At 65.8% G+C, this 56,049-nt stretch carries 51 protein-coding genes and 2 pseudogenes (2 of these 53 running past the window's edge); 25 read left to right on the forward strand and 28 right to left on the reverse strand.

Annotated features, from left to right (window positions below; genetic code table 11):
- The 5 genes in view from ACQY39_RS21305 to ACQY39_RS21325 are tightly spaced (at most 40 nt apart) and all read left to right on the forward strand, a layout consistent with a single transcriptional unit that may run on beyond the window.
- A protein-coding gene (locus ACQY39_RS21305) for a phage tail protein (RefSeq protein WP_428509652.1) crosses the window boundary here: on the forward strand, positions 1-108 show its final stretch. 2,391 nt of this gene lie to the left of the window's left edge; only the last 108 of its 2,499 coding nucleotides appear in the window; its start codon lies beyond the left edge, outside the window; the stop codon is at positions 106-108.
- Between the two features lie 18 nt (positions 109-126).
- On the forward strand, positions 127-3,918 hold the full coding sequence (locus ACQY39_RS21310) for a DUF6519 domain-containing protein (protein WP_428509654.1): 3,792 nt from the start codon (positions 127-129) through the stop codon (positions 3,916-3,918).
- Between the two features lie 4 nt (positions 3,919-3,922).
- Positions 3,923-4,645 carry a carboxypeptidase-like regulatory domain-containing protein gene (locus tag ACQY39_RS21315; RefSeq protein ID WP_428509656.1) on the forward strand — a complete coding sequence of 241 codons (723 nt, stop codon included), beginning with the start codon at positions 3,923-3,925 and terminating at the stop codon, positions 4,643-4,645.
- Positions 4,646-4,685: 40 nt separating this feature from the next.
- Positions 4,686-5,006, forward strand: coding sequence for a hypothetical protein (locus tag ACQY39_RS21320; RefSeq protein ID WP_428509658.1), 321 nt, complete (start codon positions 4,686-4,688; stop codon positions 5,004-5,006).
- A gap of 30 nt (positions 5,007-5,036) precedes the next feature.
- Complete coding sequence (locus ACQY39_RS21325; protein WP_428509659.1) at positions 5,037-6,467, forward strand: eCIS core domain-containing protein; 1,431 nt, start codon at positions 5,037-5,039, stop codon at positions 6,465-6,467.
- Positions 6,468-6,790: 323 nt separating this feature from the next.
- Here ACQY39_RS21325 and ACQY39_RS21330 read toward each other — a convergent pair whose 3' ends face one another.
- From ACQY39_RS21330 to ACQY39_RS21340, 3 genes and pseudogenes are all read right to left on the reverse strand, one after another.
- Positions 6,791-6,907 (reverse strand): PEP-CTERM sorting domain-containing protein, encoded by a 117-nt coding sequence (locus ACQY39_RS21330; RefSeq protein WP_428510897.1) that lies wholly within the window; start codon positions 6,905-6,907, stop codon positions 6,791-6,793.
- 84 nt (positions 6,908-6,991) lie between these two features.
- A pseudogene (locus ACQY39_RS21335) lies at positions 6,992-7,983 on the reverse strand (esterase-like activity of phytase family protein); the annotation flags it as partial.
- Positions 7,984-8,494: 511 nt separating this feature from the next.
- Positions 8,495-9,532 carry a sigma-54 interaction domain-containing protein gene (locus tag ACQY39_RS21340; protein WP_428509660.1) on the reverse strand — a complete coding sequence of 346 codons (1,038 nt, stop codon included), beginning with the start codon at positions 9,530-9,532 and terminating at the stop codon, positions 8,495-8,497.
- 468 nt (positions 9,533-10,000) lie between these two features.
- Here ACQY39_RS21340 and ACQY39_RS21345 point away from each other — a divergent pair, with 468 nt between their 5' ends.
- Positions 10,001-10,402 (forward strand): hypothetical protein, encoded by a 402-nt coding sequence (locus tag ACQY39_RS21345; protein ID WP_428509662.1) that lies wholly within the window; start codon positions 10,001-10,003, stop codon positions 10,400-10,402.
- Positions 10,403-10,427: 25 nt separating this feature from the next.
- Here the strand turns inward: ACQY39_RS21345 and ACQY39_RS21350 are convergent, their stop codons facing one another.
- The 4 genes from ACQY39_RS21350 to phnF form a co-directional block, all read right to left on the reverse strand.
- Positions 10,428-11,123 carry a hypothetical protein gene (locus tag ACQY39_RS21350; RefSeq protein ID WP_428509664.1) on the reverse strand — a complete coding sequence of 232 codons (696 nt, stop codon included), beginning with the start codon at positions 11,121-11,123 and terminating at the stop codon, positions 10,428-10,430.
- A 165-nt stretch (positions 11,124-11,288) separates the two neighbouring features.
- Positions 11,289-12,050, reverse strand: coding sequence for a DUF1045 domain-containing protein (locus ACQY39_RS21355; RefSeq protein ID WP_428509666.1), 762 nt, complete (start codon positions 12,048-12,050; stop codon positions 11,289-11,291).
- Positions 12,047-13,213, reverse strand: a complete 1,167-nt coding sequence (locus ACQY39_RS21360) for an alpha-D-ribose 1-methylphosphonate 5-triphosphate diphosphatase (RefSeq protein ID WP_428509668.1) — start codon at positions 13,211-13,213, stop codon at positions 12,047-12,049. The genes ACQY39_RS21355 and ACQY39_RS21360 overlap by 4 nt, the downstream gene beginning before the upstream one ends.
- Positions 13,214-13,314: 101 nt before the next feature.
- Entirely contained in the window at positions 13,315-14,088 is a 774-nt protein-coding gene (gene phnF, locus ACQY39_RS21365) for a phosphonate metabolism transcriptional regulator PhnF (RefSeq protein WP_428509670.1), read from the reverse strand.
- A gap of 159 nt (positions 14,089-14,247) precedes the next feature.
- Between phnF and phnG the strand changes: the two genes are divergently transcribed.
- The 12 genes from phnG to ACQY39_RS21425 all read left to right on the forward strand — a co-directional run bounded on the left by phnG (position 14,248) and on the right by ACQY39_RS21425 (position 24,226).
- Positions 14,248-14,727, forward strand: coding sequence for a phosphonate C-P lyase system protein PhnG (phnG, locus tag ACQY39_RS21370; RefSeq protein WP_428509672.1), 480 nt, complete (start codon positions 14,248-14,250; stop codon positions 14,725-14,727).
- Positions 14,728-14,730: 3 nt separating this feature from the next.
- The gene (phnH, locus tag ACQY39_RS21375) at positions 14,731-15,375 is read left to right on the forward strand and encodes a phosphonate C-P lyase system protein PhnH (RefSeq protein ID WP_428509674.1); all 645 of its coding nucleotides are present in this window, start codon (positions 14,731-14,733) and stop codon (positions 15,373-15,375) included.
- 1 nt (position 15,376) lies between these two features.
- The gene (locus ACQY39_RS21380; protein WP_428509676.1) at positions 15,377-16,474 is read left to right on the forward strand and encodes a carbon-phosphorus lyase complex subunit PhnI; all 1,098 of its coding nucleotides are present in this window, start codon (positions 15,377-15,379) and stop codon (positions 16,472-16,474) included.
- A gap of 106 nt (positions 16,475-16,580) precedes the next feature.
- Positions 16,581-17,471: an alpha-D-ribose 1-methylphosphonate 5-phosphate C-P-lyase PhnJ gene (locus tag ACQY39_RS21385; protein WP_428509677.1), complete on the forward strand. Its 891-nt coding sequence runs from the start codon at positions 16,581-16,583 to the stop codon at positions 17,469-17,471.
- Positions 17,468-18,241: a phosphonate C-P lyase system protein PhnK gene (gene phnK, locus ACQY39_RS21390; RefSeq protein ID WP_428509679.1), complete on the forward strand. Its 774-nt coding sequence runs from the start codon at positions 17,468-17,470 to the stop codon at positions 18,239-18,241. Before ACQY39_RS21385 ends, phnK begins: the two co-directional genes overlap by 4 nt.
- A gap of 22 nt (positions 18,242-18,263) precedes the next feature.
- A complete protein-coding gene (gene phnL, locus ACQY39_RS21395) occupies positions 18,264-19,004 on the forward strand; it encodes a phosphonate C-P lyase system protein PhnL (RefSeq protein ID WP_428510899.1) in 741 nt (246 codons plus the stop codon).
- A 31-nt stretch (positions 19,005-19,035) separates the two neighbouring features.
- Positions 19,036-20,199: an alpha-D-ribose 1-methylphosphonate 5-triphosphate diphosphatase gene (locus tag ACQY39_RS21400; protein WP_428509681.1), complete on the forward strand. Its 1,164-nt coding sequence runs from the start codon at positions 19,036-19,038 to the stop codon at positions 20,197-20,199.
- A gap of 87 nt (positions 20,200-20,286) precedes the next feature.
- Positions 20,287-20,787, forward strand: a complete 501-nt coding sequence (locus tag ACQY39_RS21405) for a hypothetical protein (protein WP_428509683.1) — start codon at positions 20,287-20,289, stop codon at positions 20,785-20,787.
- Entirely contained in the window at positions 20,784-21,524 is a 741-nt protein-coding gene (locus ACQY39_RS21410; protein ID WP_428509685.1) for a phytanoyl-CoA dioxygenase family protein, read from the forward strand. Before ACQY39_RS21405 ends, ACQY39_RS21410 begins: the two co-directional genes overlap by 4 nt.
- Complete coding sequence (locus ACQY39_RS21415; RefSeq protein ID WP_428509687.1) at positions 21,521-22,735, forward strand: M48 family metalloprotease; 1,215 nt, start codon at positions 21,521-21,523, stop codon at positions 22,733-22,735. The genes ACQY39_RS21410 and ACQY39_RS21415 overlap by 4 nt, the downstream gene beginning before the upstream one ends.
- Positions 22,728-23,678 carry an alpha/beta hydrolase gene (locus ACQY39_RS21420; protein ID WP_428509689.1) on the forward strand — a complete coding sequence of 317 codons (951 nt, stop codon included), beginning with the start codon at positions 22,728-22,730 and terminating at the stop codon, positions 23,676-23,678. Before ACQY39_RS21415 ends, ACQY39_RS21420 begins: the two co-directional genes overlap by 8 nt.
- Positions 23,675-24,226: an N-acetyltransferase family protein gene (locus tag ACQY39_RS21425; RefSeq protein WP_428509691.1), complete on the forward strand. Its 552-nt coding sequence runs from the start codon at positions 23,675-23,677 to the stop codon at positions 24,224-24,226. The genes ACQY39_RS21420 and ACQY39_RS21425 overlap by 4 nt, the downstream gene beginning before the upstream one ends.
- 157 nt (positions 24,227-24,383) lie before the next feature.
- Here the strand turns inward: ACQY39_RS21425 and phbB are convergent, their stop codons facing one another.
- The 3 genes from phbB to phaC form a co-directional block, all read right to left on the reverse strand.
- Complete coding sequence (gene phbB / locus ACQY39_RS21430; protein ID WP_428509693.1) at positions 24,384-25,121, reverse strand: acetoacetyl-CoA reductase; 738 nt, start codon at positions 25,119-25,121, stop codon at positions 24,384-24,386.
- A gap of 159 nt (positions 25,122-25,280) precedes the next feature.
- On the reverse strand, positions 25,281-26,459 hold the full coding sequence (locus tag ACQY39_RS21435) for an acetyl-CoA C-acetyltransferase (protein ID WP_428509695.1): 1,179 nt from the start codon (positions 26,457-26,459) through the stop codon (positions 25,281-25,283).
- A gap of 184 nt (positions 26,460-26,643) precedes the next feature.
- Positions 26,644-28,344 carry a class I poly(R)-hydroxyalkanoic acid synthase gene (phaC, locus tag ACQY39_RS21440; protein ID WP_428510901.1) on the reverse strand — a complete coding sequence of 567 codons (1,701 nt, stop codon included), beginning with the start codon at positions 28,342-28,344 and terminating at the stop codon, positions 26,644-26,646.
- Positions 28,345-28,704: 360 nt separating this feature from the next.
- Here phaC and ACQY39_RS21445 point away from each other — a divergent pair, with 360 nt between their 5' ends.
- The gene (locus ACQY39_RS21445; protein WP_428509697.1) at positions 28,705-29,037 is read left to right on the forward strand and encodes a hypothetical protein; all 333 of its coding nucleotides are present in this window, start codon (positions 28,705-28,707) and stop codon (positions 29,035-29,037) included.
- Here ACQY39_RS21445 and pgeF read toward each other — a convergent pair.
- Together pgeF and maiA are read right to left on the reverse strand one after the other, a co-directional pair.
- The gene (gene pgeF / locus ACQY39_RS21450; RefSeq protein WP_428509700.1) at positions 28,969-29,751 is read right to left on the reverse strand and encodes a peptidoglycan editing factor PgeF; all 783 of its coding nucleotides are present in this window, start codon (positions 29,749-29,751) and stop codon (positions 28,969-28,971) included. The genes ACQY39_RS21445 and pgeF overlap by 69 nt on opposite strands.
- Position 29,752: 1 nt before the next feature.
- Complete coding sequence (gene maiA, locus ACQY39_RS21455) at positions 29,753-30,385, reverse strand: maleylacetoacetate isomerase (protein WP_428509702.1); 633 nt, start codon at positions 30,383-30,385, stop codon at positions 29,753-29,755.
- 41 nt (positions 30,386-30,426) lie between these two features.
- Here maiA and ACQY39_RS21460 point away from each other — a divergent pair, with 41 nt between their 5' ends.
- The gene (locus ACQY39_RS21460; protein ID WP_428509704.1) at positions 30,427-30,990 is read left to right on the forward strand and encodes an NUDIX hydrolase; all 564 of its coding nucleotides are present in this window, start codon (positions 30,427-30,429) and stop codon (positions 30,988-30,990) included.
- Between the two features lie 3 nt (positions 30,991-30,993).
- Here ACQY39_RS21460 and ACQY39_RS21465 read toward each other — a convergent pair whose 3' ends face one another.
- On the reverse strand, positions 30,994-32,946 hold the full coding sequence (locus ACQY39_RS21465) for a bifunctional diguanylate cyclase/phosphodiesterase (protein ID WP_428509706.1): 1,953 nt from the start codon (positions 32,944-32,946) through the stop codon (positions 30,994-30,996).
- Between the two features lie 53 nt (positions 32,947-32,999).
- Positions 33,000-33,749, reverse strand: a complete 750-nt coding sequence (locus ACQY39_RS21470) for a transglutaminase-like cysteine peptidase (protein ID WP_428509708.1) — start codon at positions 33,747-33,749, stop codon at positions 33,000-33,002.
- Positions 33,750-33,876: 127 nt separating this feature from the next.
- Here ACQY39_RS21470 and ACQY39_RS21475 point away from each other — a divergent pair, with 127 nt between their 5' ends.
- On the forward strand, positions 33,877-34,740 hold the full coding sequence (locus ACQY39_RS21475; RefSeq protein ID WP_428509710.1) for an HDOD domain-containing protein: 864 nt from the start codon (positions 33,877-33,879) through the stop codon (positions 34,738-34,740).
- An 834-nt stretch (positions 34,741-35,574) separates the two neighbouring features.
- On the opposite strand, the pseudogene ACQY39_RS21480 reads toward ACQY39_RS21475, so the two are convergent.
- Positions 35,575-36,555 (reverse strand): annotated as a pseudogene (locus ACQY39_RS21480) (IS481 family transposase).
- A gap of 134 nt (positions 36,556-36,689) precedes the next feature.
- On the reverse strand, positions 36,690-37,580 hold the full coding sequence (locus ACQY39_RS21485; RefSeq protein ID WP_133699759.1) for a LysR family transcriptional regulator: 891 nt from the start codon (positions 37,578-37,580) through the stop codon (positions 36,690-36,692).
- Positions 37,581-37,672: 92 nt separating this feature from the next.
- Here ACQY39_RS21485 and ACQY39_RS21490 point away from each other — a divergent pair, with 92 nt between their 5' ends.
- Positions 37,673-38,281, forward strand: a complete 609-nt coding sequence (locus ACQY39_RS21490) for a short chain dehydrogenase (RefSeq protein WP_428509712.1) — start codon at positions 37,673-37,675, stop codon at positions 38,279-38,281.
- A 54-nt stretch (positions 38,282-38,335) separates the two neighbouring features.
- Here the strand turns inward: ACQY39_RS21490 and ACQY39_RS21495 are convergent, their stop codons facing one another.
- Positions 38,336-39,229: a PhzF family phenazine biosynthesis protein gene (locus ACQY39_RS21495; RefSeq protein ID WP_428509714.1), complete on the reverse strand. Its 894-nt coding sequence runs from the start codon at positions 39,227-39,229 to the stop codon at positions 38,336-38,338.
- Between the two features lie 219 nt (positions 39,230-39,448).
- Between ACQY39_RS21495 and ACQY39_RS21500 the strand changes: the two genes are divergently transcribed.
- Positions 39,449-40,609 (forward strand): IS30 family transposase, encoded by a 1,161-nt coding sequence (locus tag ACQY39_RS21500; RefSeq protein WP_428506326.1) that lies wholly within the window; start codon positions 39,449-39,451, stop codon positions 40,607-40,609.
- 142 nt (positions 40,610-40,751) lie between these two features.
- On the opposite strand, the gene ACQY39_RS21505 is transcribed toward ACQY39_RS21500, so the two are convergent.
- The 9 genes from ACQY39_RS21505 to ACQY39_RS21545 all read right to left on the reverse strand — a co-directional run bounded on the left by ACQY39_RS21505 (position 40,752) and on the right by ACQY39_RS21545 (position 52,344).
- Positions 40,752-41,375 (reverse strand): tyrosine-type recombinase/integrase, encoded by a 624-nt coding sequence (locus ACQY39_RS21505; protein WP_428509718.1) that lies wholly within the window; start codon positions 41,373-41,375, stop codon positions 40,752-40,754.
- Between the two features lie 190 nt (positions 41,376-41,565).
- Positions 41,566-43,080 (reverse strand): MFS transporter, encoded by a 1,515-nt coding sequence (locus ACQY39_RS21510; protein ID WP_428509720.1) that lies wholly within the window; start codon positions 43,078-43,080, stop codon positions 41,566-41,568.
- Positions 43,081-43,152: 72 nt separating this feature from the next.
- Entirely contained in the window at positions 43,153-45,345 is a 2,193-nt protein-coding gene (locus ACQY39_RS21515) for a GH92 family glycosyl hydrolase (RefSeq protein ID WP_428509722.1), read from the reverse strand.
- Between the two features lie 14 nt (positions 45,346-45,359).
- Complete coding sequence (locus tag ACQY39_RS21520; protein ID WP_428509724.1) at positions 45,360-46,277, reverse strand: alpha/beta hydrolase; 918 nt, start codon at positions 46,275-46,277, stop codon at positions 45,360-45,362.
- Positions 46,274-47,059: a hypothetical protein gene (locus ACQY39_RS21525; RefSeq protein WP_428509726.1), complete on the reverse strand. Its 786-nt coding sequence runs from the start codon at positions 47,057-47,059 to the stop codon at positions 46,274-46,276. Before ACQY39_RS21525 ends, ACQY39_RS21520 begins: the two co-directional genes overlap by 4 nt.
- Before the next feature lie 160 nt (positions 47,060-47,219).
- Positions 47,220-49,085 (reverse strand): glycoside hydrolase family 13 protein, encoded by a 1,866-nt coding sequence (locus tag ACQY39_RS21530; RefSeq protein WP_428509728.1) that lies wholly within the window; start codon positions 49,083-49,085, stop codon positions 47,220-47,222.
- Positions 49,082-49,900, reverse strand: coding sequence for a phytanoyl-CoA dioxygenase family protein (locus ACQY39_RS21535; protein WP_428509730.1), 819 nt, complete (start codon positions 49,898-49,900; stop codon positions 49,082-49,084). Before ACQY39_RS21535 ends, ACQY39_RS21530 begins: the two co-directional genes overlap by 4 nt.
- Positions 49,901-49,903: 3 nt before the next feature.
- Positions 49,904-50,773 carry a phytanoyl-CoA dioxygenase family protein gene (locus ACQY39_RS21540; protein WP_428509732.1) on the reverse strand — a complete coding sequence of 290 codons (870 nt, stop codon included), beginning with the start codon at positions 50,771-50,773 and terminating at the stop codon, positions 49,904-49,906.
- The gene (locus tag ACQY39_RS21545) at positions 50,734-52,344 is read right to left on the reverse strand and encodes an alpha-amylase family glycosyl hydrolase (RefSeq protein WP_428509734.1); all 1,611 of its coding nucleotides are present in this window, start codon (positions 52,342-52,344) and stop codon (positions 50,734-50,736) included. The genes ACQY39_RS21540 and ACQY39_RS21545 overlap by 40 nt, the downstream gene beginning before the upstream one ends.
- Before the next feature lie 115 nt (positions 52,345-52,459).
- On the opposite strand from ACQY39_RS21545, the gene ACQY39_RS21550 reads away from it, so the two are divergent.
- A complete protein-coding gene (locus ACQY39_RS21550; RefSeq protein WP_428509736.1) occupies positions 52,460-53,359 on the forward strand; it encodes an AraC family transcriptional regulator in 900 nt (299 codons plus the stop codon).
- 603 nt (positions 53,360-53,962) lie between these two features.
- On the opposite strand, the gene ACQY39_RS21555 is transcribed toward ACQY39_RS21550, so the two are convergent.
- A complete protein-coding gene (locus ACQY39_RS21555) occupies positions 53,963-54,334 on the reverse strand; it encodes a nuclear transport factor 2 family protein (RefSeq protein WP_428509738.1) in 372 nt (123 codons plus the stop codon).
- Between the two features lie 151 nt (positions 54,335-54,485).
- On the opposite strand from ACQY39_RS21555, the gene ACQY39_RS21560 reads away from it, so the two are divergent.
- On the forward strand, positions 54,486-54,971 hold the full coding sequence (locus ACQY39_RS21560; RefSeq protein ID WP_428509740.1) for a YciI family protein: 486 nt from the start codon (positions 54,486-54,488) through the stop codon (positions 54,969-54,971).
- 16 nt (positions 54,972-54,987) lie between these two features.
- On the opposite strand, the gene ACQY39_RS21565 is transcribed toward ACQY39_RS21560, so the two are convergent.
- On the reverse strand, positions 54,988-56,049 hold the 3' portion of the coding sequence (locus tag ACQY39_RS21565; RefSeq protein ID WP_428509742.1) for a prolyl oligopeptidase family serine peptidase. 984 nt of this gene lie beyond the right edge of the window; the window shows 1,062 of its 2,046 coding nt (coding positions 985-2,046); the start codon falls outside the window, past its right edge; it ends in the stop codon at positions 54,988-54,990.

Consider the following 56,049-nt stretch of genomic DNA (forward strand, 5'->3'; position numbering starts at 1 on the left):
GGGGCTTTCGGCTTTCTGGCCAACAGCCACCGCTGGAAGAACGCCAGCATCCGGCTGCGCGAATTCATGCCGGTGGGCGTGCGCGCCCTGCTGGTCCCGGTCAGCTGAGCGATCCAAGGAGTGATCATGAAGGGCGACTTTTCTTTTATCGGCTTCGACCCCGCGAGCGGCTACAGCGGCGTCCTGCATCAGCAGGGCCGCGTGCTGCTGGACCGCGACTGGAACGACGCCCAGGCCATCGCCGCCCATTTGCGCGCCCAGGCCGCCGGCGACAGCTTTGGCTGGGGCCTGCTGGCCGTGCCGGCCAGCGCCGCTGCGGCCTGGCAGGTGCTAGAGGCACGCAGCAGTGCCGCCGGCATCCAGCTGCGCCTGGCCGCCGGCCATGCCTGGGCCTCGGGCCTCTTGGTGACCCTGGCCAAGGACAGCAAGTTCGAAGCCAGCTATCTGGGCCCGCCGCTGACGGCTGCCGTCAGCGCCGCCAGCATTGGCGCCGGGGTGCGCGATGCGGTGGTGCTGGAGGTCTTCGAGGACACGGTCAATGGCTGGCAGGATGCCGCAAACCTGATCGAGCCGGCCCTGGGCGGGCCCGACACCACCGAGCGGGTGCGCGCCTTCACCCAACTGCGCCTGCTGCGCCTGGGGCCCAACGAAGACTGCGCGGCGGTGGCCGCCCTGGTCGACGACCCGGCCAAGCGCGGCAAGCTCAGCGTCACACCGGCGGCCGCCATCGTCATCAACGGCGACTGCCCGCTGGAGGCCGCCGGCGGCTACACCGGGCTGGAGCATTTCCTCTACCGCATCGAGATCGCCGAACCGGCCGGCGGCCAGGCGCGCTTCAAATGGTCGCAGTTCAACGGCGGCCTGGTCGGGCGCGGCAGCTTCACGGCCGGCGCCCTGCCCGGCAGCGGCCGGGTGGACATCACGGCCAACCAGGCGGCCATCCAGCTCAGCGGCAGCAGCAGCTTCTACCTGGAGGCCCTGGCCTACGACGCGGCATTGGGCCACTGGGCCCTGCGCTGCAGCGCCCAGGCCGCCCTGGGCAGCGACGGCGAGCTGACGCTGAGCCAGATCAGCGGCGCCTGGCCGGCCGGGCCCGGCGGCACCGCCTTTTTCCGCCTCTGGAACGGCATCGAGCCGATTGCGCCCTATGCCGGCGGCGCGCCGCTGCTGTTCCGCGAGGGCATCGAGCTGCACTTCGAGCCGCCGGCCGCCGACCTGTCCAACTACCGCCCGGGCGACTGGTGGAGCTTCCCGGTGCGCGCCAACGGCCTCAGCTTCGAGCCGCCGCACTGGCCGCTGGCGGCGCCGCCCTCGGGCCGGGTGATCCGGCGCGTGGCGCTGGCCGAGATCCACTGGCAGGCCGATCTGAGCGCCCGCTGGGAGCTGGGCCAGATCGAGGACTGCCGGAAGATCTTCCGGCCGCTGAGCCAGCAAAAGATCTGCTGCAGCTACATCGTCGGCGACGGCCTGAGCAGCTTTGGCGACTTCAACTCCATCGAGCTGGCCCTGCGCCACCTACCGGCCGAGGGCGGCGAGATCTGCCTGCTGCCGGGTCTGCATCACTGCAATGCTGTCATCCAGCAGCGGGTCAACGTCAGCATCCGTGGCTGCGGCGCGCGCACCCGGGTGCTGCCGCGCGAGGGGGCGCTGGACCAGCCCATCTTCAGCGTGATCGACTCCCGCCGGGTCGAGATCGAGCACATGGACCTGGTCACCTTGGGCGGCACGGCCTTCTGGATCGCCGGCAGCGAGCCAGGCTTGTGCGACGACATCCGCATCAGCGGCCACCGCATCCTGGCCTGCACCCATGCGCTGCGCGCCGTCAAGGCCAGCCATCTGAACATCGAGCACAACCACATCCGCATGTTCGACAAACCCGGCGGCCTGGCCGCCCTCGATGTGGCCGGCGACGATGTGCGCATCGAGCGCAACGACATCGGCCTGCTGCCGGCCGAGCTGACGCCGCCCGTAGACCGCGACAACCCGGACGATCCAGAGGACCCGATCAACCCGGTGGACCCCTGCGTGCGCCTGGTCGGCGTCTACAAGCGGCCGCGCGTCTTCATCGCCTATGTCAACAAGATCTGGCAGATCCAGCTGCCCCTGAGCCTGCTGCTGCAATTGCTGCGGCCCTACCGTGCGCAAGGTGGCATCGTGCTGCGCGCTGGCAGCGAACGGGTGCAAGTGCTGGACAACCAGCTGTGCGGCGGCGCAGGCAATGGCATCACGCTGGGCTCGCCGGCATCCCAGCCCACGGAGCCGCCGGGCGACCCGGCCCCCGCCCCCAGCTTCACCGTGCCGCGCGGGCGCGATGCGCGTGTGCAAGGCCGGGTGCTGGGCCCGGATGAGAAACCTCTGCCGGGCGTGCAGATCACCCTGCGCCGGCGCGAGGACGGCACCCAGCGCACCTTCACCTCGTCCAGCCCCGACGGTCTGTTCCAGGCCGGCCTCATTGAGGGCACCTACGAGATCAGCGAGGGCGCGGTCGACCTGGAGATCGACAAGGTCGACGTCCAGCCCGTGCAGGATGGCAATGTGCTGCTGGTGACGGTGCTGCTCAAGCGCAGCGTCACGCCGCCCCCGCCGGAGCTGGGCTTTCTCTACGACATCGCCATCGAGCGCAACCGCATCAGCGCCATGGGCTTGTGCGGCATCGGCGTGCCGCTGGCATCGCCAATCCCGGCGGGGGGCCTGCGCCGCCGCAGCTCCCTGGCGGCCGCACTGGCCCTGCTGGGCTCGCCGGTGATCGGCCTGGCCATCCGCGACAACCAGCTGCTGGGCAATTTGCGCAATCCCTTCGACTCGGCCTTGCGCGCGGCGGCGCAGCAGCGCGGTCTGGGTGGCATCTCGCTCGGCATGGTGGACGAGGGCGCGATCAGCGGCAACCGCATCGAGGGCCATGGCCGCAGCGGCATCGACCCGGTCTGCGGCATCTATGTGCAGTACGGCGAGACGCTGGATATCAGCCACAACACCATCGTCGACAACGGCGCCCTGCCGACCGAGGCGAACGCGCAGCTGCAGCCGGGCAAGCGCGGCGGCGTGCTGCTGCAGGCGGTGGCGAACTTCGGCCTGTTCGCCCTGCTGCGCCAGATCAAGCTGGCGCCGGCGCAGTCCGGCTCGCCGCGGCCCTCGGCCAGCGCCGCGCGCCTGCTGGCCAACCACATCGAGCAGCCGGTCGGTTGCGCCCTGGTAGTGCTGGCCCTGGGTCCGCTGATGGTCAATGACAATGTGCTCGCCAGCGAGCGCTCGGCCGGCGGCAAGCAGCTCGATGCCCTGGTCGGCACGGTGCTGCTGATCAATCTGGCCGGCGTGCAGCAGAGCGGCTTGTCGGTGCAGATGCAGGGCGCCCAGGCCGGCGCTGAAAACGCTGAAGGCGCGGAAGCCGATGGCGGCAACCAGCCCGCCGGCGCACTCAGCAGCCCACGCGTCGGCGCCCGCCTGCAGACGGTGCAGGCCAAGGCCCATCAGGCGCAGGCCGCCGCCCTGCTGCCGGGCGGCGCGACCCAGTTCAACTGCAACCAGGTGCGCGCCGGCGCCCTGCAGCAGGCGCCGCTGACCCAGCTGCTGCTGTCCTTCGACGACCTGGGCTTTGCCGACAACCAGGTCTACACCGACCAGACCGCACCGGTCTTCGCCAACACCTTGATCTGGGCGGCCAGCCTGCGCGCCACCGGCAACCGCCTGCGCGAGCGCGCGGCGGTGAGCAATCTCTCGCTGCTGACCATTTCCAGCCGCATGAACAACACCAGCTTCAACCAGGGTGACCACTGCATCGTCTCGCAGGACACCGACCCCAGCCCACCCCATACCGTGCAAAGCGGCAACCAGGTCTTGTTCCCGAGCGCCGTCTGCGCGCGCCTGAACATGATCACCGCGCTGCTGTTCAAGCCGGTCAACCACAGCATCAAGGCCTAGTCCCATGAACCAGCAAGCATTGGGCAAGAACACCGCCTTTCTGAGCGCCGCGCCGGCCACGGTGACGGTCTTGAACCGCGGCGACAAGAGCTTCAAGCAGGACCTGCAAGCCATCACCGAAGGCGTTCAGAGCGGCCGCAGCGAACAGCTGCTGCAAGCACGCGAGCTGCAGCTGGCCGCGCAGCTGCTGCTGTCGGCCGAAAGCCAGCGCCTGGCCCGGCGCGACCCCAAGGACCGGCGCGCCGCCGCCCTGCTGGCCGGCGCGCAGCAGGCCCTGGAGCGCGCCCGGGTGCTGGATGAAGAGGCTGAGCTGTCTCTGATTCGCGTGCCCTTGGTGCGCAAGACTGAGGCCTTGCTGCACGGCCGCATCAGCGATGAAACCGGCCGCCCCGTCGCCGGACTGCAAGTGAGCTTGCGCCTCGGCAAAGAGAGCCTGCCCGGCCTGGCGCCGGTGGAGAGCGATAGCGCCGGCTACTACGCCTTGCTACTCTCGGCCGAGCTGGCCGGTCGCCTCGACCCCAAGAGCGATCTGGGCCTGCGCCTGGCCCATGGCCAGCAGCAGCTGGAGCCCGCCATCGAGGCGCTGAGCCTGGGGCGTGGCGTGGTCCGGCAATGCGATCTGGTGCTGAAGGCCGATGAGTTGAAGCGTTTGGGGCTAGGGACGAATCTGGGAGCAGGACTGGATACGAAACCCAAGGGCCGGGGCAGCAAGCCCTCGGATTTGTGATGATGAAGGCCCCCAAGCCACCGGTCGTTCCGAGCTCACCATGAACTCCGATGCGCTCTTGCTGAAAGCCCTGGACCAGGCGCTGCGCGCCGGCGACGACGCCGACGCGGCCCTGGCCCGGGTTGGGCACCCGCCCTGGCTGGACAGCCGCCGACCCGAGCAAGCGCGCGCACTGGCCGGCGCCGACCTGACACCCGACCCCGAGGCGCCGGCCGACTGCACGCCGGTCCAGGGCGCCGCCGCGGTGCTGTACTGGGGCATGGCAGCGGGCTGCGCCAAGGCCGCGCCCATTGCCGGCCTGGTCTGGCCCACTGCGGGCGGGCCGGCGCGCTTGCTGCGCGCCCTGGTCCTGCCACCTTGAACCGAGCGGCCCAGCCGCAGGAGAAAACCCATGAGCCAGATGCAACAAACCCCGCGACAGAAAAGCAGCTCACGCCCAGCAGCCCAGCGCGCCGGGAGCGAGCGACGGCCACCTGCGCAAGAGGCGGCGCCGCTGGGCGGCGGAAAGTACAGCAACAAGGGCGCTTGCAGCTGCGGCGGCACTTGCCCGCGCTGCGCCGGCAAGCCGCAGGCCGCAGGCCAAGCCAAACCTGACACCGCCAGCGTCGCGCCCCTGCTGCGCAGCGCCGGCGAGCCGCTGGCACCAGCCCTGCGCGCACAGCTGGAGCCGCGTTTCGGAGCCGACTTCGGGGCCGTGCGCGTTCATCGCGGGGCCCAGGCCGAAGCCTCGGCGCGGGCGGTCCGGGCGCGCGCCTACACCGTGGGCCAGCACATCGTCTTCGGCGCCGGCGAGTTCGCGCCGCAAACCGCCGGCGGCCAACGCACCCTGGCTCACGAACTGACCCACACCCTGCAGCAGCGCCAGGCCAGCGCCGTGCAAGCGCTGAGCCTCGGGCCCAGCAACGACCACCACGAGCGCGAAGCCGAACAGATCGCCAGCGCCGTGCTGGCGCCCGCCCGCCCCGGCCAGACCCTGCCCCGGCCGCAGCCCACACCGCTTGCGGTGCAGCGGCTGCAGCGCCTGACCGATTCGGAGTTCGAGAGTTCGGCCGGTGTGGCCACCGGCATCAGTGACGGCAGCATGAGCACGGTGAACGGCGTGCACGGCAGCAGTGCCTCGGCCAACAACTGCTTCGGCGCCGAGGGCTGCGGCATTCACTTCGACTTTGCCAAGGCCTACAAAGGCACGTATCCCTACGCCGCCGCTGGCGGGCGGGTGGTGCGTGGCGTCTACGTCAAGATCTCGGCCAGGCCCGACAACGACTGCTGGGCCTGCAACACACTGGAGCTGGTGCAAACGCTGCGCAACACGACAGTGGCGGCCGATGGCAGCCTGAGCACCGCTGACCCGGGCACGGCGATACGCCGGCAGCGCTCGGGCTGGGGCGACAGCGCGGCACCCTCGCGCGGCTGGCGGGTCGACTCCCTGGAGTCGTCGACCAACCCCTTCTATTCGCAGCTCTGGGCCGGCCAGGCCGGCAATTCCCGCAGGCCAGCCCTGCTTTGGGATTCACCCGGCGACTGGGACAGCGCCCGCAGCGTGGGCAAAGATTTCCAGACCTGCCTGATCTGCGTCAACGGCAGCAGCCGCTATCCGCTGGGCTGTGTCAGCTGGGGCTACGCAATCGATGCGGCCGGCACTGTGCGCTTCACGCCCACACCCGCAGCCAGCTGTGGCGGCAGCACCCAGCTGCGCGACGCTGCCAGCCGCTGGGACGCCATCGAAGGCAACCAGGACGTCAACCTGGACAACAGCTCCCCGCCGCGCCCGGCTGGAGAGACCCCGCGTCCGCCAAGGCCGGGGGACAGCCGCGTGGCTTGACGAGCAAGGCGGGGATGGCGCGCTTTCACAAGAGAGCGATAGAGAGAGATAGAGAGAGCAAGGCCGGCAGCAGCCCACAGAGACGCAGCTGAGGCACAGAGGCTGGCGAGCCTCGGCCATGCGCAGCAGACCTGGCCAAAGGGAGTTTTGGATGGGTCAACCGTTCCAGGATCGTCGTAGTCCCCTTTCCTTCGTCGTGGCTGATACGGAGGAGGCCTCGGTGAGGAAGGGCGAGCCACAAGGGTTCAGCGTGGCGGCGGGCATTCAGCGCTGAAAAGAAAACAGGGTCAGGTCGCAAGACCTGACCCTGTGCCACTCAGCCCTCAGACCACGCGGCGACCGCGGCCTGGCACACGACGGCGAGCCGCCAAGCCGACCAAGCCGGCCAGCATCAGGGCCCAACTGTGGGGCTCGGGCACGGCGCTGACTTCAAAGGCCATGAACTGGGTGCTTTGGTTGGCGGCAAAGTTGTTGTCCACGGCCAGCACCAGGGTGCGGTTGCCGTTGGCCAGGGTCTTGCCCCAAGTGATGGCCTCGGTGTTGTCCAGGGTGACGCCCTGGTACTGAATCGCCATTTCCAGCAGCACTTCGCGGCTCATGGCGGTGACACCGCTGGCGCCATTCAAACTGGCGATGCCGCTCACATCGCTGGCGCCGGTGGTGTCGGTCAGCACCAGGCGGATGGTGTTGCCCACACCCGAGGCGAAGGCGCGTTCCACAGCCAGAAAGCGGGTGTCCGACAAGGCCAGCAATTCGGGCAGGCCGTTGTCCGGGCCGAAGGGTGCGCCCGGGGCGGCGTCCACGGGGATGGGTGGCAGTTGGTAGGCGTATTGCGCGCCGGACTGGCCGGTGAGCGGGTTCAGCGCGGTGACGCGCACGGTGCTGCCGTTGTGGATGGAAGTGATCCTGCCGTCTTGAATCAGAGCATCTTCGTTGGCCGTCCAAACCGTGCCATTCGGGCCACGGTGAGCGCCTCGAAAAGCTTGTTGTTGCGGCCACCGGTGGTCGCGTTGTCCACGTAATTGAACATGGCCGGCGTGTTGAACTCACGCACAAAGCTGCCGTCGGCCCTCATCTCACGGACAAAGGGCTGGAAGCGCAGCTTGGGGTCGGCGTTCCAGTTGCCTTCGCTGGACCAGTACAGATTGCCATTGGGCGCCACGCGGATGCTCTCGGGGTCTACCGTGCGGGCGTTGGACGGGAAGGCGCTGCCGTCGGGCCGCTTCATAGTGGTCTGGCTGTTGATGGTCACGGCCTTGAAGCCCTTGCCGTCATAGTCCAGGTTCAAGTTGTAAAAGCGCGGTGTGCCGCGCTCGCCACCACGGTCATCCGAAATGGCGTAGTAGCTGCCGTCGGCCGCGCGGTCCAGGCCCGAGATGCCACCGAACTCCACGCCCTGAAACATCGTGCCCGTGGGCACGGAGGTGCTGCCAATCAGGCGCAGTTGGAAGTCAGCCGCCTGGCTGCTAAACACGGTGAAAGCCAAGGCCAAGGGAAGGAGCGCACGGTACTTCATGAGGGGCTTTCCAGAAGGGTTTAGGAATGCCGATGAGCCTAGCGAGCGCCGGTGAAAGTATGGCGGCGTCCCATGAGTCGAACAGATCAAGGCGAGTCAAGGATCAGGTCTTGCAGTCAGACAAATTCGTTTGAGTCTCGTGCACGCGCACGGGCGGGGTTTTCAATCGATCGGCAAGACCTGACCCTCGGTGTCTTGGTTCGCCCCGCAGAGTGACGAGGCGAACTTCCGGCATCGCGCCCAAGATCAAATCCTGTACAGAAGCTCTGGGCAGCTTGCTGCCGCTGAAGACCCAAGACTGCCCGGCTCCATTGGGTGACGCCGGTCATTGAAGCCGGATTGCTACCGTGGCTGTCGCAGTAGCTTTTGCGCGGACCACGCAGCCCCTGCAGCTCAGCCCCCCGCCAAGCTCTTGGCCTGCCTTACGCGCCAGAGCCGTGGCTTTGTCGTCTCACACTTCGACTTCGACTTCGACTTCCTTGCTTGCTGACTTACTCGCAAACGCCCGCCCTCAGGCCTCCGAGCGGAAGCTGGCCGCCGCGATGCGGTGCTTGCGCATCAGCTCGAAGAAGGCGCGGCGGTTCTTGCCGGCCTGTTGGGCGGCGTGGGTGACGTTACCGGCGCAATGGGCCAGCAGTTGCTCGATGTAGCTGCGCTCAAAGCCGCGCACCACCCGGGCCTTGGCGGCGCGAAACGATTCACCGGCCGGGGATGCGGCCGGCGCGGCCACGCTGCCGGGCAGGTCGAAATCACTGTCCTGCAGCAGCGGCCCGCGGGCCAAGAGAACGGCGCGCTCGACCGCATGCTGCAGCTCGCGCACATTGCCGGCCCAGGGGTGGGCCAACAAGCGCTGCAGGGCCGCTGGCGCCAGGCCGGAGATGGCGCGGCCATGGCGCTGGTTGAAGCGGGCGATGAAATGCTCGGCCAGGGCGGCCACATCGTCCAGGCGCTCGCGCAGCGGCGGCAGCTCCAGCGTCAGCACATTGAGGCGAAACAGCAAGTCCTGGCGGAATTCGTTGCGCGCCACCAGCTGCGCCAGCGGCCGGCTGCTGGCCGCGATCACCCGCACATCGGCGCGCTGCAGCTGATTGGCGCCGACCGGCCGGTACTCGCGCTCCTGCAGAAAGCGCAAGAGCTTGACCTGGGCCGTCAGCGGCAGGCAGTCGATATCGTCCAGGAACAGGCTGCCGCCTTCGGCCTCGCGCACCAGGCCGTTGCGGTTGGCATGGGCGGTGGTGAAAGCGCCACGCACATGGCCAAACAGCTCGCTTTCGATCAACTCGCTATGCAAGGCACCGCAGTTGACCGCCACCCAGGGGCGTGCGGAGCGCTGCGACAGATAGTGCAGAGCCTGGGCAAAGACTTCCTTGCCGGTGCCGGTTTCACCGAGCAGCAGCACACCGGCATCGCAGGCGGCAAAGGTGGCCAGCCGGGCCACCTGGTTCAGGAACGCGGCATTGCTGCCGACGAAATGACGCAGACGGGCATCAATATTGGCCGCTTGCGTCGCGGGGTGCCCTCCCTCGGGCAGCTGTGGACTTGGGTTCATGGCACGCAATCAATGGCGGGTGTGCGCAGCACAACCCAAGAAGCGCAGCGTAGTGGCGCGGGCGGCACGAGCCCAATCCCTAGGTCAAGCGGCTAGCTCAGCGCGGCATCCCCAGCCCTGAGGATGTGGCCTGGCCGGCGGGCCTTGCACTTCAGCGGGGCCTGGAGCTAGGGAAGCTCTGCATAAATCGGGGCGAGACGATGTAGTTCGGATCGGGATGGGCTGCAAGGCGCAGTTTGAAGCCAATAGCCGTAGCTATTGGCGAGAAGTGCAAGGCCGCAGATCGCCCGAGGCCGCGCTAGCAGGGGCCGGGCTGATTTATGCAGAGCTTCCCTAGGGAAGCTCTCCGCTTGTCCTACAGCGCGATGGTCCGCGAGCGCACAGCCAGCAGGCGACGGCTGCCGTACAAGAGCACTTGAATCAGGCCAGGCCCGCCCGGGCCACTCAACCCAAACCAAGGACGGCACCATGCACACGACTGCAAACCCCAAGCACCCCCTGGCATCCACAAGCGCATCGCCAAGCCCCGAGACTGGGCCGACATTGGAGGGCACGCAGGACCCAGACCTGGTCGAACAAGCCCGCCCTGGCCACGGTGTGCCCTCGCAAGACCCCGACCCGGCCGCGCAAGAGCTGCTGTCGCCCGCTGCGGCCGAGCGTGAAGCGAACTCGGTGCTGACCGGCGGCGGCCTGGTCGGCGGTGCCGCCGTCGGCGTGATGGTGGGCGGCCCGGTGGGCGTGGTGCTGGGCGGTTCGGTTGGCGCGGTGGCCGGCGCCCTGGGAGGCGCCGCCGCCGGCAATTTGCTCGGTACGGCAGAAGACAAAGCCCGGCACAGTCCGCGGGCCGATAGCGACAAAGCTGGCGTCTAGAGCGTCAACCGATACAGCTCAGGACTCAGTTCGCGCCCTGCAGGCCACGAGCCCAGAGCGCAGCCGGCCCGGCAAACAGGCCGGCCTGCGACAAGGTCGCGCCGTCCTGGGCCAGGCGCACCCAGGCCAAGGTGTCGTGGTGGCTGCCCGGGATCAGGTCTTGCGCGCGCAAGGCGGCCAGCCAGTCGTAAAGCAAGCGGTATTGCCCGGAGTGGCGCATCTGCGTCCAGGCCAGGCCGACCAGATCGCCGTAGCCTTCCTCGCGCCGCGCCTCCATCATGGCGCCAAAGGCCTCGCGGTACTCGTCGCTCAGGCCGGAAGGCAGCTTGGGTACAAAGCCGGCCGGTACGCTGGCCCAGGCGCCGTCCAGGTAGCGGCGGCAATGGCCCAATTCATGGGCCACCATCAGTTCCACAGCGGCGTCGCGCAGCGGCGCGGGGATGCGGTCTAAGGTGGCCTGCGCTTCCGGGTTGCCGCGCATGGACAGCACCAGCTTGCAGCGCCCGGCCACAAAGGCCATGGCCAGCGGAGCCAGGCCAGCCGCGACTTGGGGCTGGACGATGATGTCCATGGGCAGGCCCTGGCCACGGGCGTAGGCGAGGACGGGCGCGGCGGACCGCAGCCATTGGTTTTCGGTCGCACTCAGGTCCGCAGCCAGGGCCGGCAAAGCCAGCGGCCCGGCCAACAGGGTCAAGGTCAAGCAGATGATCCAGCAGCGCATGGCAGGTCGCCTCCCTGCCCCGTCATCGGCCCGCGCGGGTCAGGCTTGAGCGGCGATGGCCACCGATTCAGCGATCGATGGGCTCGATCTCACACTTCAGCTGAATTCACGGCAGTCCGGCTAAGGTACGAGAGACCGGCAAGCTTCTGAGCACACGGCCTACCCTCAGGACCGCTCACCCGCCAGTGCGTAGCGCGCCACCCCGATCATGTCCGCACCAGGCTCGGTCTCCACAAACAGACTCAAGGCATCGATGTGCAGGGGCTGACCCTGCAAGGGCGCGCAGGCCTGCTGCAAGGCCGCTTCGACGGCGGCCAGCTGCTCGGCCGCGAGCGCATCGCTGAGGGTCAGGTGGAAGCGGAAAGCTTCCATCACAAAGGGATAGCCCCAGCGCTGCAACAAAGCCTCTTGCTCGCTGCTCAGGCCGGCACTGCGGCGGCGTTGGAGTTCGGCCACGCTGGGCGAGCGGCGGAAGGGGTCGAGCGATTGCACACAGTCGCTGGCCAAGGCCATCAGACGTTCGTCCAAACCGGCGCCGGCACTGGCAGCGGGCCGCCAGGCCAGGAAGTTGTGCAAGCGAGCCGCCTGCACCGGCAGCTCGAAAGGCGCGTGGCGGCCGGCCAGGGCATACAAGGCGGCATCGAGCTCCTCGAAGCTGCAGCCCTCGGCCATCTCAAACGGCGGCTTGAGCGTGGCGTGCAAGCCGTAACGCCGGGCACTGCGGCACAGGGCCGCACGCGTCTCGTCCCCCAGGCCGCCCAGCGTTTCAGGCGCCAGCAGGCGGCCGGGCTTCCAGGCGTCACGCCCCAGCCAACGGGCGCCGAGCTCGGCATGCGGGCTGCCGGCGGCTGGCGCGTAGTAGACGGCGTAACGGTGAATTTTGGCGGGGAGAAGCGCCGCAGGGGGTGAGGAAATCAGGGCATTCACAGCAGACGCTCACCTTCGGCCAGATAGACAATGCGGCCCGCACAAAGCGTGGCCACCAGGCGCGGCCGGCTCGGCTCCTGCGCATCCACCACCAGCACATCGGCGCGGCGGCCTTCGCTGAGCTGGCCGCGGTCCTGCAGGCCCAGGGCCTGGGCCGGGTTCGCTGACACCAAGTCCCAGGCGGCTGCGAAGGGCAAGACCCCATCGCGCGCCAGCTTGAAGGCCGCATGCAGGGGCGCCGGGTAGTAGTAGTCGGAGGCCAATATCTTGCACAGGCCGGCACCGGCCAGGTCGGCCGCGCGCGGGGCGCCGACATGGCTGCCGCCGCGCAGCACATTGGGCGCGCCACACACGACGGGCGAGCGCTCGGCGCTGGCCATGGCCGCCACCTCGGTGCTGAGCGGGAACTCGGAAATGGTGCACCCCAGAGCCTGGAAGCGCGCGCGTGTGGCGACACTGTCGTCGTCATGCGAGGCCATGGGGATGCCCAGGCGGCGGCACTCGGCCGCCAGGCGCTCGATCAGGGCCGGCACTTCGGCGCCGCGCGCGGCCGCCTGCTCCAGCAAGGCGATGAAGCCGGCGCCGTCGGTGCCGGCGCGGTCGGCATAGTCTTGCAGCTTCTTGTCCAGCTTCTTGCGCATCATGGGCAGATGCTCGTTGAAGGCCAGCAGGCCGATGCGGCCACTGCGCAGCCACGCCAGGGCTTGGTCTTCGCCCTCGACGTTGTGGCACTCGAAGCGCAGATGCAGGCGGTGGTCCACCAGCAGGCGGCCTTCCAGAGAATCGAGCGCGGCCAGCAGCTCGCGCGCCGTGTCGCCGCCGCGCAGGCCGCCCTCCCAGGAATAGGTCAGGCCATGCAAGGCGGTGGTGATGCCATTGCTGGCCAGCTGCCTGTCGGTCTCCAGCATGGCCAGGTCGAGCGGGAAATGCACGCCAGGGCGCGGCATGATCTGGCGCTCGAAGGCGTCGCCGTGGAAATCGACGATGCCGGGCAGCACCAGGCAGCCACTGGCATCGAGGGCCGGCCCGGGCAAGGCGCCATCGACCAAGCGACCATTCCGGATGCCCAGTACCAGCTCGTTCTCCTGCCATTGCTGGCCGGGGCGCAAGACCTGGCCCCCACGGATGGTGGACAAGGCGGCAACGCGTTGAGGGCTCAGCATGGCGGGTTCACTTCCTTCACATTGTCAGAACCGATTCACAGCGCCCAGCCTAGCGCCTGGCTTTGACAAGGGCATGACGCGAAGCCGCCAGCCCGCAACACTCAAGGCTCGAAGACCAGCTGCACCCAGTCACCGCTGAACTGCGCCAGGGTGTGCTGGAAGACGCGCCCCTGCTCGCTGCAGCGGTTGACCGAGTCGACCAAGAGCACCGGCCGCGAGCGCGGCTGGGCCAGCAAGCGCGCGGCCTCTGCATCGGGCAGGGCCGACATCACCCGGGTCTGGCCGCGGGTGTAGTCCTGCACGCCGAAATGCTGCAAGGCCTGGGTGATGGAGCCGCTCTCGCGCAGCAGCGCATCCAAGCCGGCAAAGCGCTTGGCCTCGAAGCTGTGGCGGGCCAGATTGATGGCGCGCGCGGCGACCGCATCCTGAATCCCGATACCTGCGCTGGCATGGCCCAAGGTCAACAGCTGTAACAGCGGCGTGCCGGGCGCCAGCTCCAGCGCCTGCGCCAGCTCCGGCGTGGCCGGCAGCTCGCTGGCGCGCAAGAGCTCGATATGGCCGCTGCGGCCCTGGCCGGACAGGTTCTGCGAAAAGCGGGTGCGCTTGCCCACGGTGTAGGCAATCGCATGCTCCTGCACAAACGTGCCACGGCCCTGCTCGACGCGGAGCAGACCTTCTCGCTCCAGCACACCGAGGGCGCGGCGCACCGTGTGGCGGTTGCAGCCAAAGCGCTCGGCCAACTCGGTCTCGTTCGGGATGCGCTCACCGGCGGCGTAATGCCGCTCACGGATGTCGCGCAGCAGCGCGGCCTCGATCTGGCGCCACACCGCCACGCCGGTGCCTCGTTCCACCACCTGGCCACGCTGCTCTTGCATGCTGAATCTCTATTCCCTGGATCACGGTTGCCAAACAGCTTAGAGACGATTCACGAAAGATTCATGTCGGCCCTGAAGAATGCGCCGCATCGCCAGGGCTTGCCGGCACATGGCCGCCGCAAGTCGTCTAGACGATTAGATGCTTTGACGGGATCCGACGTGTCATCACACATCCCTCTCGCGGCAGCGCAGGACGCACGCCGCCACGCCCTGGGCCTGCTGGCCCGCGCCCGGCCTCAGGATCTGGAGCAGCAGCTGGCCGAGCTGCAGCCCCTGCCCCACTTTGAATGGTTGCGCCGGCCCGAGACCGGCATGCTGATGCTGCGCGGCCGGCTCGGCGGCGGCGGCCAGGTCTTCAATCTGGGCGAGGCCACCGTCACCCGCTGCACCCTGCGCCTGCAAGCAGCGGGCCTGCCGGCCAGCGTCGGCGTGGGCACCGTGCGCGGCAGCGACCCGCGCCATGCCGAGCTGGTCGCCCTGGCCGATGCCTTGCTGCAAACGCCCGACTGGGCGCCCCAGCTGCAAACCCGGCTCTTGCGCCCCCTGGCCGAGGCCGAACAAGACCGCCACGCCCGCCGCGCCGCCGAAGTGGCACGCAGCAAGGTGGATTTCTACACCCTGGTGCGGGGCGAGGACTGAGCCATGAACATGAATGCGATGAACGCGAGCGCCCCCGCCGCCGGCCTGCACCTCGAGCAGCTGCTGCCCGGCTTTGCCGACCCGGTGCATGACGCGCAGCAGGCCTTCCGCTGCCTGCTGGACGCCATGTCCCGGCCCGGCAGCCTGCAAAAGCTACCTTTTGAATTGAGCGCACCCGCCGGCCTGCAGCCGGCCTTGACCGCCCTGCTGCTGGCCCTGGCCGACCGCGACACGCCGCTGTGGCTGCCGCTCGAGCTGCGCAGCGGCGCCGCGGGGGAGCACCTGCGCTTCCATGCCGGCTGCCCCCTGGTCGCGGAGATGGGCGAGGCTCAGTTCCTGATGCTGCACGGCCTGGAAGCGCTGCCGACGCTGGACGCACTGCGCCTCGGTGATGCCGCCTACCCCGACCGTTCGGCCACGCTCTTCATCGAAGTGCCAGCCTTGGCAACAGGAAACGGCCCACTGCGCCTGCGCGGCCCCGGCATCCAGGGCGAGACGCGCATCGAGGTGGCCGGCTGGTCCGCGACCAGCCAGGCTTTTGTGCAAGAAAACCGCCGGCGCTTTCCGCTCGGCGTGGATTTGGTGCTGTGCGCGGATCGCCAATTGCTGGCCCTGCCGCGCACCACCCTCATCGATTGGGAGCTCTGAGATGTACGTTGCCGTCAAAGGAGGCGAGCGCGCCATCGAGGCCTCGCGCGAGCTGCTGGCCCAGGCGCGCCGGGGCGACAGCGCCCAGCCCGAGCTCAGCATCGAGCAGATCAAGCAGCAGCTGCGCCTGGCCGTGGACCGCGTGATGTGCGAAGGCGCGCTCTACGACGAGGACCTGGCCGCCCTGGCCATCAAGCAGGCGCGTGGCGACTTGATCGAAGCGATCTTTCTGCTGCGCGCCTACCGCACCACCCTGCCGCGCCTGAGCGACAGCGAACCTCTGGACACCGGCCGCATGCGCCTGGAGCGCCGCATCTCCTCGGCCTTCAAGGACCTGCCCGGCGGCCAGCTGTTGGGCCCGAGCTTCGACTACACCCAGCGCCTGCTGGACTTTGGCCTGATGCGCGAGTCCTCCAGCAGCAGCGAGGCGCAAGCTGCCCACAGTGCCGCCCGCGCCGAGCCTCTGCACGCGCCGCGCGTGACCGATCTGCTCAGCCGCGAGGGTCTGCTGGAAGCGGCCGAGCCGGAAGCGCCCGGCGCCACGCCGCCGCCCGACCTGACCCGCGAGCCCCTGCTCTTCCCGGCCGACCGCGCCACCCGCATGCAGAACCTGGCACGCGGCGACGAGGGCTTTTTGCTCGCCCTGGCCTACAGCACCCAGCGCGGCTATGCCACCACCCACCCGTTTGCGGCCGAGCTGCGCTACGGCGCCGTGCCCGTCGAGATGCACATCGAGGAGCTGGGCTTCGCGGTCGAGATCGGCGAGGTCGAGCTGACCGAGTGCCAGCTGATCAACGAGTTCCACGGCAGCGCCGACACCGCGCCGCAGTTCACCCGCGGCTACGGCCTGGCTTTCGGCCACGCCGAGCGCAAGGCCCTGGCCATGGCCCTGGTCGACCGTTCGCTGCGCGCCGAGGAGTTTGGCGAGGACAGCGAGCTGCCCGCCAACAACGTGGAGTTCGTGCTCTCGCACAGCGACAACGTCGAGGCCTCGGGCTTTTTGCAGCACCTGAAGCTGCCGCACTACGTGGACTTTCAAACCAATCTTGAGCTGCTGCGGCGCTTGCGGGCGGAGTGGGACAAGGAGCAAGTGAAATGAAGCATCTGCTGGCAAATCGGCCGTGGGCCGAGCGCCGGGCCGCTCCCAAGCCGGCCCACATCCCCTCGGGGGATCGGTCGATGGTCACATCGAACGAGGGGCGCACATGAGCAGTGGGTACAACTTCGCGTATCTGGATGAGCACACCAAGCGCATGATCCGCCGCGCCCTGCTCAAGGCCGTGGCCCTGCCCGGCTACCAGGTGCCCTTCGGCGGCCGCGAAATGCCCCTGCCTTATGGCTGGGGCACGGGCGGCATCCAGGTCACGGCCGCGGTGATCGGCCAGAGCGACTGCCTCAAGGTCATCGACCAGGGCGCGGACGACACCACCAATGCGGTCAACATCCGCAGCTTCTTCCAGAAGGTGACCGGCGTGCGCACCACCGAGGCCACACGCGAGGCCACGCTGATCCAGACCCGCCACCGCATCCCCGAGACGCCGCTGCAGGACGGGCAGATCCTGGTCTTCCAGGTGCCCATCCCCGAGCCGCTGCGCTGGCTGGAACCGCGCGAGACCGAAACCCGCACCATGCATGCGCTGAGCGAATACGGCGTCATGCATGTCAAGCTGTTCGAGGACATCGTGCGCCACGGCCGCATCGCCACCACCTACGACTACCCCGTCATCGTCAACGGTCACTACCTGATGCGGCCCTCGCCCATCCCCAAGTTCGACAACCCCAAGCTGCACCAGAGCCCGGCCCTGCAGCTCTTCGGCGCCGGCCGTGAGAAGCGGGTCTACGCCGTGCCGCCCTACACCGATGTGCGTTCGCTCGATTTCGAGGACCACCCGTTTGCGATCGAACGCTGGAGCGAGCCTTGCGCCCTGTGCGGCGCCACCGAGTCCTATCTGGACGAGATCATCCTCGACGACCAGGGCCAGCGCATGTTCGTCTGCTCCGACACCGAGTACTGCAACACGCGCCAAGCCGGGGGCCACCGCGGCACGCAGAACAGCCCCACCAGCGCTGCTGGCTTTGCAGGAGCGCAGGCATGAGCCGCCCCTTGCTGCAAGTCCGCGGCCTGGCCAAGCGCTACGGCGCCCGCATCGGCTGCGAAAGCATTGACCTCGACCTCTACCCCGGCGAGGTGCTGTGCATCGCGGGTGAGTCGGGCTCGGGCAAATCGACCCTGCTCAACACCCTGGCCTTCCAGCTGCAGCCCGATGAAGGCCAGATCCAGTACGACCTGAAGGACCGCGGCCTCACCGACCTCGGCACGCTGACCCAGGCCCAGCTGCGCGAACTCTGGCGCACCGACTGGGGTTTTGTGCGCCAAAACCCGCGTGACGGCCTGCGCATGCAAGTCTCGGCCGGCGCCAATATCGGCGAGCGGCTGATGGCCGTGGGCGCACGGCATTACGGCGACATCCGCGGCGCGGCGGCTGACTGGCTGGCGCGCGTGGAGATTCCGGCCGAGCGCCTGGACGACGCCCCAAACAGCTTTTCCGGCGGCATGCAGCAGCGCCTGCAGATCGCCCGCAACCTGGTCAGCCGCCCGCGCCTGGTCTTCATGGATGAACCCACGGCCGGCCTCGATGTCTCGGTGCAGGCGCGCTTTCTGGACCTGCTGCGCGGCCTGGCCGCCGAGCTGGACCTGGCCGTGATCCTGGTGACCCACGACCTGGCCGTGGCCCGCCTGCTGGCCCAGCGCCTGATCGTCATGCGCCATGGCCGCATCGTCGAGACCGGCCTGACCGACCAGGTGCTGGACGACCCGCAGCACCCCTACACCCAGCTGCTGGTGTCTTCGGTCTTGGCCGCATGAAATGAAAGATCACGACATGTCCATCAACAAGAATCATCCCGTCCTCGAAGTCCGGGGCCTGAGCAAGACCTTCACCCTGCACCAGCAAGGCGGCCTGGAGCTGCCGGTTCTGAACGCGGTGTCCTTCAAGGTCCACGCCGGCGACTGCCTGGTGCTGGACGGTCCTTCAGGCGCGGGAAAAAGCAGCCTATTGCGCTGCCTCTACGGCAACTACCTGGCCAGCAGCGGCGAGATCTTGCTGCGCGCGGCGGACAGGGATGAGATCCTGGACCTCTGCCGCATCAGCCCGCAGCGGCTCACGGCTCTGCGCCGCGACACGGTCGGCTATGTCAGCCAGTTCCTGCGCGTGATTCCGCGCGTCAGCAGCCAAGCCATCGTGGCCGAGCCGCTGCAAGCCCTGGGTGCCGGGCGCGAGGAGGCCATGCAGCTCGCGGCCGAGCTGCTGGAGCGCCTGAACCTGCCCGAGCGGCTCTGGGGCTTGCCGCCAGCCACCTTCTCGGGCGGCGAGCAGCAGCGCGTCAATATCGCGCGCGGCTTCATCGCGCCCAAGCCCCTCTTGCTGCTGGACGAACCCACCGCCTCGCTCGACGCGGCCAACCGCGCCGTCGTCATCGCCCTGATCCGCGAGGCCTGCGCCGCCGGCCAGGCCGTGGTCGGCATTTTTCATGATGCCGAGGTGCGCGAGGCCGTGGCAACGCAGCGCCTTCCCCTGCAAGCCCTGAGCTCAGCCGCAAGCCAAGCCGAGATGGAGATGGCCGCCTGAACACTGCCCCGTGAAAGAAAAGGCGCACCCGATGAACACCACCCCGCTCTACCTCACCCATGCCCACATCGTCCTGGCCGAGCAGGAGCTGCACGACGCCTCGCTGCTGATCGGCGCCGACGGCCGCATTGCCGCCATCAACCCCGAGTCCGGCGGCGGCGCGCCCGAGCTGAGCCTGAACGGCCAATGGCTGCTGCCCGGCATGGTGGACCTGCACTGCGACGCGGTTGAGAAAGAGGTGGAACCGCGCGCCCGCGTGCTCTTCCCCCTGGACTTCGCTTGCATCAATATCGACCGCCGCAATGCCGCGGCCGGCATCACCACGCCCTACCATGCGCTGTCATTCGCCCATGCCGAATGGGGCGTGCGCAACAACGAGACGGCCACGGAGCTGGTGCGCGCCTTGCGCCGCCTGAAAGCCCATGAGCTGATCGACAACCGCGTCCATGTGCGCTACGAGATCACCGACCTCAGCGCCCTGCCCCATGTGCTGGGGCTGTTGGACGAAGGCGGCGTCGATCTGCTCTCCATCATGGACCACACCCCGGGCCAGGGCCAGTTCAAGCATCTGGACAGTTATGTCGCCTACATGATGGGCAACCACGGCAGCAGCCAGCAAGCCGCCCTGCAAATGGCCGAGGAAAAGATGCAGGCCCGCCGAAGCGCGGACGAACGCGTGCTGGCCGTGATGGAACGGGCCAAGCAACGCGGCGTGCCCACCGCCAGCCATGACGACGACGACCCGCAGCGGGTGCTGACCATGCAGAGCCTGGGCGCCCGCATGAGCGAGTTCCCCATCAATCTGGAAACCGCCCGCGCCGCCCATGCCGCCGGCCTGGCCACCATCCTGGGCGCGCCCAATGTCATGCGCGGCGGCAGCCAGAGCGGCAATATGCGCGCCCTCGATGCCATCCACGCCGGCGTGGCCGATTGCCTCTGCGCCGACTACGCGCCCGCCACCATGCTGGCCGCCGTCGACGCCCTGGTCCATCGCGAAGGCCTGGGTCTGCCCCAAGCCACCCGCCTGGTCAGCCTGGGCCCGGCCCGCGCCGCCGGCTTGAACGACCGCGGCGAGATCGCGGTCGGCCTGCGCGCCGACCTGATCAGCGTGGCCCGGCCCGGCGGCCAGGCGGCGGTGGAGCGCGTCTGGTGCGCGGGCAAGCCGGTGTTTGCGGTGGACTACCAAGGCCGCTGAAACTGCCGGTTCGCAGGCCGAGGCCGGAGAGCCGGCGAGAATGCTGCACATCTGTGGCATCTTCTTCAAGCACTCCACCCGCCTGCCATGTTCAGAGTCCTTCACCTCGCCAAGCCGCGCCTGGGCGCTCGGCTTCTAACATCCATGGTCACCGGGCTGAGCTCCCTGCTGCTGATGGCCTGCAGCGAACTCGGCGCCGGCACTGGCCAGATCAGCCAGCGCATTGGCGAGATCACGCGTGACCCGTCCGCGCAGCAGCTCGACTTGGCCCAACTCACCAGCTTTGGCTGGGACCGGGTGTATCAGTTCGAGCCCGGCAGCACACGCGAAGCCATCTGCGATTTCATCCATGCCGGCCGCAATGTCTGCGGTCGCGTCATCCGCTACCCGGCGGTGCCGGCCGATCACCAGGCCCTGGTCTTTGCCCTCGGGCCGCAGCTGACGCATGTTGAGCTGCATGCCCTGGCCCATGGCCGAATGGAGCTGAAGCAGGAGGCGGGCGGCCTGCCGAAATCTCGCGCCACCTTGCGCATCCGCCGGCTCAGCCTGGGCACGGCGCAGGAACAGATCGTGCTGGAGCCGCAATGAAAGGGCTATCGCCTGAGGCGCAGCATTTGCATGACCAAGGTTGGATTCCGCTGCCGGCCGTCTGCACACCCTCGGCGTGTCAACAATGGGCAGAGCGCTGCCAGTCGCTGAGCGATGGAGCTGGGGTGGGTTCGAGAGATTTGCTGGACCAGGACTGGTGTGTCGAGCTGGCCATGTATCTGCATGGCAAAGCTCGCAGTTTGGGCTTGTTACCCGACGATCATGTGGCCGTGCAGTGCAATTACTTCGAGAAGCGTGCAGATCGCAATTGGCTGGTGCCCATGCATCAAGACCTGAGCATTGCCGTGGCCGGGCGCGTCGCAGAAACCCGCGCCAGTGGATGGTCCATCAAGCAGGGACAGCAGTTTGTTCATGCTCCCGATGAGGTGCTGCCCCAGATGCTGGCCTTGCGGCTGCATTTGGATCCTTGCAGTGCCGAGGACGGTGCACTGAGAGTCATCCCCGCTTCGCATCGAGAAGGCCGAAGCGTGATCGGGTATGTCCGGGATCCAGAGCAAGTCGCTCAGCAGTGCCTGGCCCAGATCGGCGATGTGCTGGCCATGCGCCCCTTGCTCATGCATGCCTCATCAAAGTCGGCCAGCCACAGCAGCAGTCGCAGGCGTGTGTTGCACTTTGTCTTCGGTCCGCCACAGCTGCCCTGGGGCCTGCGCTGGGCTCGGTCCGTGGCCGCAGCGCCTGATCGCTCGCAGCTCCAGAGCCGAATCCGAGCATCATGAGCCTCAGCACAGAACGCGCGGGCAACAGTTCTCGCTGGGACCGAGTGCGCCGCGACATCGGCCGGCACATGGCCTTGAGCTTGTTCGAGCAGATCTCTCGGCAGCCGCTCATGCGCCCCAACAAGCGAAGCATTCCCTGGACGCCAAGCCTGTTGGCTGCATGGCTCCTGGCCATGACAGTGCATCTGAGCGCTTTGGGCTTTGCTGCGCTGTGTCTGGTCTTGCTTGTGCAGCCCTGGAGCAACCTCTTGCTACCCCTAGGCGCCGTCATGGCGGGGCTGATGTGCGTCTTGGCGCGCCCGCGCCGGAACGAGGGGCCCGACTATCCCCTGAGCCCAAGCGACTACCCTGCGCTGCACGACCTGGCTCAGCGAATCGCAGCCGCCATGCAGGCGCCGGCGCCCGATGCTCTGGCCGTTTCAGCGGAGTTCAACGCGAACTACCGCAGCGCTGGATGGCGCCAAACACGCCATCTGGAGCTCGGGGCGCCCTTGATGGCGGTGCTGTCCGGCGAGGAGCGCGTCGCCCTCATGGCACACGAGATCGCGCATGGCGCGAATGGCGATCCGATGCGGGGTCAGGTCTTGCATGGCGCCATCAACAGTCTGCATGCCTGGGCCTCGGGGCTTCGTCCTCTGAGCCTGGGTGAGGCCGGAGCCGGTACGGGGTCCGGCCCCTTTGGATCGCTGCTGGCCCTGCCCTTGGAGCTGATGATGCTGGCCTGCTCCGAGTGCATCCTGGCCCTGGCCCGTGCCCTGTGGATGCTGACTTTGCGAGCCTCGCAAAGCGCGGAATACCTCGCCGACCGTCTCGGTGCCCAGATCGCTGGCGTCGCGGCCATGCGGTCCATGTTGGAGCGCCTCTACCTGCAGGATGAATTGGAGTTTGCCGTGCAGGCCCATGCCTTGAACCCAAGCCGGTCCGGCGGGGCTGAACTGGGCGCCGCGCTCCGCGCTGCCGTCCATGCCCTTCCCGCGGAAAAACTGCAGGCCTACCGTGAGGAGTCGCGGGCCACACTCTGGCAAAGCGACACCAGCCACCCGCCGACCGAGTTGCGGATCGAGATGCTGAATGCGCAGCCGCCCATAGGCCCACCACTTGTGCAACTGTCTGAACAGGAGGCGAGCGCGATCGAGGCCGAAGTTCAGCGCCTGCTCGCGCACAGGGAACGCGAGATGGTCAACCTGAAGCTGGCGACCATTCATGGATGACAAGGGCGCCTCTCCAAGCTGCAACGATCCCGGCCTGCGAGCTCTGGGACCACGTCGCTGGGCGCTGGCGCTCGGCTCCGCTGCGCTCCTGACCCTGCTGCTGGTCGCGGGCGCTGGCGAACTGCTCAGTCGATCGGCACCCCATGCAGTCGGCGAGGCACCGCAGGAGCTGAACGCACAAACCATTCATCTGCCCAGCACCTCAGGCCAAGTCAGCGGCTGGTTCTCCCCCGGCCGGCCCGGGCGCGGCGCCGTGTTGCTGCTGCACGGCGTGCGCAGCCATCGCGGCCAGATGCTGGCGCGGGCACGCCTGCTGCATGAAGCGGGCTTGGGCGTGCTGCTGATCGACCTGCCGGCGCATGGCGAAAGCAGCGGCCAGCGGATCAGCTTTGGCTGGCGCGAATCGCAAGGCGTGGCCGCCGCGCTGCACTTCCTGCGGCGCGAGCTGCCACAGGAAAGGCTCGGCGTGATTGGCCTGTCCCTGGGCGGCGCATCGCTGCTGCTCCTGCCACCGGCGCAGCGCGGACCGCTGCAGGCGGTGGTGCTGGAGTCGGTCTACCCGACCATCGAGGAGGCGGTGCACAACCGCCTGCGCGTGCGGATCGGTGAGTTCCTGAGCCGTGGTTTGACGCCCCTGCTGCTGAGCCAGCTTCCGCTGCGCCTGGGTGTGGAGCCGGCGCAACTGCGGCCCGAGCAGGCGCTGCGCCAGCTGGACACGCCGGTGCTGGTGGCTGGTGGGCAGCTGGACACACAAACGCCGCCCGCCGAAACCCAGCGCATGGCGGCAGCCGCGCCGCAGCTGCAAGCGCTGTGGCTGGTCGAAGGCGCTCATCACACCGACTTGCAGGCTTTTGCGCCCGAAGCCTACCGCCAACGCGTGTTGGCGTTTCTGATCCAGCGGCTGCGCGCTGACGCTGCTGCCGTCCTCACCGCCACACCATGATCTCCATCCATCCCATACACCCCGAGGACCTGGCCGATGTGGCCGCCTTGCACCGCGAGAGCTGGCGCAGCGCCTACCGCGGTATCTTCAGTGACGCTTTCCTCGACAGCGAACGGGTGGTCGAAACCCGACTGGCCTTGTGGACCCGCCGCCTGATCAGCGAGCCCTCGCAGGGCAGCTTTGGCTACATCGCTCGCGATCCTTCAGGCGAGGCACTGGGCTTCACCTTTGCGCTTCCCGCCTTCGATGCGCAATGGGGCAGCCTGCTGGACAACCTCCATGTGCGGCCCGATCACAAGGGTCAGGGCATCGGCCGGCAACTGCTGCTTGCCCTCAGCGAGCGCTGTGCCCGGGATGCGGGCGAGCTGGGCTTGTACCTCTGGGTCTTCGAAGCCAACACCGCCGCCCGGGCCGTCTACGAACACCTGGGCGCACGGCCGGCCGAGCGGGTGGTGATCACGCTGCAGGATGACAGCGAAGCGGCGGAGTGGCGCTATGTGTGGCCATCGCCGGGCGAACTGCTGCGGGCGCTGAGGCGCGAGGCCTAGCGACAAACAAAAAAACGCCCGGCTTTGGAGGCCGGGCGCTGTTTGCGCTGAATCTGCGCGAGGCGCAGACCCAAGTGATTGCCCGGCCGGTCCGCGCGAGACGCGGCCGGCGTGATCAGGGCGAGGCTGCAGCCGCAGGGCTGCAGCCTGTCCCTGATCACCCCATATGCAATCCACCATTGCAGGAGAAGTCTGCACCCGTGGTGAAACCGGAGTCTTCCCCGGCGAGCCAAGCGACGATGGCGGCGATTTCCTCGGGCGTGCCGAGGCGCTTGATGGGGATGGTGGCGACGATCTTTTCCAGCACATCGGGGCGGATGGCCTTGACCATGTCCGTACCGATATAGCCGGGGCTGACCGTGTTCACCGTCACGCCCTTGCTCGCCACTTCCTGGGCCAGAGCCATGGTGAAACCGTGCATGCCGGCCTTGGCGGCCGAGTAGTTGGTCTGACCGAACTGGCCCTTCTCGCCGTTCACGGACGAGATGTTGATGATGCGGCCGAAGCCCTTGTCCAGCATGTCCTCGATCACCTGCTTGGTGACGTTGAACATGGAGTTCAGGTTGGTGTCGATCACCGCATCCCAATCGCCGCGGCTCATCTTGCGGAACATGCCGTCACGGGTGATGCCGGCGTTGTTGACCAGCACATCGACCGGGCCATGCTCGGCCTTGACCTTGGCGAAGGCTTCGACTGTCGAATCCCAGTCGGCGACGTTGCCGACCGAGACGTGAAAGGTGTAGCCCAAGGCCGCTTGCTCATTGATCCACTTGGTGAAATCACGGCTGGGGCCGCAACCGGCGATGACCTTGAAACCCTCCTTGTGCAAACGCTGGCACATGGCGGTACCGATGCCGCCCATACCGCCGGTCACATACGCAATCTTCTGGCTCATAAAAAACTCCTTGCCTCCATGGCTTTGAAACGATGACCTCGCGCCGTCGCCGCGTCCTACGCGATGGCCGAGGTTCTGTTGTTGTGTGTTGCCAAAGACGCGCTCAAAGGTTCCCGCAAGCCCCGCCTGGGGTCAAGCGGGTTTGGCCCTAATCTGAATTCAACGCTCAACCGTCAAGGCCACACCCATGCCGCCGCCGATGCACAGCGAGGCGATGCCCTTCTTGGCGTCGCGGCGCTGCATCTCGTGCAGCAAGGTGACCAGGATGCGCGCGCCCGAAGCGCCGATCGGGTGGCCCAGGGCAATGGCGCCGCCGTTGACGTTGACCTTGCTCAAGTCCCAGCCCATTTCCTGATGCACGGCACAGGCTTGCGCGGCGAAGGCCTCATTGATCTCCAGCAGGTCCAGGTCTTGCGCCTTCCAGCCGGCGCGCTCCAGGGCCTTGCGGGCGGCGGGCACCGGGCCCATGCCCATGATGGACGGGTCAAGGCCAGCGCTGGCGTAAGACGCGATGCGGGCCAGCGGGGTCAGGCCCAGCGAGGCGGCCTTGGCCGCGCTCATCAGCATCAAGCCAGCGGCGCCGTCGTTCAAACCCGAGGCATTGCCGGCCGTCACGCTGCCGGCCTTGTCGAAGGCCGGGCGCAGGCCCGCCAGGGCCTCAGCATTGCTCTTGCGGTTGATGAACTCGTCGGCCTCAAAGACGATGGCATCGCCCTTTTTCTGCGGAATGGTGACGGCGGCGATCTCGTCCTTGAAACGGCCGGCGTCCTGGGCGGCCGCGGCTTTTTGCTGCGAAGCCAGGGCCAGCTCATCTTGCGCTTCGCGGTTGATGCTGTATTGCTTGGCCACGTTCTCGGCCGTGATGCCCATGTGGTACTGGTTGTAGACGTCCCAGAGGCCGTCGACGATCATGGTGTCCACCATCTTCCAGTCGCCCATGCGCTGGCCATCGCGCGAGCCCGGGAGCACATGCGGGGACAAGCTCATGTTTTCCTGACCGCCAGCGATGACGATCTCGCTGTCGCCATCACGGATGGCCTGGGCCGCCAGCATCACGGCCTTCAGGCCGGAGCCGCAAACCTTGTTGATGGTCATGGCCGGCACGGTGTTCGGCAGGCCGGCCTTGATGACGGTCTGGCGGGCCGGATTCTGGCCCGAGCCGGCGGTCAGCACCTGACCCAGGATCACTTCGCCGATCTGGCTGCCGTCCAGGCCGCTGCGGCGCAAGAGGTCCTTGATCACCACCGCGCCCAGCTCGGGCGCTGCGGTCTTGGCCAGGCTGCCGCCAAACTTGCCAATGGCGGTACGGGCCGCCGCCACGATCACGATATCGGTCATTTCTCGTCTCCAGGGTGAGGCTGCGTCTCCACGGGAACCACATTCCGGCACCCACAGATAACAGGTTAGCAGATCAGGGTTTCAACTAGGTTTCAGCAAGGTTTCAAAATGCAGGCAATCGCTCACTCCGCATCGGGAACAAAAAAACAGGACCGGCGCCAGAGGCACACGGTCCTGTTTGAATTCAGGCTTTCTGTTTGACGTAACGCCCGGGCGCCGGCTCGATCACCGGGTATTGCCGGCTGCCCGGCCCCTTTGGCGCGGCCACCTTGGGGCCGGCATGGCTCGCCAACCAGGCGGCCCAGTCGGTCCACCAGCTGCCCGGGTGCTCGACCGCGCCCTCGAACCACTGCTCCGAGGTGGCCGGCAGGGCCGCCGTCTTGCCCAGCCAGTGGCTGCGCTTGCCCTTGGCCGGCGGGTTGATGACGCCGGCGATATGGCCCGAGGCGCCCAGCACGAAGCGCTTGGGGCCTTTGAACACCTGGGTGCTTCGATAGGCAGCGTCCCAGGGCACGATATGGTCTTCGCGCGAGCCGTAGATGTAGACCGGCGCCTCGATCAGGCCCAGGTCCAGCTTCTCGCCGCAGATGATCAGGCGGCCCGGAATCTTCAGCTCGTTCTGCAAATAGGTGTGGCGCAGGTACCAGCAGTACATGGGGCCGGCCATATTGGTCGAGTCGCCGTTCCAGTACAGCAGGTCAAAGGCCGGAGGCGCCTCGCCCTTGAGGTAGTTGCCCACCACATAGTTCCAGACCAGGTCGTTGGGGCGCAGAAAGCTGAAGGTGGCGGCCAGCTCCTGGCCCTTGAGCAGGGCCGGGCCCTTGGGGTTGCCCATGCTCTTGTCGCCCAGGCTCATCTCGCGCATCTTGACCATGGTCTCGTCGATGAAGATGTCGAGCACGCCGTTGCTGGAGAAATCGATCAAGGTGGTCAGCAGGGTCAGGCTGGACGCCGGCTGCTGGCCGCGCGCCGCCAGCACCGCCAAGGCCGTGGCCAGGATGGTGCCGCCGACACAGAAGCCCAGGGTGTCGATCTGCTCGGCGCCGGTGATGTCTTGCACCACTTCGATGGCCTTGATCGGCGCGTTCTCAATCACCTCATCCCAGGTCCAAGCGGCGCAGGAGGCATCGGGGTTGCGCCAGCTCAGCACAAAGACCCGGTGGCCCTGCTCGACCGCGTAGCGGATCAGCGAGTTCTCGGGCTGCAGGTCGAGGATGTAGTACTTGTTGATGCAGGGCGGCACCAGCAGGAAAGGCCGGGCGTGGACGGTGGCGGTCAGCGGCTTGTATTCGATCAGCTGGAAGAAGTCGTTCTCGAACACCACCGCACCTTCGCTGGTGGCGACATTGCGGCCGACTTCGAAGGCGCTCTCGTCCGTCTGCGAGAGGTGGCCGCGCTGGATGTCGGCCCAGAGCTGCTGCATGCCCTTGGCGATGCTCTCGCCTTGGGTGTCCAGCGCCAGCTTCTGCGCCTCGGGGTTCAGGGCCAGGTAGTTGCTGGGCGAGGCGGCATCGACAAACTGCTGCACGGCGAAACGGATGCGTTCGCGCGTCTTGGCCTCGCCTTCGAGCTTGTCGGCCATCTGCTGCAAGGTGCGGGCGTTGAGCAAATAGAGCTGGGCAACGAAGCTGGAGGCCGGGTTGGCGCTCCAGGCCTCGGCGGCGAAGCGGCGGTCGCCGAGCGGTTTGGGCTTTGGCGCGGCCTCTTTGGCGGCTTCCCCTTGGCTGGCACCAAACACGCCACCCAGTCCAGCGCCCAGACCGGGCAAGGCCGAATTCCAGAGTTCGCTGGCCTGCTTGAGATAGTTGCTCTGCAGCTCGCTCAGGGCTTGGGCCGGGATCTGCAAGCCGGCCAGGCTGGACCACATCTCGCCCAGACCGGCCATGCCGGCACCGAGCTCGGGCAGAGCGGCCGCCGGGGCCGCGGTTGCGGGGGCAGCAGCTGGCGCAGCCGACGGCGCTGGTGCCGGCGCAGGTGCCTGGGCCGGCCGGCGGCGCGGAGCCGCAGCCTTCTTGGCGGCCGGCGCTGCACTGGCCTGGACCTTCTTGACCGCAGCTTTCCGCGCGGGGCTGGCCGGAGTGGCCGGTTTCTTCGTGCTCATGAATATCCTTTGCCGCTGATCCGCGGCTCCACATTGAGATCACGCCTTGGCCAAGACCCTGGCGTGCAAAGACACGAAATCAGGCCGCGTGAGAAAGCGCACGCAATGTTGTACCCTCGCCCGCTTACCTTGCCATGACATTTCATGTATCTGATCGCAATCGCCTGGGGCTATGTTGCCTTGATGATGGCCTTGGCCGAAGCCACCAGCAGCCAAGGCAGCGTGCTGGGCGCCATCATCACCTTTGTTCTCTACGGCCTCTTGCCGATTTCGATTGTGCTGTACGTGCTGGGCTCGCCCAGCCGCCGCGCAGCGCGAAAAAAGCAGGAGCAACTGCAGGCCCAGCTCGATTTCCCGCAGGAGCCGACCGAGGCCATGCCGCTGGATCCGCTGGCGCGTGCATCGGCATCACAGCAGGCCGATGACCGCCACCATGCGGCCGGTCCGGGCGTCGTGCCGGTAAGAAAAGAACCTTGAGGGTTCGCTGAGCGTGCACCAGTGGCCGCCGCTGATATGGCTGAGCCCGGCGGCACGCAGGCGCAAGCGCGCCAAGGCCGGCAGATCGGCCAGCCAGCGCGCTTCGCCGGCGGCATTGGCCCGGTAGACGAATTCCCCGCCTGGCTGCGCCGGGCTGCGGCCGAAGGCTGCCAGCACTTCGGCTCCAACCTCGAACTGCTGCGGGCCGATGCAAGGGCCCAGCCAGGCGCGCAGCTCGCCTGGCGCGCAGCCGGCCGCCGCGCAGAGCGCCGCCACCGTGTTCTCGAGCACGCCACCGGCCAAGCCGCGCCAGCCGGCATGGGCGCCCGCCACCGCGCCGGGCGCGGCAAAAAGCACCGGCAGGCAGTCCGCCACCTGGATGGCGCAGCCAAGACCGGGCGTGGCCGACACGCTGGCGTCGGCGACCGGCGGCTGGCTGGCCGCCAGAAGGTCGTGGCTCAGGCGCTGAACCTCGGCGCCATGCACCTGCTTCAGGAACACCAGCGGCGCACCCAAAGCCTCGGCCACATGGTTCCGGTTGGCCTGCACCCGGGCGGGCTCGTCGCCCACCGCGGCGCCCACATTCATGCTGGCGAACAGGCCATCGCTGCAGCCGCCGGCGCGCGTCGTCATGAAGGCGCGGACGCGCGGCCACGCGGCGGGCAGCTGCCAGTCGGGCTGCAGCCAGTCGCGGTGCAGCGCTGCGGAACTCAATTCACTCGGCATCCGGGCAGGCCGAGGGCTGGGTCTTGGCGAAGGCGTCCAGAGCCATGCAGTTGCCGAACACACGCATCACCTCGGGCACATGCTCAAGGCGGCAGTCGAACCGCTTGGCATTGAAGATCTGCGGCACCAACAGGCAGTCGGCCAGGCCCGGCGTGTCGCCATGGCAGAACTGGCCGGCATGGGCCTTGAGCCGCATTTCCACCACCTCCAGGCCACTTTCGACCCAGTGGCGGTACCAGCGGTTCTTGGTGTCTTCGTCCAGGCCCAGGTCCTTGCCCAGATAGCGCAGCACGCGCAGATTGTTCAGCGGATGGATTTCGCAGGCGATGTCTTGCGCCAGGGCGCGCACCTGGGCACGACCCAAGGCGTCGGCCGGCAACAGCGGCGGCTGCGGATGGGTTTCATCGAGGTATTCGATGATGGCCATGGACTGGCTGACAAGCGCATCGCCATCGCGCAGCAGGGGCACGAGCTTGGACATGGAGGCGCTGGCATAGGCCGGGTCGAACTGCTCGTTCTTGGCCAGGTGCACGGCGCGGTAGTCGTAATCCAAGCCTTTCAACGCCAGCGCGATGCGCACGCGGTAGGAGGCCGAGGAGCGGAAGTAGTTGAAGAGTTCCATGGCACCGATGATGCCATGGGCAAACAGATAAACTGATTTGCATGTGGCTCTCCCGACGTTTCAAGTTCTGCCCCAGCTGCGGCGCCGAGGTGCACTACCAGGTGCCTGCCGACGACAACCGCGAGCGCGCGACCTGCAGCGCCTGCGCCAGCGTCCATTACGAGAACCCCATCAATGTGGTGGGCACCCTGCCCGTCTGGGATCGGGACAGCACTCCGCAAGTGCTGCTGTGCCGCCGCGCCATCGAGCCGCGCCATGGCAAATGGACCCTACCGGCTGGTTTCCTGGAACTGGGCGAGACCACGCTGCAAGGTGCGATCCGCGAGACCGACGAAGAAGCCGGGGCGCAGATCGAGATCGGCCCACTCTACGGCCTGATGAATGTGGTCAAGGCCGGGCAGATCCATCTGTTCTACCGCGCCCGCCTGCTGTCCACCGCCTTCAACCCCGGCCCGGAAACGCTGGAAGCGCGCTTGTTCGCCGAGCATGAGCTGCCCTGGGACGAAATCGCCTTCCAGACCGTGCGCGACACCTTGCGCCACTTCTTCGCCGACCATCGCGCCGGGAACGGTTTCCCGCTCCACTGCGGCGATATCAGCTACTGAGGCTCAGTCGCTGCCGCCCTGCGCGGTCGCCCAGGGGCCCGTCACGCCGTCGAGCTCGCAATCCCAGAGCGCCTGCACATCCATGGCATCGCGCAAACCTTCGGCGTAGACCTTGAGTGCCAGGCTGCGCAGCATGACCAGCATGCCGCGCACAAAGGCGGCGCGCGCCGCGTCGCCCGAGGCGCCGCTGACGACCGAGGCGTCGAGCTTCACATAATCCAAGCCAGCCTGGTAGAGCCTGTCCACCTGGGCCAAGCCCGCGCCGGCATGCTCCAAGCCCAGCTTCACGCCCAGCGGCCGCAGCTGCCGCCCCATCTCCAGCAAGAGATCGAAGTGCTGCACCGCGGCCGTCTCGGCCAACTCCAGGCCCAGCTTGCGGGCGGCTTGCGGCGCCTGGAAGACCTGCTCGCGCAAGCGCGCGACAAAGCCGCCGTCGAGCAGGCTGGCCGGGGCGATATTGACGCAGCGCAGCTTGCCGTCGCGAGCGATCGCCTCCAGCGCCAAGCTGACGGCCAGCAGGTCCACCTCGGCCGTCAAGCGGCTGCGCACCGCCAGGGGCAGCCAGCGCGTGGCCGGCTCGAAGGGGCCGTCGGCCTCCAGTTGCAGCTGCAATGGGCATTCCAGATGCACGACCTGACCCTCACGGTCGAGCAGAGGGAACTGGCTCAGGCGGGCGCGGCGCTCCTTCAGTGCGTCGAGAATTTGCGCACGCCACACGCGCTCGCCCTGGGCGCTGCTGCCGCCCTCGGCGCCGGCCGTGCCGGCCGCTCCTGGATTGGGGCCGCGGAAAAAGTCCACCACATAGCCAGCCTGGGTCTCGGAGCGCGCCAGCGCCGCATCGGCCTCGCCGAACCACTGGCCCAGGCTGAGTTCACGCGGCAGATCCACAGCGCCCAGTGAGACCTGGATGCCCGCGCCCAGACCGGGCAGGCTGACACGCAAGGCATCGGCCAGGGCCTGGGCCGTCTCGGCGGCCACATCGGGAGCGGGCAACCAGAGCGCGAAGTCCGAGCCGTTGAGACGGCCGCCCAGGCAACCACGCACCCGGTCCGGGTAAGCCTTGACCGCGCGCGACAGGGTCAGCAAGGCCTGGTCGACCGCCGGCCGGCCCAGACGCTGATTGAGCAGGGCCAGATCACGCAGGCGCAGCAGCACCAGGCCGCCTCGCGCCGGGCCCTCGTCGCGCGTCAAGGCCGACTCCAGCTCGGCCAGGAAATGCTTGCGCGTGCTCATGCCGGTCAAGGGGTCGCAATGGGCTTGCAAGCGCAAGGCCTGCAGCTGTTCGCCCTGGGCTTCGAACATGGCCTTGACGCGCGTCACCATGGCATTCATGGCCTCGGTCAGGCGCTGCAGCTCGGGCACATGGGGCAGCTCGAGCAGGGAGAAATTGCCCTCCATCACGGCGCGCGCCTGAGCCACGGCGTTGTCGAGCGGACGGCGAATGCGATGCAAGGCCAGGTAGGCGCCAACGCTGGCCAGCAGACCCAAGCCCAGCAGCAAGGCCGCCATGCGGGTGACGCTGCGCCAAAGTTCGTCATGCGCATAGGCGCTGTGGCTGAGCACCTCGACCGAGCCGATGGCATTCCAGCCGCTGGACAGCTGGGCCACACCGGGCTGCACGGCAATCGGCGTGAGCGCAACAAACCAGGCCGGGGCAGCGCTGGCACGGGCCGGGGCGACACGCTCGAAGGCCAGCTGACCGTTAGCCTTGCGCCAAGCCACGCGCTGGTAATAGCCGGTGTCGAACTGGGCCGAGATCAGCAGCTGCATCAGCTCGGCATCACCGCCTTGCTGGGAGAGGGCCAGGGCCAGGGCCGCCGCGTTGTCGCTGTTCTTGATCTGCAGCTGGGTTTGCAGCAGCTGCCGGGTCGAGACCGTGCTGACCGCGACGCTGCCCAGCAGGGAGGCGAGAACCACGCCCAGCACCAGCAGCCAGACTTGACGCATCAAGGACATGGGAAGCACCTCCGCAAAGGGATATGTTCGTTCGTATTCATGGTCATGGTGATTCAGAACCCTTCCGCCCGGGCTTTGCTAAGCAGGTCGCGCCATTGTGAGAGCCGTGCCAGCGGGTCGCCGGCCGACGTGGCACCGACACCCTGCCACAGTCCCTCGCCATTGAAGCTGAAGACCGGCTGCAAATCCGTGCGCTGCGAGGCCGGCTTCACCTCGGGCAGGAGGTTGTCCAGGATCAGCGGCTCGGCGCCGGGCTCGGCGTAGTAGGCCAACACCATATGGGCCAGGGTGCGGCCGCCCAGCTGGGCGCGGACATAGACCATGCGCAGCTTGGCCACCGGCGTGCCGCTGTTGAGCAGGCTGAAGTACTTGGCGATGGCGTAGTCCTCGCAATCACCGCGGCCCTTGTCCAGGCTCTCCAGCGGGCTGGCCCAGAAATCAGCCCCACCCCATACCTCGGTGTCATCACGGAATGCCAGGCGCTTGTTGACGAAGCTGTTGACCAAGCTCAGGCGCGGCAGCTCTTCGACCGCCCCGGCTCGCTCGATCATCTGCAGCAACTGCTGGGCTTCGCCGACGGTACGCGGGCCGAAGCGCGCCGCCGCATCGAGCACCTGTTGACGGTCCAAAGCCTGTGCCGGCTCGGGCGCCAGCACCGGCAGGCCCAGCATGGCCAGGGACAGCAGCAAAGCCGCCGGTCGGGCCCAGAACCGCGCACGGCGAACCACCCCAGCCGCCAAGCGTGGCGCGGACAGCGCTGCAGGCGGCCAATCGACAGTGGGGCTGCATACGCAAAATTGCATGCGTCGGGGCGCCTCGTGAGAGAGAAATGAGGTTCAGGTGAGCCGGCCTGTGCCGATAATTCGGAAGACTGTAACCCTTGCACCTGCCTCCCGGCGCCAGCACAGGCGCCAAATCGCCCCCCAGTTCATGAGCACTGCTTCAATCCGCCAAGAAATTGACAAGTCCCGCGCCACCGGTGTGCTCAAACAGATCATCATCCCGCCCTGCCCCGAGTTGCTGGCCCGCCTGCAGAAGGCCATGAACGAGGCCGAACCCGACCTTAACGAAATCGCCCGCATCGCCGCCAGCGATGTCGCCATGTCGGCCACTCTGCTGCGCATCGCCAACAGCCCCCTGCACATTGCCGACGGCATGCCCTGCACGACCGTGGGCCAGGCAATGACCCGCATCGGCCTCGATGAGACCGCGGCCGTGATGACCGGCTTTCTGCTGCGCCACGCCATTCCCGTCAACAGCCCGCACCTGGCCCGCTTTTGGGAACGCTCGACCAAGCGCGCCCTGGCCTGCGCCTTCATCGCCCGCCAGCTGCCGGGGCTCTCACCCGACCTGGCTCACACCTACGGCCTGTTCTGCCACATCGGCATGCCGGTGCTGCTGCAGAGCCTGCGCGGCTATGGCAGCACCATGGTGGAGGCCGCCGCGCGCATCGACCGCAGCTACATCGCCACCGAGAACGCCAACCACCGCAGCGACCACGCCGTGGCCGGTGCGCTGCTGGCGCGCGCCTGGAATATGGCGCCTGAGCTGATGGCCGCCATCCGCCTGCACCACGACCTGCAGTCCCTGGGCCACTCCGGCATCGAACCCGAGGTCCACACCCTGGTGGCGGCCGGCCTGGTGGCCGAACATCTGATGCGCCAGCACGAAGGCCTTGGCGACGACGCCGATTGGGTCCAGCACCACCAGGCCGCCCTCGACTGGTTGCACATCAACCTCGATGATCTGGAGCATTGGGACGATCTCTTGCGCCCCATGCTCGATCAAGCCTGAAGCTTGTCGGCTTTCTGCTGAGCGACTGCCATCCCTTATTGGTCGGGTTCGCATAGGACTCACGTACAGGAAGTCCGTTCCGTGGCCTGTACTCCCTCGTCGCGCCGAAGTCAGCACGACGCGCGCCACGGCGCTGCTATGGATGAGCAACAACGATTACGTGCGGTGTGCCGTGTGTTTGGAAAGTCATGTCGTGGCGAGGTCTGGAGCGTGCGGCGGGTGCTTGGCGCCCTCACATCCTTGCCTACGGCGCTGATATCTAGCAAGGCCGTGCCCCCCCCCCCCGCGCCCTGCGGCCTTCGTCAGTCGAACCCAAGACGGCCAGCGGGCTGGCATCCCAGGTGCTTGCCTAGAGTTGGAGAAGTCCAAACCTTGAACTAGGTGGCGCTAAGCAAGGAGGCGCCGGCTGGCCGCTTTCGGCGATTCCAGTCGTTCAAGCGCCAGGAATGGACGGCGGCAATGTGCCCGGAGTCGACGTCCGAGTTTCTTTGTGGAGGACGGCACTGCAGCGGTTGCGGTCGGTGGTCGACGCGACCGCAATGCACGGTCACGGCCACGCAGCAGTCATCGGGCCGGCGCTGATCGCGCATGCCCAATGACCGCTGATGGATGTGCAGCCGACATTCCAAGCGCCGAGGCCCACCGGGGGCGCCTGAACGACCGCTGTCCCCTTTGGCGAACTGGAACTCCCGACCCGCCAGAGCCATTCGGCATGGGAGAGGCGATGACAGCAGTGCATTGAAACCCGTCATCTAGCGCGAATCAAGCCCAGTTGGCTTGTCACCCCTTCAATGGCGAAAGACGGTCGCGGCGATGCGACTCTGAATCACCAACTTAAGCATTGAAGCAATACGTGTCAGGTCCCGGGTGATTGACCACCCTCTTGGCGAATAAGTCTGGATGGCTGACTTGCCATTTCTTGAGCGCCTGGATCGGCGTGTTCAGGTCCAGAGCGCGCTGGGGCAGATGCTCGTTGTAGAGCCAGACGAAGCGGTGCAGCGTCGTCTCCAGATCATGTGCGCTGTTGAAGCGGTGCGTCTTGAGCACCTGGGCCAAGCGCCCATTGAAGCGCTCGACCATGCCGTTGGTCTGGGGGTGTTTGGGCTTGGTCAGTCGGTGATCGATGTCCAGTGCTAGGCACAGCGCGTCGAACTCGTGTTCCCCGCTGGCGTCCTTCTCGCGCCGACCAAATGCACGATCGGTGAACTCGCGCCCGTTGTCAGTCAGCAGCGTCTTGATCTTGAACGGCGCAGCCTTGTGCAAGGCATTGAGGAACGAGCGCGCTACTGCGGCGGTCTTCTTGCTCTTGATGGCGATGAACACCCAGCGCGTGGCCCGGTCGATGGCCACGAACACGTAGCGCCTATCTGCCTCGTCTTCCATCTGGGGCAGGTACTTCACGTCCATGTGGACGTAGCCCGGCTCGTAGGCTTTAAAGCTCTTGACCTGGGTCTTCTCGACTTCGGGCTCGGGCAAGCGGTTGACGCCACGCCGACGCAGCAGCCGGTCCAGCGCAGAGCGGCTCATCGCCGGCTCGATGAACTCCCGCACCACCGCCAGCAGGTCGTCCAGCGACAGGCGCAGGTGCGTGCGCAGATAGACGACGATCTCCTCCTGGCCGGCATTGAGCGTGGTCTGCAGCCGGTGAGGTGTGTGGCTGCCATCCTCGACCGTGCTGCGCTTGCGCCACTTGCGGATCGTGAATTTGCCGACACCGAAGCGCTACGCCAATTCGGTCTCAGTGCCGTGGGCCGGCTGGATCGCCAAGCGTGTCGCAGGCGTCGTCGTAGCGTTCTTGTGCAAGCTGATCAGCATCGTGCCCTCCGCTGGTTCAAGTCTGCCAGAAGGCCCTTCAGGACCTCCCGGCCCACAAGGATCGCATATCGTCCGCCGAGGAGCCAGTCATCCGGGACTCGACAAATACGCTGCATCCCCTGCGTGACTTGTAACTAAGTCGACGCGGCCAGTTCTTCGACCACTCGGGCAAGCCAATCTCCGGCTGCACTACCCAAAGCTCTGCGATGCCGCCCCATAACCACATTAAAACTCAGGGAAGACATGTCTATATCCATCACCTGAAAGCCTCCAGCGGCGGCAATTGCTGAGGGTACAAAAGCTAATGTGTCGTTCACGCGCATAAACGCCTGCAGAGACGTGTAGCAGGGCAAAGTGGCAATCACGGTGCGACTCACCTTCTGGGCGCCAAGGAAATCATCCAATCGGCTTCCCAAATTGCCTACACCGCTGGCGAAATCCACATGGGGATGGGAAGACACATCGCCTAGCTCTTTTATTTGCCGAGAGAGAATCGAATCTTCCCGGGCGACACAGCAGTAATGATCGCGTCGCAGCGTTTTTCGTACCAGTCCTGAATCGACGTAGTCAGAAAAACCAATCACCAGATCAGCCTCCCCTTGCTCCAGCATTTTGGTATGTTGAGTAGGATTGAAGTCAATGACTTCAAGCTTCACCCCGGCTGCGCGTTTGCGCATGAGCAGCGAGAGCGACGGAATGATAGACAGTTGTGCATATTCATTTGCGATGACCCTGAACACGTACTCGCTCGTTACAGGATCGAATGGGAATGAATTGAAAACACCGTCGACCTCTTCTATTATTTTTTCGAATTTGGCTGCTAGTTCATACGCGTAGTCGGTTGGCTGTAGGCCTGCGCTCTGCCGCAGGAATAACTCATAGGGAAAGACTTCACGCAAGCGCTTAAGGTAATTGCTGACCGCCTGTTGCGATATCTCAAGTCGCTCAGCAACGCGAGAAACGTTTTTCTCGCGCACGAGATGAAGCAAAACCCGCATGTGCCTTACATCGATTCTTTCTGTCATTTGAGTTGTATCTCATACAAGCCAATCGTGATTGTCATTGTATCCGTGGGTGCCTAAAGTACCGGTTCCCAAGCATTTAACCAAGCATTTCTATGAAAACTGTAATTCTGATTGGCGCCCAAGGGCATATGGGCCAAGCCGCTATGACAGGCCTCAAGAAGCACAATGTCATCACCGCCAGTCGCTCAGGCACAGGCTGCGACCACAAGGTCGACATCACCAGCAAGGCGTCGATCAGGGCGTTGTTCGAAAAAGTCGGGTCGTTCGACGCCGTCGTCAATACCGTAGGCTACTGCGAATACGCCAACTTCAGCGAAATGACCGATGAGCAGTGGGACACGACTATCCAGAGCAAGATGGTCGGCCAGATCAATCTAGTAAATGTGGGTCTGAACTACATCAAAGACGGCGGCTCGTTTACGCTGATTTCGGGCATTCTCAATGTCAAACCCATTCCCATGGCCATCGCGGACGCAACCACGAGCGGCGCGATCGACACCTTCGTACAATGCGTAGCGCACGAGCTTCCACGCCAAATTCGCATCAACGTCGTCAACCCTACAGTTCTCGAGGAGGCATGGGATGTATACGGGGAAATGATGCCAGGTTTCCAGCCGGTACCCAGCGCGCTGGTAGGCAAAGCCTTTGAGCGTTCGGTTGATGGTTTCATCACCGGCAAGGTGATATTCGTCGACGCCTGACAAAGCGCCCTCGCTTTATTGATGGCTGGTCAAGGCATTTCAATCCCGAGATCTTCATCCACGAGTTGCAACTGAGCCTGGGAACTGCACCTGTCCGCGTATCAATGTCTTTGTCGCACCGCCGATCCAGATGCCATCAGTCATGGTCGAAACGCGAATCCGGCAGGGACGATCCAGAGCAGTGCCTTGGCTGAACGTGTAGGAGCTGGGTGCTTGACCGGTCTGTGCGAACCACTGGGCAATGCCCGCTGCAAGACTGCCCGTTGCCGGATCCTCGGGCAAGCTGTCGCCTGCGATGAACGCGCGGAGTTCGAAGTCGACCTCGCCGTCGCACGGCGGACTGCGCCACGGTGCCGAAACGCCGATGGCCAGCCCATCAAGTTGAGCGAAATCGGGTTTCAGGGCCAGCAACTTGTCGCGATCATCGATCATCAGGGCGAGCCAACCAGCACCGTTGTCCACCCATTGGGCAGACACCAGGCGCGCCCCGACAGCCTGAAGTCTCAACCCGGAAGACACCCGCTCCAGCAACGACGCGTCAATGAGCCCAGACCTGATGAGAGGCGGGGCTCTGAAGGCAAGCCCCTCGACCGAGCGCCGCAAAGTCACCAGGCCGACACCACACTGCTGCACGTAGTCGCGCAGAGCCTGATGCCCGGTCTTCTCCAACCAGGCATGGCAGGCACCCAGTGTTGGATGACCTGCAAAGTCAAGCTCGTGCAGCGAAGAGAAGATGCGAAGGCGGTAGTCAGCCAGGGGATCCGTAGCCGTCAGTACGAAAACCGCCTCGCTGAGATTGGTCCATCGCGTGAAGGACAGCATCTCGACATCGGAGAGGTTATCTGCATCGAAGACAACACCCACGGCATTCCCCTTGAATGCCGTGCCATTGAATACATCGACGACGGCGTAGGAATGGCTCAATGGGTGGGGTGGGGTATCAGTCATCAGCTTGGAGTATCGAGGTTCGAAGGGGATGTCATGAATTGCCCCGAGGCTCGTTTGTCGTAACTGCGCTGTAAGTCGAACCGGAGTCTGCCGCGAAACCCCGACCAGCGAGCTTCATCCTGGGCCGCGCCAGTCTGACATTGGAGTCCGCTTTCCGCGGCGGATTCAACCGGTCAATGCAACACACTAACCACTGCTTGAGCAGAAGGAGTGTTGCAGATGAAGTACCGGACTCGTACGTACTACACGGCCACCCAGAAGGCATTGATGTGGGAACGTTGGAAGGAGGGTTGGACGCTTCATGAGATTGGCAAGCTGTTCGACCGGCCGCACACGTCGATCCATGGCATTCTTTCGAAGACCGGTGGTATTCGACCGCCCGAGCGGCAGCGCTGCGCAAGTGCGTTGACGCTGGAGGAGCGAGAGGAGATCTCGCGGGCGCTGATGGCCGGGCATTCAATGCGTTCGATCGCTGCCCAACTCGGAAGGGCGCCGTCGACGATCAGCCGAGAAGTCAGCCGCAACGGCGGGCAGGATGGCTATCGCGCAGCCCTGGCCGACCAAGCTGCGTGGGAGCGGGCCCTTCGACCGAAGCTCTGTAAGCTTGCCAAGAACCGGGCTTTGGCTGGCATCGTGGCTGACATGCTTCGTAAGCTCTGGTCGCCCGAGCAAATTGCGGGCCGGCTCCAGCATACTTATCCGAACGACCACAGTTTTCACGTGTCACACGAGACGATCTACCGCAGCCTGTTCATTCAAGCGCGCGGTGCCTTGAAGAAGGAGTTGCTGGAGCACCTGCGGCGCACGCGCGGCATGCGGCGCTCTCGCTCATACACGCAGAAGACCGCGATTCATGGCCAGATCGTCGACGCGGTCTCGATCAGCGAGCGGCCCGCGTCAATCGAGGACCGGGCGGTGCCTGGCCATTGGGAAGGAGACCTGGTCTTCGGCAGCAGCAACAGCCAGATCGCGACGCTGGTCGAGCGCCAGACGCGATACGTGATGCTGGTGAAGCTGGAAGGCAAGGACTCGCAGACGGTCGTCAACGCGCTTATCAAGCATGCCCGCAAGCTGCCGCAGGAGCTCTACAAGTCGCTCACATGGGACCGAGGCACGGAGATGCATGGGCACAAGCGATTCACCATGGCCACCGATATTCAGGTCTACTTCTGTGACCCGCAAAGCCCTTGGCAGCGAGGTAGCAACGAGAACACCAATGGGCTGCTCAGGCAGTACCTACCCAAAGGCATCGACATCTCGGGCTACTCACAACACCAACTCAACGCGATCGCCAGACAATTGAACGAGAGGCCGCGCAAGACGCTCGGCTTCCAAACGCCCGCTGAGAGATTCAGCGAATGTGTTGCGACGACCGGTTGAATCCGCCGCCTTCAAGAGCCATTCGAGTTCGAGCATCAGATGGCCGCTGATGGCCGACCGCGTGAGTCCGGCAGCACGTCAGACAGCAGCCGTTCGCAGCTGGCCACGTCCGCCTTACGCGGGTGGCCAGCGGCCTGCTGGATCAGATCTCTGTTTGCTCAGAGATCTCAAGCGCGTCATCAACCTCGATGCCGAGGTATCGAACTGTCGACTCCAGCTTGGAATGGCCCAGCAGAAGCTGCACGGCGCGCAGGTTCTTGGTGCGCCGGTAGATCAGCGTCGCCTTCGTCCGGCGCATCGAGTGTGTCCCGTAGTCGGCGCGGTCTAGGCCAAGCTCGTCGACCCAGTGCCCGAGGATCCGGGCGTACTGGCGGGTACCGAGGTGTGGTGAGCCGTGGAGCCGGCTGGGGAAGATGAAGTCATCCGACTTCAGGCCGGCCTGCTTGATCCACGCCTGCAAGGCATCCCGGGTGGCCGGAGTGATCTCGAACTGGACCGGGCGTTGGGTCTTGTGCTGCAGGACGATGGCGCGCGTCGCAACCTGGTCTCCATGACAAACATCTCGAACCTTCAGTGCGACGAGATCGCACCCACGCAGCTTGCTGTCGATGCCCAGGTTGAACAGCGCGAGCTCGCGCACCCGGTGCTCCATCTGGAAGCGGACGCGGAGCGCCCAGATGTCCTTAAGCTTGAACGGGGCCTTCTGCCCGACGATCTTGCCCTTGTTCCACGGCTCGCGAAGAGCGTTGCCGCCTGTGTTGCCCATGATGGTCTCCCATCGAGTTGAGGGCCACACAAGATGCGCCTACTCCCCAGCGGAGCCCTTGCCTTGGGTCAACCCTAACCCTGTCGTGGACCGGGCCGAGGGCCGCTTACTGGCTCGGGTAGCTACTCACCCTGCCGGCCAATAGTTGGCATTGGCGACTGGCTGGAATTGGGCACACCGTTTACAACTCTCACGGTCCTTGTTGTACGCCGTCAGCTGATGTCCGATCAGATACCGTGCACCAAAAGGCAAAGGACACGGCCAGGCACAAGGCAAAAAGGACAAACATCCACCGATGGTGCCCAAGGGCGTCGGAAAGTTTCAGGAGCCCGGGAACAGCAAGAGCCGGCAAGACGAGGCTGGAATTGAACACGCCCATGCTGACGCCCATTTCGTCCGAGTTCACGGATTCGGAGAAGATGGCGAACACGATCGAGATCAGTGACGACCAGCCAATGCCGCACATGAGCATGCCCGCGTAGTAGAAAATCTCTCCGTTGGCACCCATCGAAACCAGCAGGTAGCCCACGGCCATCAGCCCCATAGCGGACCGGTGCACCAGTACCTTGTCCCATCGCGCACACAGCGGCTTGAGCAGCAGGATGGGCAGCAGCGCGCCCACGACGTTCAGCAGCAGGAAGCCCAGGGACAGGATATTGCCGGCCGTATCGCCGGCCGTCGGCTCGGCGCCATGGGCCAGGCGCAGAAATGCATTGGCCAACACGGATCCAGGGGCGGTGTTCGGCACGACGAAGTCCCGCACGAAGAAGAAGGCCATGACGAACATGCCCTGCACCCCCAACCATGCAAAACCGTGGCCGAGCAAAATCTTGCGGAGCCGAAGCTCGCTCGACGGATTGGCGCGTGCTCGCCAGACGATGGCCGCCCCCCAGGCCAGCGTGATGCCAACAGCCAAGATGAACAGCGGAACCGAGACATCGGCCAGGGCGCCATCGAAGACCAGCTTGTCGACCGCGATGAAGATGCCATAGAACATGAAGGCACTCATGGGCAATAGCGCTTTGAATGCGTCATTGCCTGTCGCGTGTTCGCGGGAAACCGCTGCAGACTCAGGCGGCGCGAGTCGCTTGTCTGGCGCGGCGAACTCCCGAATGAAGAGCATCGGCAGGACCGAAAACGCAAAGGTCACCGCGACGGTGATGAGGATCAGCGCCTCGTTCCCCAGGACAAGGGAAATCATGTACGCGCTGATGCCAAAGAAGCCGGACACCGTCTGCATCCACGAGTAGCCACGAACCCGATCCGGCCCCTCGGGTGTCAGGTCGGCCACCAGTGAGCGCGCGGGGTTGAACGTGACGTTGGTGCTCAGATCACAAAGCAGGGCCACGACCACCGCTATGACAAGCAGGCTGAGACCGGTCGAGGTGGCAATTCTGTCCAGCTTGAGCATGGCGAACATGGACACCGCCCCGGCAATGCCGCCGACCAGCAGATAGGGCCTGCGGCGACCATTGAGGAGCCAGGTACGGTCGCTGAGGGCGCCAACAATCGGCTGTACCAGCAGGCCCATCAAAGGACCAGCCAACCAGATCAGGGCGATGTTGTCGATATGCAGGCCATATCGCGTGCTGAGGAGCCAGGTGGTCGAGGCAATGCCGGCCGACAGGCAAAACCCGATGGCCGCAGCTGGCAGGCTGAGCAAGATCAGGAAGCCGGTGGTGAGATTCTTCTGTGCGTCAAGCATTCCTGTTTCTTCCCGTGTCGATTTGATTGGAAGCGCTAAAGCCCTTTACATACGGCCAGGCCATGTGGCGCATCAGCGCGGCAGCGGCTTCATTGCAAACCGCAACTCGCCCCCGTCGATCAAGGTCAAGTGTTCAAGCTGCGTCGCCACCACCTCCTGCCCATTCAGCCGGGCGCTCGCGGCATACGGACGCGCTTGACCCAATGCGTCGGCCACGACCCGCAGCGTCTTGCCGCCTGCCAGGCTGACCATCGCTGAGGCCACCTGCGGTGCGCCCAGCACATAGCTGCCGCTGGCCGCCCGCACCGGATAGAAACCCAGGGTCGAGAAGACATACCAGGCGCTCATCTGGCCACAGTCGTCGTTGCCGGTGATACCGCTCGGGCGGTCGGCATAGAACGCGCGGCTGATGCGCCGAATCAGCGCATGGCCCTTCCATGGCTGCGGGGTGTAGGCGTACAGGTAGGCGATGTGATGGCTGGGCTCGTTGCCGTGGGCGTACTGGCCGATCAGCGCCTCCTGGCCCTGGTGCTTGTCCACGCCAGGCTGTTGCACGCTGAAGAACTGGTCCAGCCATTGCCCGAAGGCGGCCGGCCCGCCCATCAGCCGGGCCAGCCCCTGCGGGTCATGCAGCGCTGGCGTGAGCGTGTACTGCCAGGCATTGGCCTCGGTGTAATCACCCGGATTGCCCAGCGGCGAGGTCGCCGTGAGCGGGTCGAACGGCGTGCGCCAGGCACCTTGCGAGTCGCGCCCGCGCATCTGCCGCGTTCCGGCGTCCCAGAGCTTGCGATAGCCCTGGGCGCGCTCGGCAAAGCGCCGGGCGGTGGCGGCGTCGCCCATTTGCGCAGCGACCTGCGCCACCGCGGCATCGCCCACGCCGTACTCCAGCGTCTTGGAGACGGACTCGCCGGGCTCCAGGTCGAAAGGCAGATAGCCGTAGTGCTCATAGCTGTCCCAGCTGCGCTGCGCCCATTCGGGGGCCTGGGGGCGCGGTAGGGTCGAGCTCTCGACCATGGCCCTGAGCGCGGCCTGCACATCAAATCCCTTGAAGCCCTTGGCCAGCGCATCGGCCACCACGGGCAAGGCCGGATTGCCGATCATGGTGTGCGTCTCGCGGCCCCAGGCCGTCCATAGCGGTAGATAACCCTGGGCCTTGTGGTGTTCGATCAGCGTGGCGACCATGCCGTCGACGCGCTCCGGTGCGATCAGCGTGAACAGCGGCTGCACCGCGCGGAAGGTGTCCCACAGGCTGAGCGTCGAGTAGTACTGCCCGCCTGGCGCCTGCTGCACCACGCCGGTCGGACCCCGCACCCGGCCATCGGCATCGGCGATGTCACTGGGGTGCATGAATACCCGGTAGAGCGCCGAATAGAAGATGCGCTTCTGGCGCTCCGGCGCCTCGATGCGAATGCGGCCGAGCATGGCCTCCCACTCAGCATCCGCCTCACCCCGAACGGCATCGAAGGACTTGTCCGCGGCTTCGGCCAGGTTGCGGCGCGCGCCGTCCACATCCACCGTGGACAGTGCGACGCGGGCTTGCAGCTCGCGGCCGCTGACGAGCTCGAAGTTCAGCACATAGCGCGGCGCCCTGTCCTTCGCGCCTGGCGGCAGCGTGAGCACCTTGCGGATCGGTGCGCTGAACTGCACGACGAAACTCGCCTCGCGCTCCACCCAGTTGCGACTGTGCACGGTGCCGCTGATCTCGCCTTTGGCGGCATCGACCTTTACCTCGCTTTGCGTGACCCGGGCGTCGGTGTTGAACAGGATGCCATGCTGCAGGTCGGCGAGCACCTGAACGGCGCCAGGCTTGTCGAAGCGGTAGCGCTGCAGAGCCACGCGCTGCGTGGCGGTCAACTCTACGCGGACACAGTGCTTCGGCAGACGAACCGCGTAGTAGCCGGGCCGGGCGGCCTCGCTGCGCTTGTCGTAGGCCGCGCTGAAGTTCACTGTGGCCGAGCCCCACAAGGTGCCCTGACGGGGCTGCAGCAGCACATCGCCCAGTTCGCCAATGCCGGCGCCGCTGATGTGCGTGTTGGAGAAGCCCATGATGGTCTTATCCCGGTACTGGTAGCCCGAGGCATGATCCCAGCCCCTGTCCTTGTTGTCCGGGCTGGGCGCCACCATGCCGAAGGGCCGCGTGGCACCGGGGAAGACATGGCCCGTGCCGTCCGTGCCGATGAAGGGGTTGACGTAGCGGGTCAACGAGGGTGCGGCGCAGGCCAGCAGAGGGCTCAGCGTGAGCGCAGCGAACAGGCGCTTCAACATGGCCGCCGTCGCTTTCAACGTTGACCCATCAGGAACAGCAGCGGCGTCGCCAGCCGCGCCGCCCAGGCCTTCTCGTTGTGGCCCGTACCCTCGTACACGCGACTTTCGAAGTTCTTGCCATCCACATAGCCCGCCTCGCGAACGATGTCGTCGATGACCAGTTGATACGGTGCGTAGAGCGCATCCAGCTCCATCGTGCCGTGGTCCTGGTAGAGCCGGTGCGAGGCCGGGTCTGCGAGCTTGGCGCGGACGTAGTTGAAGGCGGCGAGCGGAATCGCTGCATTGGGCTTGAAGCCACCGATCCAGTGCGTGGACAGGCCCGCCGCCCCGCCGAACACCTGCGGGTATTCGTTCATCGCATACACCGAGATCAGGCCGCCCATGCTGGAGCCCATCAGAAAGGTGCTGGCCGCTTCGGGTCGGGTCGCATACCTGGCGTCGATGGCGGGCTTGAGCTCCTCGACCAGGAAGCGCAGGTAGTTGTCCGATTGCGGCTTGTTCTGCAGGCCCTCGGCGATCAGCTTGTCGCGCAGCGCCACCGGCATCCCGGCCAGGTACTTCTGCGGGAAGTATTCGCTGTGGCGGAACTTTCCGTTGTTCCAGACGCCGACGATCAGGGTGTCGGGGATGCGGCCTTCGTTGATCAGCCGCTGCACTGTGTCCTGCACATTCCAGGCCTGCTTGTTCCAGGTGGTGCTGGCATCAAACAGCATTTGGCCGTCGTGCATATAGAGCACGGCGTAGCGCTTGGCTGGGGTGTAGCCCTCGGGCAGCCAGACGTCGACATGGCGCGCGTCGACCAGCTTGGAGGGAAAGTTCGCGAGCCTCTCCACGCGGCCGACGACGACCTGGGGCAAGGGCTCGTCAGCTTGCGTGATGCCAATCAGGCCCAGGGTCAGCAGCAAGGCGCTCAGCAATTTTTCTGTCGTCAAGGTGTGTCTCCGTTCATTTGTTGTTGCGCCATCGTGAAGCACTCGCAGGCGATCTCCCACAGGCGGTGCGCGTCCGCATAGCGGTCGCTGGGCTCGCCGCCGAATTCATCGTCTCGAAGATCGCTACGCGGCTGGGCATAGTGGATCCACATCGTCTGGGCGCCGCCGCCAATGCTCATTGGCAACAGCTCCGGGTTGAAGCTCAGGTAGTCGCCAGGCTGCGCGCCGGCCAGGAAGCCCTCGAAACACTTCTGCCACATGAGACGATGATGATCAACATAAGGGCCGGGGTCGCTCAGCGCGGTCTGGATGGCGCCGGCATTGCCGATTCGCCCATGCATGAAGCGCACGCGGTCGAACACGGGCTGCAAGCGTTCGACGCGGTTGAGGAACTCGCCGCCATAGGTCAGCTCGTGCCCGGTGTACCAGTGCGACAGGTCGGCATTGAAACGAACGTCGGGCCAGCGTTCCACCATGTCCAGCGTGCGGCGCAGGTCCTGCGTGATGGTGGCGCGGTGGGTCTCGATATAGAGCGGGTAGGCGTGCCTGGCCGAGGCTTCGAGCACGGCGCCAACCAGGGTGTCGATCTGCGCGTCGGTCTCGAAGCTGTCGCCCACGTGCAGCGTGGTGGCGTCCAGCCCCAGGGCCTTGTGTGCGCGGGCGATGGCGTCGGGCTCATGGGGCTGCATCACGCGGCCCATGCCACTGGCACGCAGTCCGGCTGCCAGCACGGCCTCGGCATCTGACCAGCTCTGCACAGCGGTGTAGCCGTCGGCTTTCACAATCGCGAGCTGCTCGGCTAATCCTGGTCGCCAGCCTCGCGACGAGCGCGGCAGACCCAGGAGGGTGCCGCTGTTGAGATCCCGGCGCAGCCGTGGAGCAGCCGAGCTGCCGTCATTGGTTCTATCCATAGTCATTGGCTTGCCCGGATTTGCCGCCGCATCAAGGCGCTGTCTGAAGCTGCAGCAGCGTCACCGACCGAGGCGGCAGTTCAAGCTGCGCCCCGATCACAACTTGTTGCCCGGTCATCACGTCACGTGCCTTGACGCCCAACGGCAGCCGCTCGCGAAAGCGTTCAGTACCCAGCTTGGTGGCCGTGCTGTTCTTGTTGAGGACCAGCATCACCGTGTCGCGCTCGTCGTAGCGGAACAGCACATAGGCGCCGTCTTCGGGGAAGAAGTGCATCAGCCGGCCTTCGTGCACCACGCGTGCCGTCTTGCGCCAGTTCAACAGCTTGCGCAGCCAGGTCTGCATCTGGACCTGTTCCGGCTTCAGGCCCGAGCCCGTGAATGCATTGACGGTATCGCCTGCCCAACCGCCCGGGAAGTCGTCCCGAAACGCGTCGAAGGCATTCAACGCCTTGGGGCTGGTCATCAGCACTTCGGTGCCGTAGTAGAGCTGCGGGATGCGCTTCATCGTCAGCACATAGGCCAGCGCCATCCGGGTCAGCGCGGGGTCCTCGTCAAGCGCGCTGAAGATGCGCGGCGTGTCGTGGTTGCCGTCAAACAGGACCAGCCGGCCTGGATCGGCATAGAGCTGATCGCTCACCAGCAGGTTGTAGAGCTTCTTCAGACCGGTGCTGTAGGTCTCGGGCTCCGCCAGCGACTGCGCAAGAGGCGTGTAGACCACGTAGTCCATCACGCTGGGAAGCGTTGAAGTGAAGCCATTGCTCTGCGTACGTCCTCGTGCCCAGTAGGCCTGTACGGCAGGGTTGTCGCTCCACTCCTCGCCCACGATGTTGAGGGCGGGGTATTCGGCGAGGATCCGGCGGGTCCACTCGTTGATGAAGGCCGGGTCGGAGTAGGCGTATGTGTCCACCCTCAGGCCCGACAGCCCGGCGAATTCGATCCACCAGATTGCATTCTGGATTTCGTAGTTGGCAAGCTGCGGATTGCGTTGATTCTTGTCAGGCAAGGTGGTGTCAAACCAACCCGCAGAGAAGTGCTCGAGGTCGTACGCGGAGGCGTAGGGATCGCTGACCGTGGTGCGCGCATGGTTGGTGGGCACGAACTGGTTGTTGTTGCTAAGCCAGTCGGGCGCAGGCAGATCCTTCATCCACCAATGATTGGAACCGATGTGGTTGGGCACCAGGTCCTGGATCACCTTCAGGCCTTTGGCGCGAGCCAGCGCCACGAAGCGCTGGTAGTCGGCATTGCTGCCGTAACGTAGGTCGATGCGATAGGCATCGGTCGTACCGTAGCCGTGGTACGAGAAGCTCGGCTGGTTGCTCTCGGTGAGCGGGGTGGACCAGATCGCGGTGTAGCCCATCGTCGCGATGTGATCCAGGCTGCGGATCATGCCGGCCAGATCGCCACCGTGGCGGCCTCCCGGCAGCTTGCGATTGGCCTGCTCGATGCTGCCGGCCATGTTGTCGTTGCCCGGATCGCCGTTCACAAAGCGGTCGGGCATCAGATTGAGGATGACGTCGGCCGGGCCGAAGCCCTGTCTGGCAGCCGAACCCGGCGCGCGCTCGCGCAACTCGTAGCTCAAATTTGCCTCTTCAGCGCCGCGCCGCAAGGTAAGTTTCATGACACCGGCACGCGCCTGGGCGCCGACCTGCAGCGTTACCCACAGGTAATTGGGGTTCGGACCGCGCGTGCTGCTGACGAGACGAACGCCGGGCCAGCTCAAGCTGGGTGTCCAGTCGGCGATGGCCGAGCCGTGCAGCATCAATTCGACCTGCTCGTGCTTCATGCCAACCCACCAGTTCGGCGGCTCGACACGCTCCAGTTCCAGGGCGTGCACAGACGTTGACAGCACACAGGCTGCCGCCGCCCACCAGAACATCATCAAGCGTGTGTTTTTCATGGGGTCTGCTTGGAGAAGATGAGCGGGTTGCGCGGGGTGACGATCACCTCACCCGGCTTCGCACCAGGGCACCAATGCGCGCGGTCGTTCTCCTGTGCAGGGCTCAGCGCCTTGGCCAGCTTCATCTCGGCGTCCATGTAGATCACGGTCATCACCGCGCGCGGCAAGGCCGACACATTGCCGCCGGCCTTGTGGAAGGTCCAGCCCAGATGAAAGCTCAGCTCGCCCAAATCGAAGGGGCCGCTACAGAACTCGAAGCCATGCTTGGCCATGTTGGCGCTGATCTTTTCCTCGCTCTCGTCGCTGATGCCCAGGTCGCGTCCAAATTCAACCGACTGACTGCGCGCGTAGAAGCCCAGCGGGCCCATGTCCACCGGCACCGCCTGTAGCGGCACCCAGGCTGTGATGGTGCGGTCTGTGGACAGCGGCCAGTAGTACTGGTCGGCATGGGCAGGGGTGATGCCGCCGCCCGGCTCCTTGTAGAGCGCCTGGTCGTGATACAGCCTCACACCCTTGACCTGCAGCAGTTCGGTGGCAATGCGCCCCAGGCGTTTGCCCATCACGAACTCCGTCACGATGGCGCTCTGTTCCCAAAGGTTCATGACCTGCAGGAAGGCCTTGTCGTAGGTGCTGCGTTCCTCCAGCGGCACTTGCTGGGTGTTGAGCGCTATGGTCAGCCTAGTGATCTCGTCGCCATAGTGCTTGAGGGTGGCCGGCGAGAGCACGTTCTTGAGCTTGATGAAGCCGTCGCGTTCGAACTGCGCGATCTGCGCAGGTGTCAGGGCGTAGGGAGAGTCGATGTCGATGCTGTTCATGATTCAAGGCTTGCGGGTTTCGGGGCGCAGATAGGGTCGGGCCAGGTCTTCAAGGCCTCGTTCCGCGAACGGGTCGGTGCCGGCCACCAGAACGATGTCGCGGTAGTCATCGGGAGCGAATTTCGAAGTGCCGAAGGACCAGGGCAGCTCCGAGCGCGCGGACATGTAGTGGTTGACCAGCGCGCGCCGATAACCGCAGGGGCGGCGGTTGTCGAGACTGCGGTGAAGCGTGAAGCCGTTGAAGAAGACCACCGAGCCAGCCGGCACTTCGGCAGCGATACCGCCTTCGTGCCCTCCGAACTCCGCCTCCCAACCCACCGCCTCCGGCGAGCCATCGAAGCGCGGGTCATCGCAGGGCAGCATCGGCCACAGTCGGCCTTGTGCATGGCTTCCAGGCTTGATCCACAGGCAGCCGTTGGCTATGGTCGCGTCATCCAGCGCAATCCAGACACCGATCAATGAGCGGTCGGTCGTCGGGATGAAGGTCTCGTCCTGATGCCAGGCCTGGCCCGGCTTGCCGGCGTTCTTGACGAACAGCATCGACTGCATGCACTTCACATCCGGGCCAACGAGTTGCGTCAGCACCTTAACGATGGCTGGGTGGCTGAGCATCTCGCGCATCAGTGGCGAGATCTTGTGCGGAAAGTGGATGGCCAGGACGTTCTTCAGAGCGGCCTCGTCGGCGTTGTCACGCTGCACAACGCCATCGACGATGCCACGTTGCCCGCAGGCAATGGCGACCGCCTCGTCACGCAGTGCCTGCACGGTGACATCGCCAACAAGGCCATTGCAAATGACGTACCCGTCGCGCTGATATTGCGCTTGCAAGTTGCTCATGAGCTCAGCTCCACAGGGCTGACGAGCGCCGCCCACGGCGCCAGCTGGAGGCTGCTGCCGCCCATTTGCACGTCGCCCACGACAAGCGCTTCCGAGGTAACCAAGAAGCCTTGATCGAGCTCCACCGTGCGGCTTGTATCCGAGAGATTGAAAGCGAGCAGTACTGCGTCAGCACCTTCGCGACGCAACACCACCAGCACCTGCTCATCCGCCCACAGCGGTTCGAAGCTGCCCTGGCGCAGCGCGGGGTGAGCGCGGCGCAGAGCCAACAGGCGGCGGGTGAAGTTCAGGCATGACGAGTCATCGGCTTCCTGCACATCCACCGCACGCGCCTGATGCGCAGGATCCACCGGCAGCCACGTGCTATCGCTCAAACTGAAGCCGGCATTGGCTACTGCAGACGCCCAGGGCATCGGCGTGCGGCAACCGTCGCGGCCCTTGTCGCGAGGCCAATGGGCCTTGCCGTAGGGGTCTTGCAGTTGGTCGAACGCAATGTCCGACTGCGTCAGCCCCAGCTCCTCTCCCTGGTAGATGAAGATCGTGCCTCTCAAAGCTATCAGCAAGGCCAGCAGCTGTTGGATGCGGCCCTCGTCGCCCTGCGCCCAGCGCGTCGCCACGCGCGGTGCGTCATGGTTGGACATCGCCCAGGACGGCCAGGCCTGCGCGCCTTCCCCCTGCAGCCACGGCGTGACAAGGGCCAGCAGCGCATCGGCCTTGGGCAGTGCGCCCAGCAGCACGAAGGAATAGGCCGTGTGCAGGCGCTGCGTGCCACTCGTGTACTCGATCATGCGTTCGAGGTTGTTGGCCGAGCCGATCTCGGCCACGGTGAAGCGGGCGTCAAATTCATCGGTCAAGGCACGAACCCGCTCCAGGAATGGCAGGTTCTGCGGCTGACAGACATTGAACAAGTGCTGCTGCATGGCAGCGGGGATGTCTCCCCGGCGCTCCGGCGGCTGCGGCGGGTTGTCGCGCAGCTGCGGATCATGGCAGTAGTAGTTGGCCGTATCGAGCCGGAAGCCGTCCACGCCACGTTCCAGCCAGAAGCGGCCCACCGCGAGGATGGCGTCCTGTACTTCGGCGTTGTGGAAGTTCAGATCCGGCATCTGCGGCAGGAAGTTGTGCAGGTAGTACTGCTTGCGGCGCGGCTCCCAGGTCCAGGTCGGGCAGCCCATCCAGCTCTGCCAGTTGCTTGGCGGGCTGCCATCTGGCTTGGCATCGGCCCACACATACCAATCTGCCTTAGGGTTGTCGCGACTCTGTCGACTCTCCTCGAACCAGGGATGCTCAATGGCCGTGTGCGACCACACTTGGTCAATCACGACTTTCAAACTCAGCGCATGGGCTCTGTCGACCAAGGCGTCAAAGTCCTCGAGCGTGCCAAACATCGGATCGACCTCGCGGTAGTCGCTGACGTCATAGCCGAAGTCGCGCATCGGCGAGGCAAAGAAGGGCGAGAGCCAGATGCCGTCCACACCGAGGCTGGCCACATAGTCTAGGCGCTCGGTGATGCCACGCAGGTCGCCGATGCCATCGCCATTGCTGTCGGCAAAGCTGCGCGGGTAGATCTGGTAAAGGGTGGCACCGCGCCACCAATCGGCCTGTCTCATGGCATTTTGTTGATGTGAATCAATGCCAAAGTATCCCGACAAGGCAAGCGGCGATGTGTGCACGAGAGCACCGGATCTGACTGTTTTATGACCGGATTCAAGGCAAAATCCGCCCATGAAAGTGAAACAGGAGCATGTCACCCATTCGGGCCAGACCTTCCGCTTCATCCGGCTGGAGCTTGATGCGTTCCGCGGCGAGCGCCACCGGCATCGGCAGCTGGAGCTGACCTGGATTGAACAGGGGGCTGGGCTGCGCTTTGTGGGCAGCAGCGTCGAAGCCTTTGAGTCCGATGACCTGGTCTTGCTGGGGCCTCATGTGCCCCATGCCTGGGTGAGTGCGGGTGAACGCGCGGGCAAGCCGCATCTGGCGACGGTGCTGCAGTTCAGCCCCGATCTGATTTTTCAGCATGGCTTGCCGGAAATGGGTTCCCTGAGCGGCCTCGTGGCGCTGGCAGGGCAAGGCCTGCAGATCGAGGGCGCCGCGCGCGGGGCTATGCTGGCCGTGTTGCGCGGCATGCCGCAACGCTCAAGCCTCTTGCGACTGGCAGATTTGATTGAGTTGTTGGGACTGCTGCAGGAACATCAGGCGAGCTTGCGGCCGATTCTCGACAACGCTCAGCATGGCTCTGGCGGTATGCAGGCCGATGAGCAGCGCCGCGTGGATCGCGTACTGGACTGGATCCATCAACACATGGATCAATCGCTGACCGTGGAGGCTGCGGCGGCCCTCGTGCACGTGACCCCGGCCGCCTTCAGCCGATTCTTCAGCCGGGAGGTCGGCAAGAGTTTCACCGCATACATCAATGATGTACGTTGCAGCGAGGCCAGCCTGCGCCTGCGTTTGAGTGATAGGCCGGTGGCGGTGATTGCGCGCGAATGCGGCTTCGAAACCATGTCACATTTCAATCGCCAGTTTCGGATACGTACCGGGAGCACGCCGCGCGATTTTCGGATTGGCGACAGCAAGCCTCGCCGTGTGGTCGCCCCTGGCAATGAAGGGGCTCAGCCAGATTGATTCCGAATTCACTATTGCAGCGATGAATCGGGGCGCAGATCCCTTTTTGAGCAAGCGGCGCAGTGATTGAGCATCACTTTCAGTGACTGCTTTAGGGTGCAAGTTTGACGAGTTCATCTGACTGCAATGGGTCGGTTGCGACCTGTCGTCGGCGGGGGGAGCAGCCGTTGGCCGGACCTTGTCGCCAAATCGCTGACCCGGCGGCGCGCCCGCCCCCGTCGAACGTCAAGCTCCGAGGTACAGCGGACAGCCGCTCAAAGGGCTTGCCAACGTCAGGTATCGGCGCCCGCCGACATTCGCTGTCCAAATCCGAACGGCTGCAGACAGCCTATTGCTGAAATTCGACGGACTTCCGCTTCGGGCACATAGCAGCAACTTACAACTGAAGACCGACCAGCTCCTTTGGGCTAAAGCAGTCACCGAAGGCGTATCGCGACCCTCGCTGTCGCAGCCATGAAGACGCGAACCACGCAGCCCCTGTGGCGTCAGCCACAGCGAGCACTTGAGTTTCCTGGCGCGACGTGGGAGTTGCTCCGGCGGCTCACGGTTCCGGTCGCATCAACCTTGTAGCCGCTCGCGCCAACAATCCTCAAGCCTTTAGCGTCAGATCGGCTTCAGCACACGCGTCTCGCCCGTGCGGAAGGAGGCCTTGCGGATGCGTCCGTCCTGCACCTCGTAAATGCACAGCATCTCCACCTGGCCCAGGCCCTCGGGCAAGTTGCGGGTGATCAGTTCGAAGTCCACGACCACCGCCCCCAGCACGGTGCGCGAGATCAGCTGCGCATGGAGATCGGGCTCGGCAAAGCGGACCGCAAAGCGCTCGCGCATTTGCGCATGCCCCTGTGCCAGCCGCTCGCCATGCAGATTGAACTGCTCGGCGTTCTCCGCATAGGTGGCCAGCAGACGTTCGATGTCGCGGGCGTTGTAGGCGTCCAGCTGTTCCTGAACGACGGCAAGCGGTAAGGGTGAATTCATCGTGAGAGTTTCCGGTGGCAGGCCCCCTGGCGGGCGGCGGACTGGGATCAAAATCGGCGGATTGTGCAGGCCCAGGCCCCCTCGCTGACCCTGACACCGGCCTGGTCGTGGATTTGCCATCATTCGCCATCACCTATCCCGGAGCCTCGCCATGATCCATAAAGCCATCGCCACCGTCTTTCTGGCGCTGTTCAGCCTGACGGCTCAGGCCCAGCCTGCGGCCCCGGCCGCAAGTTCGGCCGCTGCTGCGCCCCTGTACGACGCCGCCCTGGCCAAGACTCTGGGCGCCGACGAGCGCGGCATGCGCCCCTATGTGTTGGTGATTCTCAAGAGCGGGCCGAACAAGCTGCCGGCCGGGCCCGAGCGCGACGCCATGTTCAAAGGCCATTTCGCCAATATGAGCCGGCTGGCGGCCGAGGGCAAGCTGGCCGTGGCCGGCCCGCTGGACGGCGTCGACGGCTGGCGCGGCCTGTTTGTCTTTGCCGTGGCCGACCTGGAGGAAGCCCGCACCCTGGCCGCCACCGACCCGGTGCTGATCCAGGGCGAGATGGTGGCCGAGTTCCACAAGTTCTACGGCTCGGCGGCGCTGATGGCCGTGCGCGAGATTCACGACAAGCTGCAGCCGCCCAAGCGCTGAAACACCCCTTTGGCGCTCAGGCTGGCCCGCCGTGGCGCGCCAGCCAGGCATGCACTTCCCCGTACCACTGGCGCGAGTTGGCGGGCTTGAGGATCCAGTGGTTCTCGTCCGGGAACCAGAGCAGGCGCGCATCGACCCCGCGCGCTTTCAAGGTGTTGTAGTAGGCCAAAGCATTGTGCTCGGGCACGCGGTAGTCGAGCGCGCCCTGGGTGATCAGGGTGGGCGTGTCCATGGCTGCGGCGAAGCTGAGCGGGTTCTGTGCCGCCACCTTGGCCGGGTCGGCCCAGTAGGTGGCGCCGAGGTCACGGTGGCGCTGCAAATAGCTGTCGGCGCTCCAGGTGGCGACGCGGTCGAACACGCCGGCGTGGCAGATATAGGCGCGGTAGCGGCCGGCCGGCACATGGCCATTCATCCAGGCCACCATGAAGCCGCCATAACTGCCACCACTGGCGTACAGGCGCCGGCGGTCGGCCCAGGGCTGGGCCAGCAGCCAGTCGCTGCCGGCTTCGATGTCCTGCAGCTCCAGCTCGCCCATGCGGCCCATGATGCTGTGGCGGAACGCGTGGCCAAAGCCGCTGGAGCCGTGGTAGTTCACCATCGCCACAACATGGCCCTGGCTGGCCAGCAGATGCGCATTCCAGCGGTAGCTGAAGGTGTCGCCCGAGGCCGAATAAGGCCCGCCGTGGATGACCTGCAGCAGCGGGTGCTTCTTGCGTGGATTGAAGCCAGGCGGGAAGACCAGCCACATCTGCACCGGCTCACCCAGGGCGCCTTTGATCGTGACTTCCTGAACCCGCCCGAGCTGCATGCCGGCCAACAGCTCGTCATTGAAGGCATCGATGCGTTGCAGCGCCGCACCGCCCGGGGCGAGCGGCCCGGCCAACAGGCGCACCGGGTGCTGCAAGCTGTCGGCCGCCAGCGCCAGCATGGGCTCCGTGGTGCCGGCCGCCGTTTGGCTGGCGATGTCAAAGCCTTGCAGCCAGCCGCCGGTCCAGACCCGCTGCGCGGCCGCTTCGGCCAACGGGCGGCGCCAGAGATGGCAGCGGCCTTGCTGCTGGGCGGCGAAGAAGATGCTGCG

The sequence above is a fragment of the Roseateles sp. genome (assembly GCF_965262435.1).
In the GTDB taxonomy this organism is placed as follows: domain Bacteria; phylum Pseudomonadota; class Gammaproteobacteria; order Burkholderiales; family Burkholderiaceae_C; genus Paucibacter_A.

Excerpts from the sequence above, each read along its gene's own strand:
- ACQY39_RS21310 (WP_428509654.1), top strand. The coding sequence starts at position 127 with ATGAAGGGCGACTTTTCTTTTATCGGCTTCGACCCCGCGAGCGGCTAC.
- ACQY39_RS21315 (WP_428509656.1), top strand. The coding sequence starts at position 3,923 with ATGAACCAGCAAGCATTGGGCAAGAACACCGCCTTTCTGAGCGCCGCG.
- ACQY39_RS21320 (WP_428509658.1), top strand. The coding sequence starts at position 4,686 with ATGAACTCCGATGCGCTCTTGCTGAAAGCCCTGGACCAGGCGCTGCGC.
- ACQY39_RS21325 (WP_428509659.1), top strand. The coding sequence starts at position 5,037 with ATGAGCCAGATGCAACAAACCCCGCGACAGAAAAGCAGCTCACGCCCA.
- ACQY39_RS21330 (WP_428510897.1), bottom strand. The coding sequence starts at position 6,907 with ATGGCCTTTGAAGTCAGCGCCGTGCCCGAGCCCCACAGTTGGGCCCTG.
- ACQY39_RS21340 (WP_428509660.1), bottom strand. The coding sequence starts at position 9,532 with ATGAACCCAAGTCCACAGCTGCCCGAGGGAGGGCACCCCGCGACGCAA.
- ACQY39_RS21345 (WP_428509662.1), top strand. The coding sequence starts at position 10,001 with ATGCACACGACTGCAAACCCCAAGCACCCCCTGGCATCCACAAGCGCA.
- ACQY39_RS21350 (WP_428509664.1), bottom strand. The coding sequence starts at position 11,123 with ATGCGCTGCTGGATCATCTGCTTGACCTTGACCCTGTTGGCCGGGCCG.
- ACQY39_RS21360 (WP_428509668.1), bottom strand. The coding sequence starts at position 13,213 with ATGCTGAGCCCTCAACGCGTTGCCGCCTTGTCCACCATCCGTGGGGGC.
- phnF (WP_428509670.1), bottom strand. The coding sequence starts at position 14,088 with ATGCAAGAGCAGCGTGGCCAGGTGGTGGAACGAGGCACCGGCGTGGCG.
- phnH (WP_428509674.1), top strand. The coding sequence starts at position 14,731 with ATGAACATGAATGCGATGAACGCGAGCGCCCCCGCCGCCGGCCTGCAC.
- ACQY39_RS21380 (WP_428509676.1), top strand. The coding sequence starts at position 15,377 with ATGTACGTTGCCGTCAAAGGAGGCGAGCGCGCCATCGAGGCCTCGCGC.
- ACQY39_RS21385 (WP_428509677.1), top strand. The coding sequence starts at position 16,581 with ATGAGCAGTGGGTACAACTTCGCGTATCTGGATGAGCACACCAAGCGC.
- phnK (WP_428509679.1), top strand. The coding sequence starts at position 17,468 with ATGAGCCGCCCCTTGCTGCAAGTCCGCGGCCTGGCCAAGCGCTACGGC.
- ACQY39_RS21400 (WP_428509681.1), top strand. The coding sequence starts at position 19,036 with ATGAACACCACCCCGCTCTACCTCACCCATGCCCACATCGTCCTGGCC.
- ACQY39_RS21405 (WP_428509683.1), top strand. The coding sequence starts at position 20,287 with ATGTTCAGAGTCCTTCACCTCGCCAAGCCGCGCCTGGGCGCTCGGCTT.
- ACQY39_RS21410 (WP_428509685.1), top strand. The coding sequence starts at position 20,784 with ATGAAAGGGCTATCGCCTGAGGCGCAGCATTTGCATGACCAAGGTTGG.
- ACQY39_RS21415 (WP_428509687.1), top strand. The coding sequence starts at position 21,521 with ATGAGCCTCAGCACAGAACGCGCGGGCAACAGTTCTCGCTGGGACCGA.
- ACQY39_RS21420 (WP_428509689.1), top strand. The coding sequence starts at position 22,728 with ATGGATGACAAGGGCGCCTCTCCAAGCTGCAACGATCCCGGCCTGCGA.
- ACQY39_RS21425 (WP_428509691.1), top strand. The coding sequence starts at position 23,675 with ATGATCTCCATCCATCCCATACACCCCGAGGACCTGGCCGATGTGGCC.
- phbB (WP_428509693.1), bottom strand. The coding sequence starts at position 25,121 with ATGAGCCAGAAGATTGCGTATGTGACCGGCGGTATGGGCGGCATCGGT.
- ACQY39_RS21435 (WP_428509695.1), bottom strand. The coding sequence starts at position 26,459 with ATGACCGATATCGTGATCGTGGCGGCGGCCCGTACCGCCATTGGCAAG.
- phaC (WP_428510901.1), bottom strand. The coding sequence starts at position 28,344 with ATGGCCGGTCTGGGCGAGATGTGGTCCAGCCTGGCCGGCTTGCAGATC.
- ACQY39_RS21445 (WP_428509697.1), top strand. The coding sequence starts at position 28,705 with ATGTATCTGATCGCAATCGCCTGGGGCTATGTTGCCTTGATGATGGCC.
- maiA (WP_428509702.1), bottom strand. The coding sequence starts at position 30,385 with ATGGAACTCTTCAACTACTTCCGCTCCTCGGCCTCCTACCGCGTGCGC.
- ACQY39_RS21460 (WP_428509704.1), top strand. The coding sequence starts at position 30,427 with ATGTGGCTCTCCCGACGTTTCAAGTTCTGCCCCAGCTGCGGCGCCGAG.
- ACQY39_RS21465 (WP_428509706.1), bottom strand. The coding sequence starts at position 32,946 with ATGTCCTTGATGCGTCAAGTCTGGCTGCTGGTGCTGGGCGTGGTTCTC.
- ACQY39_RS21470 (WP_428509708.1), bottom strand. The coding sequence starts at position 33,749 with ATGCAATTTTGCGTATGCAGCCCCACTGTCGATTGGCCGCCTGCAGCG.
- ACQY39_RS21475 (WP_428509710.1), top strand. The coding sequence starts at position 33,877 with ATGAGCACTGCTTCAATCCGCCAAGAAATTGACAAGTCCCGCGCCACC.
- ACQY39_RS21485 (WP_133699759.1), bottom strand. The coding sequence starts at position 37,580 with ATGACAGAAAGAATCGATGTAAGGCACATGCGGGTTTTGCTTCATCTC.
- ACQY39_RS21490 (WP_428509712.1), top strand. The coding sequence starts at position 37,673 with ATGAAAACTGTAATTCTGATTGGCGCCCAAGGGCATATGGGCCAAGCC.
- ACQY39_RS21495 (WP_428509714.1), bottom strand. The coding sequence starts at position 39,229 with ATGACTGATACCCCACCCCACCCATTGAGCCATTCCTACGCCGTCGTC.
- ACQY39_RS21500 (WP_428506326.1), top strand. The coding sequence starts at position 39,449 with ATGAAGTACCGGACTCGTACGTACTACACGGCCACCCAGAAGGCATTG.
- ACQY39_RS21505 (WP_428509718.1), bottom strand. The coding sequence starts at position 41,375 with ATGGGCAACACAGGCGGCAACGCTCTTCGCGAGCCGTGGAACAAGGGC.
- ACQY39_RS21510 (WP_428509720.1), bottom strand. The coding sequence starts at position 43,080 with ATGCTTGACGCACAGAAGAATCTCACCACCGGCTTCCTGATCTTGCTC.
- ACQY39_RS21515 (WP_428509722.1), bottom strand. The coding sequence starts at position 45,345 with ATGTTGAAGCGCCTGTTCGCTGCGCTCACGCTGAGCCCTCTGCTGGCC.
- ACQY39_RS21530 (WP_428509728.1), bottom strand. The coding sequence starts at position 49,085 with ATGAAAAACACACGCTTGATGATGTTCTGGTGGGCGGCGGCAGCCTGT.
- ACQY39_RS21535 (WP_428509730.1), bottom strand. The coding sequence starts at position 49,900 with ATGAACAGCATCGACATCGACTCTCCCTACGCCCTGACACCTGCGCAG.
- ACQY39_RS21545 (WP_428509734.1), bottom strand. The coding sequence starts at position 52,344 with ATGAGACAGGCCGATTGGTGGCGCGGTGCCACCCTTTACCAGATCTAC.
- ACQY39_RS21550 (WP_428509736.1), top strand. The coding sequence starts at position 52,460 with ATGAAAGTGAAACAGGAGCATGTCACCCATTCGGGCCAGACCTTCCGC.
- ACQY39_RS21555 (WP_428509738.1), bottom strand. The coding sequence starts at position 54,334 with ATGAATTCACCCTTACCGCTTGCCGTCGTTCAGGAACAGCTGGACGCC.
- ACQY39_RS21560 (WP_428509740.1), top strand. The coding sequence starts at position 54,486 with ATGATCCATAAAGCCATCGCCACCGTCTTTCTGGCGCTGTTCAGCCTG.